Genomic DNA, 57671 nt, shown 5'->3' with positions numbered 1-57671 from the left:
ATTTGTTAGACTCGTTAGATCCAGAGATATTGAATAATATTTCGACAAATGTGACTCTTAATATTATCTTCTTTGTCATTTTTATTGTATTTGCGATATCCTTTTTTGGTTATTTCGAAATTACCTTGCCTGCTTCCTGGAGTACCAAACTAGATAGTAAAGCTACTAGTATCGGGGGAGTGATAGGTATATTCTTTATGGCATTAACATTGGCGCTGGTATCATTCTCGTGTACGGGACCAATTTTGGGATCATTACTAGGAGGTTCTCTAAGTAGTGATGGAGGAGCGATGCAACTAAGCTTTGGTATGGGAGGTTTTGGATTAGCCTTAGCACTGCCATTTGCATTATTTGCATTATTTCCTAATTGGCTAAACTCTTTACCAAAAAGCGGGGGATGGCTAAATGCCGTAAAAGTTGTCTTAGGTTTTATCGAACTTGCATTGGCATTTAAATTTTTATCAAACGCTGATCTTGTAGAACACTGGGGGATTTTAAAACGAGAAATATTTATTGGTATTTGGATTATTATTGGTCTGGGACTAACCTTGTATCTTTTTGGTAAAATACGCTTTCCTCATGATAGCCCAATACAAAAATTAAGTAAAGGAAGAAAAACTATAGGTATTATCACATTGGCTTTTGTCATTTATTTAATTCCGGGGCTTACCAATACAGCCTATGCGAACTTAAAATTACTAAGTGGTTTCCCTCCACCATTATTTTATAGTATCTATGAAAAAGAAGCTCACGGACCCTTAGGACTTAATGCATATACCGATTTTGAAGAAGGAGTGAAAGCTGCCAAAGCCCAAAATAAACCCATTATGCTTGATTTTACAGGGTGGGCTTGTGTGAATTGCCGTAAAATGGAAGAACAGGTGTGGAGTCATCCAGAAATTATTGATATCCTTAAGGACAAGTATGTCTTAATTTCTTTATATGTTGATGATCGTAAAAAGTTATCAGAAAATGATCAATTTAAGTTTTTAAAACCCGATGGAAGAATTAAAGAGATTAGAACAGTAGGAGATAAGTGGGCGACATTTCAGACCTTAAATTTTAAAAATAACTCACAACCTTATTATGCACTATTAGATGCAGATATGAATTTACTGAATAAAACCACAGCATATACTCCAGATACAAATGAATATCTTAAATGGTTACAGGCGGGCCTGAAGAACTTTACTAAGTAATTTTTTACATTAAAAATCACTAAAACCATAGGTGGATAATGAATATTTTTATAAGTATCTGTGGAGTAATCTTTCTTGTTTTTTTAGTTCTATTATTTAGGTATCGGTTTTTGACTTCGAATTCTGTGATAATAATTGACTCTTCTATAAAATATAAAATGATTGATATAGAACAGAAAGATTATGTAAGATATAGTTTTGAATCTATAAATAGAAATAAAAGAATATGGCTTGCAGAACCATATGATGCTATTAAATGGGTATATGTAAGTAAAGTAGATTTTGATAAATTATGGCCCGAAAGTCCACTTGAAATGTCTGATAAAAACTACTACATAAAAGCAAAATTCGAACTTAAAAAAATGCTTTTTGGCGATTACAGTTTAGCAAAAGTTATAGCATTCGAAAAAGTTATAGGAAAGCCATGTATAGAAAAATAACATACTTCTTATAGACTGATTATATTGGGTTGAGCTTGTTACAATATGTCTATATTGATTGTAAGTTGTTAAAATCTCCTTAAAACTATCTGGCTCGCAGCACCATTTTTTTATCTTCAGCAATAAACTAAACTTAAACCAATGCGATCAGTCAGATTAATTCTTTTAAGAAGCATAATGCTTCTTTGCACAAGTATTATGTTTTCTCAGGAAGCAGATTCCTATGATGTAAAAAAACACTATACAAAACAAGAAGTTGATATTGTGATGAGAGATGGAGTTAAACTTCATACCACAATTTATGCTCCAAAAGATACTTCAAAAAAATACCCAATTTTAATGCATCGAACTCCGTATAGTTCGAGACCATATGGTAAGGATAAATTTAGATCTAAAATAGGCCCGAATGAGTTTTTAATGAAAGAAGGTAATATTGTTGTCTATCAGGATGTGCGAGGGCGCTGGATGAGTGAAGGAGTATATGATAATATGAGAGCGTATATTCCTGGTAAAAAAGGAAAACAATTTGATGAAGCTAGTGATACCTATGACACGATAGATTGGTTAATAAAGAATGTATCGAATACCAATAAAAAAGTAGGAATATGGGGGATCTCATATCCTGGTTTCTATGCTACTTATTCTTTATTAGATGCACACCCGGCTTTAAAAGCAGTATCGCCACAAGCATGTATTGGTGATTTCTTTTTTGATGATTTTCATCATAATGGCGCATATTTATTGAGTTATTGGAGAGCTACAGCAGTTTTTGGGTATGAAAAAACTGAACCTACAACAAAGAGTTGGTACACTTTTCCAGAACTGAAAAGTAAAGATCAATATCAATTCTTTTTGGATGCTGGACCTTTAAGCTCTTTAGACCAATATTATAAAGAAGATAATGTGTTTTGGACACAATTAAAAGAACACCCGAATTATGATGAATTCTGGCAAAAAAGAGGAATAATTCAGCATTTAAAAAACCAAAAAATTAAGCCAGCAGTTATGACTGTGGGAGGTTTATTTGATGCCGAAGATTTATATGGCCCTTTCGAGACTTATGAAAATATCGAAAAGAAAAGTGATAATTATAACATTATGGTTTTTGGACCATGGAGTCATGGAGATTGGGCAAGAACCAAAAAACGTCAAGCTATTGGTAATGTCTATTTTGGGGATGACCTTTCTTTAAATTTTCAAAAAAATGTAGAAACTACTTTTTTTAATCACTTTCTAAAAGGAGATGCAGATGGAAAAACCGGATTACCAGAAATTCAAATTTTTGATACCGGAAAAAAGGAATGGAATTCTTATGAAAGTTGGCCTCCGGCAAATGTAGAGAAAAAGACATTCTACCTTTCTGCCAATGATGAATTGTCTGGTAAAAGCGGAACAGGGGCTTCAGAATTTATAAGTGACCCTAAAAAACCAGTTCCTTATTCTGAAGATGTTAAAATGGTATTTACGCCAAGAAAATATATGACAGATGATCAACGATTTGCAGCACGTCGTCCCGATGTTTTAGTTTTTGAAACTCCTGTTCTTACCGAGGATATAACATTATCAGGAGAAGTATTGGCAAAACTAAAGGTAGCTACAACAGGTACAGATGCGGACTGGGCGGTAAAATTGATAGATGTATATCCCAATGATGTCGAAGATACAGAGGAGACGCAGGCGTATTTAAAAATGGCTAATTACCATATGATGGTTCGTAGTGAAGTAATGAGAGGACGTTTTCGAAATGATTTTAGTAAACCAGAACCTTTTGTTGCTAATCAAAAAACAGATGTAAATATTAAGTTGCAGGATATTCATCATACGTTTAAGAAAGGACATAAAATACAGATTCAGGTACAGAGTACCTGGTTTCCTTTAATCGATTTAAACCCACAAACCTATGTTCCTAATATCTTTAAGGCAACAGAATCTGATTTTACCAAGCAAACACATAAAGTATATCATGATTCTACAATAGAAGTTATGATTTTAAAATAACTAATAAACCCTAATATATACTATCATGACCAAAGTAAAAATCAGTGTATTGCTATTTTGTTCTCTTCTGGCATTAACCAGCTGTAAGCAAGAAGCAAAAGAACCAGAACAGGATGTAGCGTCACAGGCAGACATTATCGAAGAGCAGTCAAAAAACCTAAACGATTGGTTCGAAGCACAGTTTCAGCAAGAAATTGACAAATCACCAATGATGCAAACGTATTTAGGAATTAAAACAGACGATTACGGTAAATGGGATGATATCTCATCTAAACAAGAAGCAGAAGATTTAGAAAGAGCAAAAGAACGCCTTGGCTATTTAAAAGATTCTGTAGATGTTTCTAAATTAAACGAAGCAACTGCTCTAAGTTATAAATTGATGAAAAAAGATCTCGAAGATGAGATTGCAGACTTTCAATATAGATTCTATGATTATCCTGTAAATCAAATGTTTGGAATGCAGTCCAGGATTCCTGCTTTTCTTATCAATATGCATAAAATCAAGGATAAGAGTGATGCAGAAGCTTACATTTCCAGATTAAATGGTATTAATGAAATGTTTACTCAAGCGATAGAAAATATAAAGATCAGAGAAAAGAACGGAATCCTTCCTCCTAAGTTTGTATTTGCCAGAGTTCTTGATGATAGTCGCAATATTATTGTAGGGCAGCCCTTTGATAAATCTAATCAGGAAAGTACTTTATTAGCTGACTTTAAAAGTAAAATTTCAACACTTAAGTTATCTGATGAAGAACAGAGCGAATTGGTATCTAAAGCAGAAAAAGGACTTATAGACAGTGTGAAACCAGCTTATGATAATTTGATCACATTACTAGAAGGACAACAACAAAGAGCAACTACAGATGATGGTTGCTGGAAATTTCCTAAAGGAGATGCGTTTTATAATAATGCATTACAACGCACGACCACTACTACGATGACTGCAGATCAGATTCATGAACTGGGATTAAAAGAAGTGGCTCGTATTCATGGTGAGATGCGGGATATTATGAAGCAAGTTAAATACGAAGGAACATTACAAGATTTTTTCAAGTATATGAAAGAAGATAAAAAGTTCTATTTAGCGAATACCGAAGAAGGAAAAGCAGCATACCTTAAACAAGCAGTTGGATTAATTGATACGATGAAATCCAGGTTGGATGAGCTTTTTATTACTAAACCCAAAGCAGATATCATTGTAAAAGCAGTAGAGCCTTTTAGAGAGAAAAATGCAGGAAAAGCCTTTTATCAAAGTGGAACTCCTGATGGGGCAAGACCAGGGACATATTATGCCAATTTATATGATATGACGGCAATGCCAACATACCAGATGGAAGCTTTGGCATATCATGAAGGTATACCGGGACATCATATGCAGAGATCTATCGCACAAGAGTTACAAGACATCCCGAAATTTAGAAAATTTGGAGGATATACTGCATATACAGAAGGCTGGGGATTGTATACCGAACTACTACCAAAAGAAATAGGAATGTACAGTGATCCGTATTCAGATTTTGGTAGACTGGCAATGGAGCTTTGGAGAGCTTGCCGATTGGTTGTAGATACTGGGATTCATAGCAAAAAATGGAGTAGAGAAGAAGGGATTAAGTATTATGTTGATAATACTCCTAATGCAGAAAGTGATGCTGTGAAAATGGTAGAACGTCATATTGTTATGCCAAGCCAGGCTACAGCATATAAGATAGGAATGAATAAGATTCTCGAGCTACGCGAAAATGCAAAAAAAGCCCTTGGAGATGCGTTTGATATCAGAGAGTTTCATGATGTAGTGCTAACTAATGGAGCTGTACCACTTACGATATTAGAAGAATTGATAGGAGAATGGGTAGCTAGTAAAAATGCAGATAAGACTAAAGAAGAAGTAGGTTCTTAGTACTTCAACCCATTACGAATTTTGATGTTAATGGTATAAAAAGCGTCAATTCGAGTGGTTTTTCGGAATAAAATGGAGAAAAACTGTATCGAGAATAGCTTTTTTGATCAGACCTCACAGGCATGCTGAACTAGTTTCAGTATTCCTGTGAGGTCTTTTTAGTTTACTGTTTCGGTATTTTCGGTTTAGATAACAGAACATACATATCAAGAAATCATTGAATTTTCAAATTGTGAATATCTATTATGCGCATTTATGGTAAGCATTTTTTTAAAAATATATATTTGCCATCCTAAAAAAAAGATATGAGCACTACTTGGTATGAATGTAAAGTAAAGTATAGAAAAATAAATGAATCTGGAGTACAGAAAGTTACAACAGAACCTTATCTGGTTGATGCTTTATCCTATACAGAAGCTGAAACCAGAATCAACGAAGAAATGTCAGCATATATTAGTGAAGAATTTAAAATCACCAATATTAAGATTGCAAATTTTGCAGAGATACACCCTTTTGAAAATTCTGATCGATGGTTTAAATCAAAAGTTTCCTTAATTTCTTATGATGAAGAAAGCGGTAAGGAAAGAAAGTCGAGTATGTACCTGCTGGTACAGGCTAATGATGTAAAGGAAGCCTATGATAATACCATTAGTATGATGAAGGATTCTGTTAGTGATTATACAGTACCTGCAATTTCAGAATCTCCTATCATGGATGTTTTTCCTTATTTCTCAGGCGAGGAAGAGCAATTTGAGAAAGCTCAACCAATGGCAGCAGCTAGTTCTTCTCAAGAGGAAGTATTAGATGAGATTAATTCTTCTCAAGAGGAAGTATCAGAAGAGGTTGATTCTTCTCAAGAAGAAATACTAGAAGAAGTTAATCCTGTTCAGGAAGAAGTATCAGAAGAGATTGATTCTTCTCAAGGAGAAATATCAGAAGAGGTAGATGTATAGTTTGCCTAGAGTATTGGCAAGAAAGTATTTAAAATGCAAAAAACATCTACTGTCATGCTGAGCCTGTCGAAGCAAATTATAAGTTTAAAAGCCCTTCGATAAGCTCAGGGTGACAGGTTTTATAGAATTCTAAACTTACGTCGAATTCAGGTTTCTTAAAGCGTTAGAGAATCTATTTAACGTGAATTCGATGTAAGGATTTAGTTTTAAAAAGCCGTCAGATTGAGTGATTTTTCATAGTGAAACGGAGAAAAATTGTATCGAAATTAGGCTTTTGCTTGAAAATTTACTTGTCTTCGATACAATTTTCTATCGAAAATCACTCTGACTGACGTAAATTTTCTTATGTAGAACTCACGTTATTTACTTATCCATCAATGTTCTAAATTGATAGAAGAAACGCTCAATAAGTCGAAGATCTTCAGTTACGATTTCTACAACACCTCTCATTTCCTGTTTAAAAGGAATTTCTTTGTCATAGGTAGTAATTAGTTTTTCGGGCAATTCGACATCAATAAGATATAACCCATCTTTATCTGGTAACAGAGAGATGTGCTTTACCTTACCTTTCAGGGTTCCAAACTCATCATCAGGGAAATTTTCTAACCTAATATTAGCAGTTTGTCCCACTTTTATTTTTCCCGAATTTTGAGAAGGAGCTTTGATTTTTGCCAGGTAAGAAGAGTATTCTGAAGGAACAATAATAAAAACAAGATCTCCTAGGGTCACAGTTTGATTTTCTGTCCAAAAATTAAGGAAAGAAACACGTCCTTCGATATCTGACTTAAGTACATATTGTAACTCCCAGTCTTTAATACTTTTCTTTAACTGTCCAAAAGATTGTAACACCTTTTTAAACAGGTTAATTTCTTCTTTTCTCTTATTGATTTCTGTACCTTTTGATGTTTTGGTAGCATTGCTAATACTCTCATTAATTTGAGATAGCTGTACGTCGTTATTTTCATAATTACGTTTAGTTCGCAGGTAATCAAGTTCTTTACTTTCAAATTCTTGTGCAGAGATTACTCCTTTTTCAAATAGATTTTTTTGACGCTGAAGTTCTTTTCGTTTAAACTCTAGTTCGGCTTTACCAAGCCTTTTTTGAGCTTTTAGACTTTCTAGACGTCTGTAGAGTTCTGATAAGGATGTTTGATTTGCAATAGCTTCATTAGAAAAAGGCTGTAATTCTTTATTCAGGATATATTCAGAATAACTGTTTTCGAATATTGCATAGCTGGTTTCAATATCTCCCAGAAACAAGACCGGTAACTCATCAATAGGAAATGTAAATGATTTAGTATTTACTTTGATGGTATCGACAATAGATTTAAGCAAAAACACATCTTTATAATTAGCACTGCTTTCTAATATTGCCAGAGGAGTATTTTTTGGTACAATTTGATTGTCTTTAACAAATAGAGATTCAATTTTACCATTAGTTTGAGCATATTCTTTTTGCGGTGGTATTCGAGTAGTGATAATCGCTTCTGCAGGTATCACATCGGGATACTTAACCAGCCAGGAAAGAAATAATAATAGTAGTACCAATACCAAAATCAAGAGATTTCCCCATCGTATCATCCAATGCGGAACTCTGGTTAGGATTTCCTGTACTTCTTCACTACGTAATTGTATGTCGTCTAAGGTGTCTGGCATAATGTTTAATTATGTATTGCTATTTTTTTAATTTAATAGTTATTTGTCATCCCAGTGTAGACTGGGATCCATTTTTTGTACTACACTAAATCATGTGAAATGACAAACCATTTCATTTCTATAACATTCAATTTTGTCATGTACAATACAGTTTTTATATAATTTAATACACATAACCGTTGTGCATTTGCGTTTTTTTAATTCGAAATTCGTCAATTCGAGTGCTTCGACCAAAGGAAGAAGTGTATCGAGAATAGAATTTTGAATCAAAAAAGCTATTCTCAATAGTCCTGCTGAGCTTGCCGAAGTACAATTTTTCTTCATGTCATCTCGAGCGTTGTCGAGAGGCTATTCCGAAAAACCACTCGAATTGACGCTTTTTTATGCTATTAATTTCTAAATGCACAACGGGTACATATATAATGCAAATTCATAACTTTTGGTCTGAACAACATTTTCTTTTTTTCATCTAATTCCTAATTCAAATATTATTTCCCTAATTCGAGTTGATTTTTAACCAGGTGATAATAGTTTCCTTTCTCTTTAATTAGAGATTCATGATTTCCTACTTCTACAATTTTACCCTTGTCTAAAACAACAATTTGATGTGCATTTTTTACAGTACTTAACCGATGCGCTATCACCATTACGGTTTTGTCTTTAAAGAAGGTATCCAGTTTTTCCATGATTACCTTTTCATTATTGGCATCAAGAGCAGAAGTGGCTTCATCAAAGAACAAATATTTAGGGTCTTTATAAACCGACCGAGCTATAAACAGCCTTTGTTTTTGCCCTGTACTCAATCCTACACCTTCCATCCCTATTTTGGTATTATAAGAAAGAGGAAGTGATTCGATAAACTCTTTGATATTAGCAACATCGACTGCATGCGCTAATTTTTTCTTATCTACATAATCTTCTCCTACTGCAATATTATTAGCAATGGTATCATTAAAAATATACCCTTCTTGCATAACCACACCAAATTGATCTCTCCATGCTTTTTGGGATACATTATGTAAATCATGAGAACCAATAAAAATCTGTCCTTCATCAGGTTCATAGAACTTAAGAAGGATCTTCATTAGTGTTGTTTTTCCACTACCACTAACCCCAACTACAGCTGTAATTTTATTAGCAGGAATAGAAAGGTTGAGATTTTCTAAAACCGGTTTATCGGCACCAACGTATCTAAAATTTAGATTCTTGATTTCAAAACCAGAATTTGCCGAGATATCTCTAATCTTTTCATCACCAGGGTGCTCTTCATCTTCTTTATTGTGAATTTCTCCCAGACGTTCTAAAGAAATTTGTGCATCCTGTAGTTCTCTTAAGAAATTAATTAATTGAGAGATAGGCGCATTTAATTGCCCTACTATGGCTGTAATCGCCAGCATCATACCTAATGTGATATCACCATCTATAACCAGTTTTGCAGAGAAAACTGTAATCAGGATATTTTTTAATTCATTAATAAAAGAAGACCCTACACTTTGGTACTGCTCCAGAGCCAGGCTCTCAATAGATATTCTAAATAGTTTTGCCTGTACAAACTCCCAGTTCCATCGTTTTCTTTTTTCAGCATTATGCAGTTTTATTTCCTGCATACCATTTACCAGTTCAATAACCTTACTTTGCTCTTCACTAATCTGCGAAAAACGTTTATAATCCAGTTTTTTACGTTTTTTGAAGAACACAAGTATCCATGCAAAATAGAACGTACTTCCTATGGCAAAAATACCAAAAATAGGAACGCTATAATAGATAAGGACGATACTAAACACAATAAGATTTACCATCGAGAATAGCACGTTTAAAGAAGACATGGTTAGTATCTGCTCGATTCGCTTGTGATCATTAATTCTTTGTAAAAGATCTCCCGTCATTTTTACATCAAAATAAGAGATAGGCAGGTTCATGAGCTTAATAAAAAAATCTGATATCAGCGATATATTAATACGTGTACTAAGATGAAGTAAAATCCAACTTCTTAACACATCGATTAATGTTCTACCAATAAACAGAGAAAGCATTGCAATCAATACAAGGTATATGAAATTAAGATCTTGATTTTTGATTCCGACATCGACTATACTTTGCGTTAAAAACGGAGTAATAAGCTGTAATAAACTTCCTGCCCCCAGACCTAATGCCAGCTGAAAAAGAAAGGCTTTATATTTAAATACATATTTGGATATAAACTTAAACCCAAATTTTTGATCCTCTTCATCCAGGTTGTCATTATAAAACTTAGGAGTAGGCTCCACTAATAGAGCTACACCTTCTTCTGTATTCTCATCGGCATTATTACCAATCCATGCTTTAATAAATTCCTCTTTTGTATAGGTAATCAATCCATGAGCAGGATCAGAGACATAAATAGTCATTTCACCTTTTCGCGAAGTTTTGACTTTATAGACAACTACATAATGTACTTTGTTCCAGTGCACGATACAAGGTAGAGGTACCTCGTCTAATTTGCTTAAAGAAAGTTTTACCCCCAGGGATCTAAAACCTATTTCCTCTACCGCATCACTAAGCCCCAGAAGAGAACTTCCTTCTCTGGTGGTTTCACTTAATGATCTAAGTTTTTGAGTATTGAGAACTTTTCCATAATGTTTTGCGATAATCTTAATACAAGTAGGCCCACAATCTTTCGACTCTGCTTGTTTGTAAAATGGAAATTTAGGCATTAAGCTTTTTTAAATTAAATTGATTTTTGTGTGATAATATCTATTTACAAAGTAAAGTAATTCTTTTCTATAATACTAATACCGTGTTTTGGGGCGTGACCCTATGGGATCAGGCTATTCGCTATATCTTTTTTTTATTCTTTATGCATGTTCCTAAAACAAAAAGAAAGGAACAAATACAAAAAAAGGATGCCGCTACTATCCTTCACGCTGATCTATCACATTTCTTTATAAGCAAGTGTCTTGTATTGCCTTTTTGTTACCCAGATTACTCATAAATTTCAGGTGCTTATAGGGTTTCAGTATTTTTCTTGTAATAATATGATAGGTGTCCCAATGTCCCAAAGATCACATTTTTTGTTAAAAAGAGTTTATACCTTTATGATAATGATATGGAGTGCACCCATCTATAATTTAATTATTAATCTTTAATTTAAAAAAATGAAATTAACTAACAAACTCAACGTATTGGTGATAGCATGTATTGCCATGGTGTTTACAGGGTGTCAAAAAGATGAAATTAAAACTGTAGAAGAAGAACTATTAGAGATTGAGCAGCAGGAACCAACTAAGCTTCAATGCCATCATCATTTAAATGGAGATACCAAAGCAGCTACTTGGTCAAGATATGCCTCTCATGGTGATGCAAAAAATGTAAAGTATTTCATTGCTTCAAGTGTTTCTAGTGCTTGGTCCACTGCCACCGTTAAAGCTGCCAAGGCATGGAGTAATTCTACCAATGGTATTAAAATGACACGAACCTTTAGTAAATCATCTGCTAATTTAGTCATAAAAGAAGGACCAGATCCAGGCTGGGATAGTTCTCCTGCCGTTGCAGAATTTCCTGAAAGCAATGGAAAAATAGGAGATGAAATACGACTTAATTCTACCTATGTTAACCCAGGAAATGCTGCATTAACCACTACGACTAGATATTATATAATGACTCATGAAATGGGCCATGTTTTTGGCTTTCAGCATAATAATGTTATGAGCTTTATGAAGTATAATTTTACCGATGCAGATGATACTTGGGGAGGAATGAATGCTACAGATAAGAGAGAAATTAGGACACAATTTCCTAATTAACTGCTTGAAGCATTAATAGTAAATAAAATCAATCTTATTTAAAGAGGTCGACTGTAAAGTTGGCCTCTTTTGTTGTAAATTAGTAATACTTTGATGTTTTAGTTGAAAATGATTTTTTTTTTAATAGATTAATCTGTAACACCTTAGTTTTTTAGTTAAAAAGAAGGTTTTTTTTTAATAGATAAGCACTAAAAATGTATTCTGAAATTTGTATAAAACTTATCTTAATTTGATATGAAAGAGAATAATAGTCTTCTGGTTTTGCTGAGTGTTTTATTGAATTTGATAGGCTTGATTCATGGGATTATATTCGGGATTATTTTATTAATTAGAAATTATATAAAATTAAATAAATCAATATTTCTTCTAAGCATTTTTATTCTGATTTATAGTTTGGAACTACTAGTGCCTATCCGTAATATAGGGTTAAAAGATAAAGATTTGGATTTGAGTAGTTTGGTTGCTTTGCTTTCAGTTTTAGCTTTGCTATTATTTCCTTTGTTCTATTTGTATGTAAAACAGATATCTATTTTGGCTAAGAGTAAAATTGATTATAAAATAGTAATACCAGTATTGTTCATTTTCGTTTTTAACGTTATATATATATACATCGGGTATGATATTTATATTTTAAAAGTGATTTGTGATATCTTAAATGTATTGGGGACGTTATATGGATTAATCATTGGTTTTGCTACAATACGATTACTAAAAAAGCATGTTGCCGAGCTTTATAATCAATATACAGCTATAGAATATAAGAAATTGCAATGGGCAAAAACGTATATTGTTCTGGGATTGTGCTATGTTACACTTGGTATTGCATTAAAGCTATTATTTCCTTTGATTATACAGAATCATTACTATCAATTTGTTATGACAATTATAAATATAGGTTTATTATATTGGGTGTCAATTCATGGGGTTTTTCAACAAAATATAATATGGTTGCTAGCCGATAAATCTAAAGTTTTAACTACAAAACAAACAAAGCCTACAACTGTAGAACCAAAAATAGAAGAAGATTTACGATCAATCAATATCCTTCTTAAAGAACTTGAATCATTCATGATTCAAGAAAAAGGATATACAAAAACTGATCTCACTATAATTGATGCTGCAGAAAGGTTAGGGATTCACCCTAAGCAACTATCTAAAATTATAAATTCAAAATACAATCAGAATTTTAATACATATATTAATACGCATAGGGTTAAGAAAGTAATTGAGGTTTTAGAATCAGATTCTTTAAAAAATTTATCTATTGAAGGAATTGCAATAGAAGTTGGATTTCAAAGCAAAAGTGCTTTTTATGGTTTTTTTAAAAAATATACGGGCACTACTCCTTTAAAATATAAAAAGTCTCTAAAAAGTATTAAGAAATAAGATAATGATGTTTTTTTAGGTGAAATATACCTAATTAGATAGTATAGAAGTTTTTTAAATTAAATGAATAATAGATCGGGGTTTCTGAATAATTTTTTTATCTCTTTCTAATTCATTTATAGCCCTGTAAATTGATTTACGCGAAGTGTTCAGGTCTATAGCGATTTCATTTTTGTTAATATGGATATTTTTGTTGTTACATTGAATTGATTTTAGGGTGATATACTCCAGTAATCTCATTTTCAGAGGCTGTTCTATTAGCATTTTGATAGTGTTCAAAAGAAACAAGTATTTTTCTTGTTGATATGCTATCATAAAATCCCTGAATTTAGGCTTTTTTTCTACCCATTTCACTAATATTTGACTAGGAATACAGGTTAAAGTGCAATCTTTTACTATTTCTCCCTGAAATTGCATTTGAATATCCTCATTTGGAGAATAGAAAAAATGTGTTTGATTATCTTCTAGAAGATAGAGGAATATTTTTTTGTTATTATTTTTGATAAAAACTTTAATACTTCCCTGAATTAAAAATACAACTTGATCATGTATGTTATCAGTTGGAGTAATTTCTTTACCAGAACGAAATTTTTTTGTAGAACCTTCTTCTTGCAGTAAGTTAATGAGTTCTTCTTTAAAATATGTTTTATCTATTACATTCATTTTTCTAAAATTTAACTTAGAATCAGAGGTATACTTATCCATCCCGATTCTCGTTTTATTTTATCGTTTTTTTCTAGATTTTTTAAACCTCGGGATATGGCTTCTCTAGAAAAATTAAGATCTCTAGCCAGCTGTATATGAGTGACCTTAGTTTTTTTGACTTTAAGGTGTTCTAATTTTATTTTTAGATAATCATAAATCTGATCTTCCTTAGAGTGTGAAGTCTTTTTTTTGATAGTATTTATCAGATTTTGATGAAGGTAGCAGTCGGATTTAAAAATGGCTGATTTAAGTTTTGGAGATTTTCTTAAGAGTTCCCGGATTATTGAATTAGGAACCCAATAAAGAGTGGTTTCTTGCAATGCCATCATAGAAACCTGAGAAGGAACATTGCTGAAAATATTCATAAGAGAAAGGATGTTATTTCTTTTTGATTCTAGATGATATAAGAATAATGAACTGTTCTCTTCTTCAATATAGACTTTAATCAAACCAGAGTCTATAAATGAAATTTGGTCCTTGTAAATATTTTGAAATATAATTTGTTCTCCGTTTGAATAAGTTTTTATGATAGAATGCTTAGTTATTTGGTTAGAAATGTCCTTTTCTAATTGTAATTGTTTAATGAATTGCATAGGTTTTAAAAATTTAGCGTGTGAAAATCACATAGGGGGAAACTTTAGCTAATTTTAAGAGTTAAGGCAAATAAAAATGATTTTTTGAATACTCAATAGATAGATAGATCTATCTATCGAGTATCTCACTGCATATTGATATGAAGTAATAGGAGTTTTCAAGTTTCTCTAAATGTAATATATAACATAGAGTTTGTTATAGAGTATTCAAGATGGATACTCATAAAACATTTTGGGAAATAGATTTAATAAAAAATCAATATAAAAAAAGTAAGGGAATGCAGAAGTTAGTTGTATTTTTCATGTTGAGTTAAGTTAAGTTGGTTTGTTATGTTAAAACAAATATATTTCGGAAATTCATTTTTTTTATAAATTTTTAGCTTAAAAAAGTTCTGATTTCCGAAATCAGAACAAAATAACTGGTATCTGGACAGTTTTTTAGGAAGTATTTTTTGTTGGTTGAAAATTTGCTCTTAATAAAGAAATAAAAATAGCGGTTTTAATAGCATTTATTTTTAAATCGTAGCGATATTTATCCAATTATACAGATTCTCTAGAGTAAAAAACGATCAACTCATACGTAATTGTTTTCAACCCTTTGTTACATCACAGAGATTGCAAACCCAGGCTATCAGATAAAACTCCTCTCATCTACTCGATACAATACTGTTGACAAACCTTTATGCCAAATAGTGTAACATTTTCAATAGTAGTTTGTTCTTACTCTGTATAAAACAAATAAACAGATGAAACATTTTACTTTATTATCTTTTTTAATTATTATACTATCCTGTTCTTCAGAAAATGAAACCAAAAGAATTAAAAAAGCATCAGAATATTTTCCAAAAGAAAAAGCAAAAGTTCTAATTGTAGGAACCTTTCATTTTAATTACCCAGGATTAGATGTGGCAAAAGTAACCCCCGAAAATCAAATAGATGTATTAAGAGAGCCTAAGAAATCAGAGGTTAGTGAACTTGTAAATTATATTAAGAAATTTAAACCCAATAAAATAGCAATAGAAGCTACACCAAAATGGAAAGCTACAAGAAAACTAAAAAAATACAAAAAAGGAGAATATAGAGATCAAAGAGATGAACGTTTTCAAATAGGGATACGTATTGCAAACGAACTAAAATTAGACACGCTATATGCTATTGATGCAAATTCTATGAGCGATGATATAGAGAAGCTAGATTCTATTTACACTAATAAATTGTATAAAGATTTTGATTTTCAAAATGATGATCCGTACAGAAAAATGACTCTTAACTGGTATAAAGGAGAAGACGAGATCATCCCAAAAACTAATTTAGTAGACTATTTCAAGCATTTAAACTCTAGAGAGTCTCATTTATACGGATACGGGGCATATCTTGTTGGAGATTTTAAGCTGGATAACGAAAGAGGCGCCGATATTTTATCCTTCTGGTGGTATAATAGAAATGTAAGAATCTTTAGAAAATTACAAAAAATCACAGAAAATAATGAGGATAGAATTCTTGTACTCATTGGGAACGGTCATGCGGCAGTTTTAAGGCATCTACTAGAGTCCTCACCAGAATATGATTTTATAGAATTTGACAGCTTATAAGTTACTATTAGTAATCCTGATTTTGAGGAAATGATAAAGGGTATAAGAACCATTATTATACAAGCTATTTTTCACGGAATATAGGGTGAGCTGAATAATAGAGATTCATTGATTTGGCAACCTGGATAAGAAGTATTACTACTCAGGTTGCTATATCCGGTTGTTGGCATATGCTTGAATACAACTAATGTCAAATATGTACCTTATGAAAAAATATATGTATTTACTCGGTGCGATTATACTTACGATAGTACTTTTATTTGTTATTAATAAATATAGACCTGAAGCTCCTTTATCTGAAAAACTTAAGGAATACAAATACTTGTCTGAAGGACCAATTGAGTCTGATAATTATGAAATAATTAAAATCATAGACAATTGGAAAGGAAGGGCAGAGGTAGATGGAATCGTTTTTTTAGAGGCAATTTTTTACGATACAACTACAAAAAACATATTGTTTTGTACAAACCCCAAAGAATATGAAAAAATTGATGATGAATGGGAAAATAAAATCCCTTATCAAATATTTTGGAAAATGAATGATCATGGAAGAGTCATTGATTCTATTAAAATAGACTATTCGCTTGGGTTAAATAACTCTGGAGTGTTTTTTCATGATGATTATTTTATTGATTGGGTAAATAATAATAATAAAACAAAGCAAAAATATATTGATGTTATTGAGGGAGACAGTCTTTCTATCCAGCAATTAGAAAGCCATATTAACAGAGCGAATATGTTATATGCAAATAAGGATTATGAAAATGAAATCACTAATCTTTTTTTAAAAGAAAAGGAGGGTTGGACAAGGATAAAATCAAAAAAATTGTATGAAAAAACAGAGCCAATTTATGGACAGGTACTTATGTATACCCTAAAACCTTATATCGAAAATTACAAAAAAAGATTTATTGAGTTAGATATAGCAAAGGGCGAACTTGAACCTATACAGATTGAACATTTTGTCAAAAAATCAAAACAATCCAAATCCTTAGCTGATATTAATAACCATGGACGCTCAGGTTGGGGTGGTATAGGTTATTTTAAATTAAACCATAATTCAGAATCAATCAACTTTAAAGGGCATGCATTTAACCGAAAGCTTGATAGAACATATATTTATTATCCAATTGAAAAAGATCAAGATTTTCTCATTATGTACCTTCATAAAAGAGCATCAGATAATAGACACTTTAAAAATACAGGGATATATGTTCTAAGAAAAAAATAACTCATAGGGATACATGTCAGATATAAAAAACCTTGATAATCTGGATTTATAATCCAGGGTATTGCGTTTAAAGAATAAGCTCAACCCTTATACATATCGCCGATATAAACTTTTTGCTTTGGTTTTTTGGAAAGACCTCTTGACTAAGTTTATGCTGAGCAAAGTCGAAGTACTCGAGATGACGTGGAGAAAAATTGTACTTCGGCAAGCTCAGCAGGGCTATTGAGAATAGCTTTTTTTGATCCCAAATCCTTACCATCCTGAGTGTACCGAAGGGCTCGATACACTTCTTCCTTTGGTCGAAGCACTCGAATTGACGAATTTCAAATTAATAATCTCAAATGCACAACGGGTTATTTAATTACTTTTTTAATTTTTTTTCTAAATCTGGTAATTGTTGTTTATATAAATTGATATCCCAGGTGATATCCCATCTAGAAACATAATCCTGTAGTGGCCCAAGTCCAACCTCTGCTCTTCTTTTGTCTATATGATCAGGATCTTGTAGCGGGTAAATATAATACGTACCTGTTTCTGCATCTCGTCCGATTTGACTCCCATAAATTTGTTTGTTCCCCTTACGTATAGCAATTCTGTCTTCTAGCAATGCTAAACTACTTGGCCGTAAATTTCCTTTCTTTACAGCTTCTTTTATCATTGGTAGGTATTTTTCTTGTACTTCTAAGTCAGAATGTTGTATCACCATAAACAAGGTTGTATTTCCTCGATTACCAATCATATCTTTACTCAGCCAGCCTCTTTCATCCAGTATTTTTTCAACTTTTATAAGGTTGATCGAATCTTTAGTAGCTATTTTTTTCCAATGCTGTTTTAGTTCATCAGAATCTCTGCCGTATTTTTTTATTACTTCATTTATTTGCCTTCTTGGTCCTTGATCATCTTGATATATGGTATCTAGTAGGGCAACTACTGGTTTATCAAAATTGATTTCGGCTTTTTCTTTGTTTGCTTTAACCAATGCCAGAACTTGGTCCCATCGCTTATCCGAATGTAAGATAGAGAGATCACTATCTGTTGTAATGTGATTGTAATTGGTATATTCTCCTCTCTCGGCAATTCGTAATAGGTGTACAAATGCAGAATCTACTTCTTTGGTCAAAGCCCAGGAACAAGCAGCATTATACATATCTGTTGTATTCCCCTGGTATCCACTTATCCCCAAAGCTTCAGAGTATTTCTTAGCAGATTGTAGATAATCCTTGGATTCATAGAGTTTCCAAGCTTCATTTTTTAATGCGTGTATTGGGCTTTCTCTTCAACAGTAAGCTCTTTGGCACTAACTTCAGGTTTGATTTCCTTTTTTTGCTGCTTACAAGAAAATACCAGAGCTAGAACTAGTAGGAATATTATTTTTTTCATTTTTGTTTAGGCTTTAATTTTAGCGATGGTTATATGATTTCGCCTTTCATGAGTTGGAATTGTATTAGGTTGTTAAAATTGATATTCTTTATGCAATAGTAAAACATGCCAGTTTCATTTTTCGGGACTGAGAAAAATTTCATGAAAATTTCTTCGTTTCCACAAGTTTTCAATACTTTATAAAAGTAAACACGTCTTTTCTTTAATTCATTTCTAAAACTACCCGGTAAAAGGATGTAGCTTTTTATGTTTGTGCTGTCTTGGGTAAAACCCGAATGTAAACCCTACCGCTTCTGCATAGACAAAACTTTGTATGGCAATATCATATTCTATAGGGGCACCCAGGGATTTCATGGTATTGATAATGCGGTACAATTTCGTTTTAGAGATTCCTAATCGATACGCAAGATCATCTGGTGATCCTGTGGCCTGTAGTCGAATAAGTTGATCAACTCGTTCTATAAGCTCAATCTGTTTGATAATGATGTTCATAATGTGTTTTCCCTTTATTTTATTTTTTGCAATTGTTTAATGCCTTAAGGTCAAAATTTGGTGGTTACTGTAGGATTCTCGACCTCCCGGGTTAAAATTTGAACCCTTCTACTTAAAATTTGTATGTTGTTCATCAGTGGTTTGGTCTTTTTGACCTTCTGTTGGATCTTTTTGATGAAAATTTAGGCTCTCGAGGGCCAATTTTGAGACCCTGTAGTCTAAATTTGAGCCTCTGTTCTCTAAAATTAGAGGTACGACACCCAATTTTGGGACCCCAATCTCTAAATTTGAGACACCGGTGTCTAATGGAATGTCTTTTTGACCCATCAGAAGGTCTTTTTCACCTATTCTTCTGTATTATCTGACTTTGGGGTACTTCTGGTACGGTTAAAAAACTGTCTTAGTTCTGCTACTTTTTCGGTAAACCCCGGTTTTCCTGCTCCTTTGCTATATTGTGAATAGGCATAATCATTAAGTGAATCTTGGTAGTTATCATAATCATGCAGAATTTTGGTGCTTTCTAATCGATAGGCCAGGCTTTCTAAACGACCTAATAGGTTTTCTGCAAATACACGAGCTTTATAATCTTTTTCAAACTCTTCCCAGTCTACATCGGGAGAACTAAGCGTATTACTGTTTTGGCGATAGTCCCAAACCTTATTTACAAATAATTTATTGGTCTCATTAATGGCCTTGTAGCTCCCCCGTTCTTTTTCGGTCAGGGCTGCTAGTTTATCGGTAAACATAGCTTCTAGTTGTTCTACTAATTTTCCTGCCTGATCTCTTTCTTCTTGTGTTAATAAATCTTGAATGATGTTTCTCATTTTTTTGTGGTTTGTTGTCCGGTGTTTGATGTCCGAGGTGTTGATTTCCAGCTTCCGACTTCTGACTTCTGACTCCCGACCGTTTTTATTTAACATTTTTAGGTTTTACTGTTTTATTATCTTCTATTACAAAAAGGAAGTAGGAGCAATTAAAAAATGGGGTGTTTACACAAACTCAACTATGCTTAGCTATATAAATTACTCCTACCTTTTTCCTTTTTTTGTTACTATAGACTATAATTTTTTTTGGTATTTCTAATCTTAAATTCCTGACTCCTGACTTCTGACTCCCGTCACCTGACTCCTTTTACATTTCAACACTTCATCATTCGATATTCGATATTCAGTATTTTTTACTTTCCATTTTCCATTTAGTTCCAAAGTTTTAAAGAAGCAAAGAATCTAAGTTTTGATTGTAACTAACCTCGGACATCCGACTTCTGACTTTTTTTCTTTATCATTTTCACATTCTACTTCTCGTATACTCATCCACTTTGTTGACTCCTAACTTCTGACTCCTTTCACATTTCAACACTTCGATATTCAGTATTCGTTATTCAATATTCTTCATTCATAATTCTTCATTCGTAATTCTTCTTGTATTCTCTGTTCTATTTTGCTCATCATATAGTACATCATAAGCACATCCCGGTCTATTATTTTTAATACAGGGTTAATACCTGTGAGTACTTTAAGTATGGTCTCTTGGGGAGCTTTTGTTCTTACTGCTATTTTACGATGTACCAAAGCTTTTTGTGTAGTACATAGTTGGTTATAATGCATAAACATAAGTAGGTGGTTTATGATAAAATTTGGGGGCTACACCAACTATTTTTGGGAGTAAGTAATAGTATATTGCGTGCTTTATAGATGAGTTGTATAGCCTCTTCACTAGATACCCCTTTGGTATATAGTTTATTAATCCATCGATAGAGTAGCATCTCATATGGGCTATGATTTGCCAGGTTATATATAAAAGTATCCATAGTAAGGTGTAACGTTTTTAAGATATCGGACATAAACCGGTGTTTACTGTTATATGCTGAAGAATCCATGTAGGTTGTTTTTGTTGAGTCAAATATAACGGGGAGAATTACGTTTGTGCAAGAGGAGTATGTCTAGATTCTAGAATTGAGAGGTCAAAATTCTAGAATTAAGACTATAGAATTAAGAAAACAAAACCTTCGTTAGTTCCTTAATTATTATGCTTTAACAAAAATTATAGAGCCTAATATTAAATGTATCTTTGTTACACTTTAAAACCTGAAAGAAAGAAGCTTTTAGTATAAAAATATAAACTAGATTGCTTTTTTAAGGTAATACCACATTACTAAAAAACCAAACTAAAATGGGTAGATATAGAATTTTCTTTTTTCTCTGCTTACTACTATTGTGTCAATATCTATCGTATGCTCAAAATTTAAGTTCCAAAGATTTAGATTCATTGATTGAATTAGATTTTGATGAACTCAAAGATAATTTTTTTGAAATAGTAAAGAAAGATTCAACAAATGCTAAGCTGTTTGCGAAAGCTTATTTACAAAAAGGAAAAAACCTTGATAGTGTTTTAGAGATTTCTGATGGTTTTCTTTATTTAGGTATGTTATCTATAAATGATTATGAAAAACGTATTATTTACCTTGATAGTGCTATAGATATAGTAAAAAACACTTGGCATGTACAGCAAACAGCTTACTTACACACACACAAGGGTTTTATAACTCAACAAAAAGGTTTTTATGATAAGGCTTTAGAATATTATTTAGAAGGGTTATCTCATGCAAAAAAGAAAGATATCTTATTTTATATACCTGTTTTACAAGGTAATATTGCTTCTTTGAAAAGAAGATTAGGAAAATATGAAGAAGCCAAGTATTTGTATAAAAAGTGTTTGGAATACGAAAAAAATACTATAAATAAAAGCCGTGGTGATTCCTTACGTTATTTACTTATTCTTTCGAATTTAGTTACTACATATAGACTAAATAAAGAAATAGACTCTTCTTTTTATTTTTATAAACAGGAGCATCAAATATCTGTAGACATGGATATTGAAGGCGTTTATATAATTCATGAAGGAATCTTTCAGTTCTATGACAAAAATTATGAAACTGCAATTAAAACTATAAAAAAAGGTATCAATGAGTTTTTAAAATCTAAAAGCCGTACAAGTTATGGAGATCATAATTTAATTAATGGGTATTACTTTTTAGCTAAATCATATAAGGCATTATCTAATGATGAATTTGCTATCTTAAATCTGAAGAAAATAGATTCTATAGTTCAAAAATCAAACAATCTAATCTCTGAATCTAGACCAGCTTATTTAGAATTAATTAATTATTATAAATCCATAAATGACAAAAACAATCAATTGTTTTATATTAATAGACTACTTTATAATGATAGCATATTTCACAGTAGATATAGGTCTGCTAGTGATAAATTAAATAAAGAGTTTGATACCCCTATTTTGATATCACAAAAAGAAAATATCATTCATGAACTTAAAGCCAAAAATAATCAGTCCTATTATGTGATTTTTATCTCTTCAATAGTTATAATTATTATTACTTCTATTCTTTTCAGTAGTTATAGGAAAAATAAGCGATACAAAAAACATTTTGACGAACTCATGGTTTCTACAAATAATGAGGTCAAAAGAAACAATACTAAAATAAATGAAGAAAATACTTCAATCGGTATTTCAAAAGATGTTGTAGAAATAATTCTAAAAGCACTCAATGAATTTGAAAAAAACAATGAGTTTGTAGAACTAAACATTACTTCTGGGACATTAGCCAAAAAAATAAATACCAATTCTAAATACTTAACCAAAGTTATAAAGTTTTATAGAAACAAAAATTTCACTCATTATATAAACGATCTTAGAATTGACCATATTATAGATCAATTAAAAGAAGATCATAAACTTCGAAATTACACAATTAAAGCACTTGCCACAGAAGCAGGATTTAACTCTTCTGAGGTTTTTTCGAAATCTTTTTTTAAAAAAACAGGAATATACCCATCCTATTTTATTCAACAATTGAAAATCAAAAAAAACTAATAACAAAAAGAATTTTGGTCTTAATTCTAGAATTAAGACCATCTTAGGTTGTTGAATAGGTTACTAAAAGAGATTATGCAATATATTTGTTTTCAAATCAAAATATTATCTCAATGAAAAATCAAAAAAGTATCAAAAAATTAAATCTAAAAAAAATAACCATTGTAGAGCTTGATAAAAATAATTTAACCAAAATATTTGGTGGGAGTGATGATCCTAAGTATACAGAACCAGGAGATAAAATGTGTCCAAAGACTGATGGTTGTTAAGGAAAAGTGTTTTTAAAATCCAAAATTAATTTTTAACTTGTTTTGGTAAATGAAAAAATTGTCTTTCATAGTAATTCATAGATTAAATTTAGAAGTTTCTGAATTTAATCTATGAATATTATATAGAAATATACTTTACACTCTTTATATTAACTAAGGTATTTGTTTGTTGTAATAAAATACTGCTAATTCAAAAAAAATCATTCAGAATTTTATCAATATTTGTTCTGAAACAAAAATAATTTAATCGGTCTTAAGCTCTTTATCTAACCTCCTCGATGCCTTAATTATTATCCTTACATAGATTTACAAATAAGTTTTATAAACCTTTATTTAGTGATATGATTTTAGATAGAATAATAAACCCTATTATTGCAAAAGTCAATAACAAATTCTCATTATTAACTGTTATAGTATTTATTATATCTATACAGGTGAATTTCGGTCAAGAACCTTTGAAGATATTTCAAAAAGGAAAAGAAGAAACTTTAAAAGGCAATGAAACACATCACTACCAAGTAAATCTAAACCAAGGAGAACTGTTACAATTAGATATACTACAGAAGAATGTAGATATTAAAATCTTAGCAATTTCCAAAAAAAATGATACAATCCAAAAATTCGATTCCCCTAGCGGAAAAAACGGTTTGGAAATTGTAGAACTTCCCATTAGTCAAAGTGGGGCATATTTTTTTAAAATTGGTCCTCGAATACCTAGAACTTATAAAGATTCTATACTAACCAATTTTATAAAAACTATCAATGGAAGTTATCAAGTACAAAAATTTGAAATCCTATCAAAAAATGAACATAATAAACTAATCACCTTTAGAAATGCTCGGAAAGATAGTGTGATTTCATGGATCAAAAGTGCATCAATCCCTTTAAAAAGTGTAAAAGCCGAGACAGGACTCAAAGACCTTTCTTATTTAAAACCCATTTTTAAAGACGTACAAGTTGTAGGACTTGGTGAAACCAGTCATGGGACTAAAGAAATCTTCCAGATGAAACATCGTATGTTAGAGTTTTTGGTTAAAGAAATGGGGTTTACCATTTTTGCAATTGAGGCTAGTCATGTTGGGTGTAGATCTATTAATGATTATGTACTCCATGGAAAAGGTAATAGCAGAGATGCTTTATCTGCTCAGGGATTTTGGGTTTGGAATACAGAGGAGGTGATCGATATGATCGAATGGATGAGAGATTATAACATGAAGATTCCAGAAGATAAAAAAATCCAATTTATAGGGATTGATACGCAAACTAATGGTCTGGACTCGGCTTATGAAAATGTAAGTGCTTTTATAAAAAAAATAGATAACGCTCGATTATCTAATGTAAAAGTAGATTCTTTATTTCATAACTTAAAAACTATTAAAGACAAAAAAGATATGACCTCACAGCGACAAGAGTTATATACTTTATTGTCATATTTGGTTGTGAACAAGATTAAAGCGTTAGAAATTGCATCTAGGGGTGAATATGAAAATACCATTTCAGATTTAAGAAAAATTATACAAGGAGTAGAAGCTGGGGATCGTAAATTACAGCGGGGCATTAGCTATAACATTCGAGATGAATATATGGCGCAAACCGTCTTAGAGGTTTTACAAAAAAAAGGACGAGAGATCAAAATGGTACTTTGGGCGCATAACGATCATATTAGTAAAAATGTGGATTCACGTGTTAATGGTTACAAAAAACCTCTTGGAAGCGTTTTAAAAACATATTTTGGTAAAAAATATTATGCTATAGGCTTTTCTACATTTGAAGGAAGTTTTCAAGCAAGAAATTATAGTGTGAAAAATGATAAGTTAGGCAAAGTAGCTTCTTTTAAATTATATCCAGCCAAAGAAGGAAGTCTGGATTGGTATTTTGAAAAATCTAAAAAAGACATATTCTTTATTAATTTTGATGATAAGCCTCATTCTAATGCAGTAGACGATTTTTTAAATAAAAAACAAAAAACCAATAATGCAGGGGCAAATTGGACTTTTGAATATTCCTTTTCTCCTACGCAAAGTATTGAACCAGAGAAATTTTTTGACGGTATGATCTTTATCAAAGAAACTTCTAGCGCGGTTCTTACTCCTGGAGGTGAAAAAGAAATTGAGAAGCGATTAAAAAATAATTAATTACCCAAAGAATAATCTATCAACATTAATATCTAATACATATTTCAATTCATAATTATGTTTTCAAAAACTCTTAAAACCTTTGCTTTCGCTCTAATTTTTATATCGAGTACTACAATAGTGTCACAAACCACAAAAGAAATAACCCGAGAGTGGGTGGCTTTTTTTCAGGAAGTAGCGGTAAAAACTGATAAAAAAGTTAAATTTAAGCTACGGGCAAACCTTAAAACTGTTGGCCGTAAAAGTAATAGTGCAGCAACGCTTTACGCTCGGATAGATAATAAAACGGAAGAATCGGGCTTTAGGGAAAGCGTGCAAGATAGTGTCTTAGACAACCCTAAATGGACTTCTTATGAAATAGTGGGACATTTTGATGAAGCTGCAGAAAAATTGACTTTTGGGGCTTGGGTAGTTAGTGATGGTGATTTTCACTTTGATAATTTTGAGCTCTTCTTTCAAAAAGAGGGAGGAGATTATGAGCCTGTTACTATTGCTAATCCTGGTTTTGAGGAAAAGGTTCATAATGATAATATCCCAGGATGGCAGCAAGATGTCGATAAAGAAAAAAATATTCTAAAAGTAAAAGGATATACATTTCATTCTAGCGACGAGACAAACAACGGTAAATCGACTTTAGTGGTTCGAGGAAATGGAGTACAAAATAATCCAGCAAATAATATTAATACAGAAGAAGGCTTTACACCGCAAATAGGGACATTAGTCTCTATGCTTAATAATTTAAGTAATCGGGTAGAACGAGTTGTTAAAGATTTGGATATAAGACAGACAGATCATCTTCTAGACGAAAAAGCAAATAGGATAGGAGCATTGATTATGCATCTTGCCGCTGCAGAAAAAATATATCAAAACCTTACTTTTGAACACCGTAGGTTTAATAAAGAAGAGGAAGAAAAATGGCAAGTAGGTCTTAGCCTTGGAGAAGAGGCTAGAGAAAAATTTAAAGGAAAACCTATTACATATTATCTCGATATTTATAAAGAAGTACGAAAAAAAACTATTGAAGAGTTAAAAAAACGTAATGATGAGTGGTTGGAAGAATCATGGCCCGGCTCTATCATGAATAATCATTTTGCCTGGTTTCATGTCATGGAGCATCAATCGAGTCATTTAGGACAAATTTTGATGTTAAAAAAACGAATCCCTGAAGAGGAAAACGATATTAAACTACCGGAGGAAAAAGTAGATAATTGATTTTATATTAGTCACTTTGATTCTTATTAATCTGAAATTCAATTTTTAGTTTCGAAATAATAACATATCTATATGAAAAGCTTATTCCTTTTATTTTTAGTCTTCTCTCTAGCTGCTTTTGGTCAAGAGACTGCATTGGTATTTGAGAATGCTCAAGAAACCAAACTCAAAGGAAATGAAAAGTACTTATATAAAGTAAACTTTAATAATGGCGAATTACTGCAATTGCATCTACTACAAAAAAATGTAGACCTGCAAATCATTGCCTTCTCACCCAATAACGATACTTTGAAACAATTCGATTCTCCTAATGGAAAAAATGGATTAGAAATTGTCGAACTACCTATAGAAAAAAGTGGTGTGTATCATTTTGAAGTTAGCCCACTTATTCCTGAAAGATTTACAGATTCTACCAGACAAAAATATATTGATAATATCAATGGTAGTTATGTTGTTTCAAAATATAAAATACTTTCCCAGAAAGAACATATTCAATTACAAAACAGAAGAAAAGCACGAAAAGATAGTGTGATTTCTTGGATTAAAAACCAATCAATATTAGTAAATGATGTAAAAGCAGAAACTGAGCTTGCTGATTTTATGGGTTTAAAGCCTATTTTAAAAGATGTTCAAATTGTTGGTTTGGGAGAAACCGGTCATGGGACTAAAGAAATCTTCCAGATGAAACATCGTATGTTGGAGTTTTTGGTTAAAGAAATGGGATTTACAATTTTTGCTATAGAAGCAAGTCACGTGGGATGTAAACCAATCAATGATTATGTATTACATGGTAAAGGTACCAGTAGGGAGGCATTAACAGTCCAAGGATTTTGGATTTGGAACACAGAGGAAGTAATAGAGATGATCGAATGGATGCGTAACTATAACAAAACAGTAGCAGATAATCAAAAGGTACAGTTTGTAGGGATTGATGCCCAAACGGTAGGGTTAGAAAGTGCATATAAAAATGTAAGTGAGTATGTGAAAAATATAGAAAAAAGTAAACAACCAAAGATAGCTGTAGATTCTATATTTAATCAATTGATTACTAAACGCAGAGAACTCTTTAAAGATGGATCTGCAACACGTAGTAAACTGTATAGTTTACTGTCATACCTAGTTTTACACGAATCAAGGCTTGTTCATAACACATCTAAACAAAAATATAAAGGGATCATTTCTGATTTAAGAAAGATTATACAGGGTGTTGAATCTGGAGATAATAAATTAGAGAAGAATACTAGTTATAATATTCGTGATGAATATATGGCACAAACTGTTTTAGAAATATTACAAAAAGAAAAACCTGGAACCAAAATGGTTCTTTGGGCACATAATGCTCACATTTCAAAAAATACAGAAACAAAAGTAAATGGTAAAGCTAGACCTCTAGGTAGTATTTTAAAAGAATATTTTGCAGAAAAATACTATGCGATTGGTTTTTCAACCAATCAAGGAAGTTTTAGGGCAATGAATTATAATGCTAAAGAAAAAAAATATGATAAAAATGCAGTTTTTACTTTTCCTCCCGCCAAAGAAGGAAGCTTAGATTGGTATTTTGCTCAAGCCAATAAAGATATTTTCTTTATTGATTTTGTTAAATCATTGCACCCCAAAACAGTCACTACCTTTTTGAATAAGGAAAGGAAAGGAAAGCGTATTCTTACGGGGCTAGTTGGAGCTTGGATTATGATATACTACCGGCTTTTGATATAACGCCAGGTAAGAATTTTGATGGCATGATCTTTATCAAAGAAACGTCTCATTCCATATTAACCCCAGCTGGTGAAAAGGAAATAGAAAAGAGAGTTAAAAATAATGCTCATTAATTTATTACCTTTCTAATAACCACCGATTAAGCCCTATAAACACTACAATACATAGAAAAAAAACATTTTTGGCATCATGATTGGTATATGTATTCATAACGACAACAAAAATTGAATAAAAACACATTGTTATGAAAAAGAAATTACTATTAAAAAGTGCATATATCCCTAAGAGGAAAACTGATAATCCTGTAGATTGGATACAATATATCAATGCAAAGACACGAGAAATAAGATACGGGACACATCACCCATTATTGGGTAAGGCCTAGTTTTGGTTATAAATGCATATTGATTTGTCATTCAACCTAACTCGGAATAAATTAAAGTAAAGACTGGGATCCATTTTGAAGCAACGACTTTATTATGAATCCCAGTCCTGTTCTTCAAGGGAATGACAAAGAAATAGGGAAACAGAGCAAGCACCTGTCCTGTCGAGACGGTCAATTAAATTTTAATTAGAGGGTATATTGACGTTCCAAAGCGGAGCTTTGAAAACCTTTTTCACCAGTATAAGATTTGTTTTGCGTTAGAAAATCTTGAAACCTTGGAAAGATTTTAGCAAAACTAATCTGGTTTTCAGAATAACTGAAAAATACCTTGAAAAAGAGCCTTTTCTTTTGTTTCGTTTTCTTTGGGCGAGCAAAGAAAATGAAAAGAAGGTCTAATCAAAGCTGATTAGCCTAAAAATGGAACAATATGTATACATCACAACGAATACACAGGACGAGAATTAATTTACTCCTTAGTTTTTACTATGGATTACGTTCTTCAACAGGATGACAAAGTACTGGGAAGGCAATTTGTAGGATTGGGATAATAATAAAACACATAAAAAAAAGAGTGCTAAAAAGCACTCTTTTATGGTTTATGGCTAATGTATAATAAGAATTCAATAGAATTTTATTCCTTGGTCACAGACCATATTGCATAACCTCCTGCAGGTGCCTGTAGTGTGGCATTACCCTCTGCATCTGTAGTTGGAGTAGCTCTAGAATTATCGGTATAGTCAACCAGGGTTTTGTTTGCCCAGTTGGTTTTTACAACACGTTGCTTTGTTTGCTGGCCAATATTCATATATAGAATTAGTCCCGGGTTATCACCACTACCATTTCTTTTCATGATATACTCATCTTTACTAGCTTCGAGTATTTCGACATCACCAACCGCTAATGTCGTATAGATCTGGATAAGGGTTTTAAGTTGCCCTTTAAAAGCTTCATAATCAAGATAAAAAATAGTTGGATACCCATCATGAGTAAGAATATAAGAGTAGGCGAGTAGCTTGTTATTATAACTTATTCTATTCTCGGGATTATCATCTTTTTCGGTATCATGATTAGCAACAAAAGTAACGGCATTGGCTGGGTCTAATTTTCTAAGCATATTATCCGCTTCGCCTAATGCAGTAAGATCATTTGCTCTGTCCAGAGTTTCATCTAATCTGTAGAAACATGCAAAATCAAATGCAGTTGATCCAGATGCATTTACCCAGTCTTTTAGTACTTGTTGATTACCATCAAAATTTTCTCCTACAGAGAATCCTCCAATTTTAGCATTCCAGGCTTTAACCCATTTTGGATCAAAACTCTTTACGTAGTCAAAACGCCATCCGTCAAAACCAAGGGTCTTTTTATAAAATTCTGCAACAGAATCATCTCTACCCCATAACCAATCCTGCACGTATTGTTGATCGTGACAAAGGTCTGTTTCTGCAAAAAACAAAGCCTGGTCATCGTGATCATGAATATCATTAGGATGAAAATGCTCATTAGAACGGTTAAATTTACCAGAGGCATTTCCGTTTGATTCATTAAACAAAGAATATACCTCGGTACCCCCACGAAAAGGGTTCGCTTGTTTTCCTCCTCCAGAGTTATGTCCTATTACGATATCGGCAATCACCTCTATATCATTAGCATGTGCTTTTTGGATAAGATCTACTAATTCTTGTCTGGATCCAAAACGGGTCTCTACAGTACCATGTTGGTCAAACTCACCAACATCAAAATAGTCAGAAGGATCATATCCCATAGAAAAACCTCCTGAGGCCCCTTTTCCCGGAGCAGGAAGCCATATTCTATTGATTCCAGAAGCTTTATAGTCTTCAATCCTTGTGCTTACTTCATTATACCATTCTCCTGCAGGTTCTGTATCCCAATAAAAAGCCTGCATGAATACACCTGCATTTTCTTTCTTACGTTCTGCCAAATCCATTTTTAGAGATTGACTTGTGATTATGGGTGCAGCATCGTTTGCAGAATCATCATCATCAGAACAACCGGTCAATCCAAGAACCAACCCTCCTAAAAGGAGGATGGTTTTGGTTGATATATTTTTAATGTTTTTCATTTCAATTTTTTAAGTGAATACCGATTTATTATTGAATGATAAAAACATAACTTCCGTCTACGTCATTGAACCATACGTTGTATGTTCCCGCAGCAACAGGGATGTTAGGACCACCAGCGGTACCGTATCCTGTTATTGCAGTATCTGCACCCCAGTTTACATCCCAGGCGTTATTAGCTCTAAATTTTGCCTCACCATTGGTTAATACAACTCCATTGATATACCATAAATGTGGATCAAAAGCCGATTGAGTAAGATCAGTATCATTATCCCATCCTCCCGGAGTAGAATCACCAATAATACCAATACCTTGAGCTGTGTAATCAGTTGCACCACTAGCATCAAATGCATTAACAGTATAGGTTAAATCCTGAATGTTTACATCGAGTGTATAATATCCTTCTGCAGCAACAGAGAATGTATCCGGATCAGAACCAAGGGTCGCACTACTGGCCAAACTACCGCCGCTTAATCCCCATTGTGGTTGCCATTCACCTAATACTTCTAAGAATTTGAAAGCGATATCACCACCACCTAAAAATCTACCAGTGAATTTAAATACATTCTGGTTACTAGGATCTCTTACTAATGGAGGGTTGTTATTATTATTATCCCATCCTGGTGCAGTTGCACTACCTACTAAGAAAAGATCTTTTTGAGGAATGACAGTAGCATATGGAGTAACAGTTAAAGAGGTTGCATTAGATGTTATAGCGCTTCCGCCATTTGTTCCGATAGAAGAAATCACACGTAGATCTATTGCACCTTCTTTATCAGGCTCTATACCTAATCCGATGGCAAGGTTGTTAAGCTCTCCAATGGTCCAGTTATAAAAACGATCACTGGTAGTTGCAATAACAGCAGGGTCTAAGGTTGTTTCAAAATTAGTACCTCCTAAACCGGCTTCTATAGTATAGGTGATCGGGGTATTGATATTATATCCTGCATCTTCCCAAACTAAGGTAAAAGCGCGTTGATCTGCCAAATCTTTAACAAGACTAACTGTAGAATTGGCGGTTACTATTAGTGGCCCTTCTGTTTGTGATTCCTGAATAACAAACGTTGGTTCTTCATCTTCTACACACGCATTGAAGCAAAGTGCAGCGATACATGCAAATAGTAGTATTGATATTTTTTTCATGACTGAGTAAATTAAATTTGTAATCGTTGTTTTAGAATCCAGTATTCTGTCCTAAATTAGGATTGGCAGCTCTACTGGATGCCGGAACCGGAAATAGTTTAAAATTATCTGAGATTGAAGATCCATTAGGTGTACCTCCTTTATATCTCCAATTATAGGCTCCACCAGTATATTTACCATATCTGATTAAATCTTGCCTTCTGTGAGCTTCCCAATATAATTCTCGTGCTCTTTCGTCAAGGATAAAGTCCAGGGTAAGTTCTGAATCTGTAATATTTCCAGACACATCACCAAACGCTCTTTCTCTAAGGGCATTTACATACCCCAGAGCAGTAGCTCGATCACCACCGCCACTTCTAAGATGAGCTTCTGCATACATTAAATAAGCATCTGCTAACCTGAATAAAGGAAAATCGGTATCGACAAATCTTGCACTTTGTCCAGCTTCACCTGTTGACTTTATGTTAGAATATTTAGTAACCAAATATCCTCTTGAAAAATCTGTAAAATCAGAACCTATCTCGATAGGTCTGTCCACAGGAGGATCTGTATTCGCCGGATCAGAACTAATATCCTGTGTCACCAAAGTATTTCTATCATCATTTTGAAAAACCGGATCGGTAACAAATAACTCAGAGAATTGTTTTCTAGCTCTATATAGTGTAGTAAACCCTTGAACTCCTAAAGAAGCAGGAGTAGGTTTAAAACCATCTGCATTTTGTTGTCCCTGGATAATGATTGATGCACCACCAAAGTTTCTTACGTTAGCACCATCACCAACAATAGGAAATATGATTTCGTTTTGAGCACCATTAGCATCATTATCTGCAATAAAGTTATACAGATAATTAGGTGTTAGCGAATACCCGCTATTAATAATTTCTTGAGATGTTTGTAAACAATCTGCATAACGACCATTACCTGCTCCTAAATACACTTCTGCATTTAAATAGATCTTAGCCAAAATCATTTTTGCCACTCCTTTATTAGCGCGGGCATAGTTCTGACCAGGATTTACATCTAATAGATCTGCATTCACTTCGAGAAGTTCTTTTTCTATATAATCAAATAATGCCTGACCTTTAATCTCCTGAACTCTTATAAACCCTACCTGATCATTTTCTGTTGCAAAAGGAGCACGACCATATAGATCCATAAGATGATAATAAGCTAACGCTCGTAATACGCGAGCTTCTGCTCTAAAGGTTTTAACCTCATTTCTAAGGTCGGCAGATACACCTCTCTCATCTAATTTAGCATCTGTAGTCTGGCGTAAAAATTCATTTGCCAGAGAGATTTCAAAAGTTGCTCTTGCCCAAAAGCCAAGAACAATAACATTATTGGCATCCCATGTATTTCTCTGGATCTCACGTATACCAGGGTCATTCTCATAGGTCCATATCACTTGATCGGTAGATACGTCTTGCATACTGAATAGACCTCGAACATATTGACTTGTTCCGGCATCGATACCTGCAAGGTTGGATTGATTAGGGTCACCACTAGCATCAACATCAAGACCAACCAATGATAAGTTTGCATATACACCACCAAGGGCTTTAAGGTAATCTTCTCGAGTATTAAATACATCACTCGCTAGTAAATCATCATCATCTTCTAATTCGATATCCAAATCCCCTTCGCAAGAGGTGAAGATACCTATGGATAGAAATGCGTATAAAAAAATCTTATATAATTTCATTTCTTAATTTTTTAGTATTTATAATTTAATCCTAGTAAGAGTGATCTTCCTCTAGGGAAAATAGTATTGTCTACACCATTATTTTGGATTTCGGGATCTAGTCCAGAATAATCAGTAATGACAAATGCATTCTGCACTCCAGCCCATAATCGAAGACTGGATACTCCTTTCATAAGATCTCTAATCGTATATCCTAATGTAATGTTATCCATTCTTAGAAACGAGGCATCCTCTATATAATAATCAGAAAGAATAACATCTGAGGTATTCTGAAAATTAGTATCTACTATTGATGATGGTGTATTATTAAATACAGTTCTAAATATGTTACCTCGTTGTGCATTTGAAGAAGCAACATTATTATAGATTTCATTACCAATATTAGCTCTCATGCTAAAGCTAAAATCAAAATCCTTATAACTTACACTAGATTGAAGTCCCATGATTAAATCTGGAGTACCTTTACCAGAAATATATCGATCATTGTTATTAATGATCCCGTCACCATTAAGATCGGCATATGCTCCTTCTATTGGTTTGCCATTGGTATCATAAACTTGTGCATAGGTAAAGAATGAGAACGGAGCTTCTCCTTGTCTATGTATCTGGATTGTATTACCAGTACCACCACCAATACCAGTGGTTAAGATATCCTGACCAAATGCCAGACTTTCTATTTCTCTATCGATAAATGTTGCATTATAGCTTACATTCCATTTTAGGTTGCTATTTCTAATAACATCGGCACTAACAGAAAACTCTATACCTTCTGTTATAAACTTACCTATGTTCTGAAATCCCTGGTTAGAAAAGTTGGCAGCATCAGGAATTGGCGCCTGAGAAAGTAAATCATCAGATTCTTTTCTAAACACATCGATTGCACCACTAATTCTATCGTTCCAGAAACCGTAGTCTAAACCGATATTATATTCGGTTATCTTTTCCCATTCGATATCTTCATTTCTAAATTGTGGTTGTACAATATTGATGAGTTGACCATCAAGGATATATTGTGTAAGAGGACTACTTCTTCTGTATCGCTCCAGGTATGCATAGGCTTGATCGATATCCTGCTGACCAGTTATACCATATCCCAAACGTAATCGTAAATTACTTACGGTAGAAGAACTTCTAAGGAAATTCTCTTCGCTTATTTGCCATCCAAAAGATGCCGAAGGAAAATATCCCCATCTGTTATCTTCTCCGAATCGAGAAGTACCATCTCTACGTATAGATGCGGTTAAAAAGTATCTGTCATTAAATTTTAAGTTGGTTCTTAAGAAATAGGCCAGTAATACCTCGTCTGGATCAATGGTTCTTTCTGGGAAATTACCCGGATCACGTTGATCTCCTGTTTCATACTTATCTAATTCGAATTTTTGATATGAGTATCCTCCAGTAGCTTCGATATCTAATCGACCAAGAGTTTTGTTATACTTAAGGTAAGCATCTAGAAGTCGGTTTTTCACTAATAAATCTGTATCTGATTTAAAACCTAAAAATTCTCCTTGAGTAGCATTAAAACCGGTTGCACTTTCTGTAGAACGTTCCTGGAATCTGTCTGTTTCGCTATCATCTATTCCCAGGTTTAATACAGCGCGTAAATCGGGAAAGAAATGTAATTGATAGTCTAGTTTTATATTCCCAAAATACCGTCTTACATTAGCGATCTCTTTTGTTTGTAATAGTTGAGCCAGAGGGTTTCTTTGAACGTTGTTTGAGGCAAATCCAGTACTAGAATCTCGGTATTCAAAAAAACCTCCGTAAGGAGAACTTGAGTCAAGGACTGGCTGAGTTGGATCAAAAGTAATAGCCGCCCCTTCTACACCTGGCGCAAACCGGTTTTTTTCAAAGTTTAAGTTAGCGTTTACGTCTATTTTTAGGTGATTATTAAATAATCTTGGATTTAAAGAAAGAGATGTAGTAGTTCTCTCAAATTTAGATGTTTTTCTAAGTCCTTCCTGATCTGATCTTCCTATGGCAACTCTTGTAGGTAAGACTTGCATAAGAGAACCGCTTACAGATAAGTTATGATCTGTTGAAAAAGCCGTTCTGTAAATTTCATCTTGCCAATCTGTATTGGCTGTACCTAAATCTGCAACACGAGTTGGGAAATTTTCTGCAATAAATGCTCTATACTCATCTGCAGAGAAAACATCTACTGTTTCATGTGCACGAGTTGCACTGGTTTTAGAATCTAAACTGATCTGTAAGTGTTTTTTCCCTTTTTTGGTTGTGATAATGATCACACCATTTGCACCACGGTTACCATAGATGGCAGCTGCCGATGCATCTTTAAGGATAGAAAAAGACTCAATGTCGTTGGGGTTAATTGATGAAAGAATAGATCTTGAACCATTGGCTAAATCTCCTGGATCATTTAGAGGTAAGCCATCTACAACAATTAATGGATCATTAGATGCGTTTAATGATGCTCCACCTCTGATTCTGATTTCAGAATTAGCGGCAGGACCACCGTTAGTGTTAATGGATACACCGGCAACTCGACCGTTAAATAGGTTTTCGGGAGTAACATTGTTACCCGTATTGAAATCTTCTGATGTAACCAAAGCAACAGATCCTGTCAGATCCTTTTTTCTGGTTGTACCATACCCGATTAATACTACCTGCTCGAGTTCTGCAGCGTCTTCTTCTAGTGTGATAGCTATAATGGCCTGACCACTATATACCATTTCTTGAGGTATAAATCCAACATAAGAGAATACAATAATATCCTCATTATTAACATTGTTTATAGTATAGTTACCATCAAAATCAGAGGTTGTTCCGTTTGTGGATCCTTTAACAATGATATTTACACCAGGAATGGGCTGACCACTTCCAGCATCAGTAACTGTCCCATTAACAGTTGACTGTGCAAAAAAGCTCATTGGTATCAACCATAATAAAAACAATGCGCTTTTGGTAAATGTTTTCATAAAATTAAATTAGTTTTTGATTGTTTTACGTCTTATATTTTCACTTTCTGCAACCAAAGTATGTAAATTTTGTGTTAAATTTTTGTCAAGTTGTAGTCCGAACCTTACGCAAACGTTTGCGTGTGGAAAACTTTTAGAATTCTATCAAAATTTTAAGTATAATTCTGGCCATATGGCATATTTTGATGCTTACATTTGATTTTTAACTAAAAAGTCATTTTAAACTTTTTGTATGGAAGCGAAAAAATAGACTTTTGTGCTATAATAAATCTATTTTTGAGCAGCATAGCCATAGCTATGGTGTGAAAAAAAGATGAAATTAGGATGCAAAATGCATTTTTGTAGCCCAGAATTAAAAGTTCAAATGACTTTTAAAAGATACGAATAATGAAAAGGCTGTACATATTGATTTAGGATAATTCAACATGTTTTTGTAGTACATTTCATGTGGATTTACATCAAACAGATCTGATGATAAAACAATAAAAGGAAAAGGATGAAGAGAAAAGTTACATTAAAACAGATAGCAAAGGAACTGGATGTTTCTATTTCTACCGTATCTAAGGCACTAAAAGATAGTGCAGAGATAAGTTTAGATACCAGGCAAAAGGTAAAAGCCTTTGCCAAGCTATACAATTATAAGCCTAATAATATAGCCTTAAGCCTTAAGAATAGGAAGACAAAGACCATAGGTGTTATTATTCCAGAAATTGTGCATCACTTTTTTACAACAGTAATTGGCGGAGTAGAGAAGGTAGCAAATGAAAAAGGATACAATGTAATCATTTGTTCTTCAAACAATTCTTTTGATAAAGAAGTCATTAATTTAGAAATGCTGGCCAGTGGGAGTGCCGATGGATTTATCCTTTCTGTAGCCAAAGAAACACAGCTCAAAAAAGATTATCATCATATCGAAGAGACTATGAGCCAAGGGATGCCCGTTGTACTTTTTGATAGAATTATTGATGAGGTCGTATGTGATAAAGTGATTATAGATGATGCTAAAGGAGCCCAAACCGCTACAAATCACCTGCTTTCTATTGGATGTAAGAAAATAGCCATCCTTACTACAGTAGATTATATAAGCGTTGGTAAATTAAGAACTAACGGATACTTAAGAGCATTAAGAGCTTATGATATACCCGAAGAAGAAGAACTTATCCTTAAAATAGAAGATATAGATAATTGTGAAGCAGAAATTTCGGATTTCTTAAGGGATAAGGATATAGATGCTGTTTTTGCAGTAAATGAATTATTTGCAGTTACTGCAGCCAAAGTCCTTGATGCACAAGGCAAAAAAGTACCGGATGATATCGCTATTATCGGTTTTACAGATGGTATTCTTTCTAAACATTTTATCCCAAGCCTAACCACGATAAGTCAGCATGGAGAAGATATGGGGATACGGGCAGCAAAACTTCTTATCGATAAATTAGAAGGGGATGATGCTGTAACAGAGGAGTATAGAACAGTTATTATTGATACAAGTCTGATTCAAAGAAAATCAACAAAAAAATAAAGAGAGGCTCTTTTAATTAAAAAATTATAATATCTTTGACCTCGATCAAGACTTATATTTTCACTTTCTACTAAAATAAGTTTTGATAAGTAGTTTCGCTTATCATAGTAATAATTAAAATATTTACTTGATGAACAAGCGTAAATTAAGTTTCTGGGAAATTTGGAACATGAGTTTCGGTTTTCTGGGAATTCAATTCGGTTTTGCATTGCAAGGCGGATTTATGTCTAGAATTTTCCAAACCTTAGGCGCAGAAAAAGACGCAATACCTTTATTATGGATTGCAGCTCCTTTGACAGGTCTTTTGGTTCAACCTATTATAGGATACTTAAGTGATCGTACCTGGAGCCCAAGATGGGGTCGACGTAGACCTTACTTCTTAATTGGAGCCGTACTAAGTTCTATTGCGCTGTTTTTAGTGCCTCATTCCCCGGTTTTATGGGTAGCAGCAGGATTTTTATGGATTCTGGATGCTTCTATAAATATTTCTATGGAACCCTTTAGGGCTTTGGTAGCAGATAAATTACCAGAATCTCAACGATCATATGGATTTGTTACTCAAACACTTATCATAGGTATTGGAACCTGGGTAGCTAGTAATTTGCCCTGGATGATTTCTCAAATGGGGGTAAGCGATGCTGCTCCAAACGGTGTGATCCCTCTGTCGGTAAAAATAGCTTTTGCTATTGGAGCTTTTGTTTTTCTTGCCAGTATTCTATATACCGTTTTTACAACTTCTGAATATCCTCCCGAGGATATGGAAGAATTTAAACTAGAAAAGAAGAAAAAGAACCAGTTTATACCTGATATTTTGAATAATATCGGAAGTATGCCACTTACGATGAAAAAACTTGGGCTTGTCCAGTTTTTTAGCTGGTTTGCCTTTTTTACCATGTGGAGCCTTGCAAATCCCGCGTTAACAGAACATGTGTTTAATACTCCTGCACCAGTCGAATCAACATTTAATATGGATATCCCAGAATCGGCTGCAGCATTCGAAAAAGCAAATACAGCATTTCAAAAATCATCTAATGAAGTTGGTCGATATATGGGGACATATGGATTGTCCTCTATGGCTTTTGCCTTGATATTAACTTTTTATACTTCGAGAAAAAGAATTAATAGAAAATGGGTTCACCTGGGGTCTCTAATTTTGGGAGGTCTCGGTTTTATATCGATGTATTTTATCCCTTCACCAGAATGGTTATTTCTTTCTTTTACTCTGGTAGGCTTTGCCTGGGGAAGTATTCTGTCGATGCCATATGCTATGTTATCAAGTGCAGTAGATCCAAAGAAAATGGGAGTCATCATGGGAATATTTAACATGTTTATTGTTATTCCTCAAATTGTCGCAGCTTTAGGCGGAGTTAATTTTGCCTACAAACTTATAGGAAGCGAAACGATTAATGCAATGTTGATAGCAGGAATAAGTTTGATCATTGCAGGGATGTGTAATTTATTGATTGTCAATAAAGATGCTATAACGTATAACCCAAAAGGCGAGATAGAGTAATGAAAAAAGCATTTATATTTGATCTCGATGGTGTAATCGTAGATACTGCAAAATACCATTTTAAAGCCTGGCAAAAACTTGCCGATAGCCTTGGTATTTCTTTTTCTGAGGAACAGAATGAACAACTTAAAGGAGTAAGTAGGGTACAATCACTAGAAAAGATTCTGGAATGGGGAAACAAAACCATATCAGAAGAAAAATTTAGTCAATTGATGTCTGAAAAGAATACAGAGTATCTCACTTATATCTCTGAGATGGATGCTAGTGAAATTCTACCCGATGTGCCGAGAATTTTAGAATATTTGATTTTGGAGAAACAGGCAATAGCTTTGGGTTCTGCAAGTAAAAATGCCAGAGCGATTTTAGAAAAAGTACAGCTCTATGATAAGTTTAATACGATTGTAGATGGGACGAATGTTTCTAAAGCTAAACCAGATCCTGAAGTATTTTTATTAGGTGCTAAAGGATTGGGAATCCCTCCAGAAAACTGTATTGTATTCGAAGATTCTGTTGCCGGAATTAAGGCTGCAAATATCGCCAATATGATTAGTATTGGTATTGGTAATCAAGAAGTACTACACGAAGCAGATTACATTTTTAAAGATTTCACAGAAATAAAAGAAGAATTTATAAATCAATTGGTCACGGCCAAAAAAGTTTAGTAAAAATATAGAAAGCCACAGCAATTTATCCTAAAAATTACAGGATAAAATTCATGGCATGTTTTAGACAGACGTATATCTGTACAGGTCTGATTACTAAAAATGAATAAAAAAGAATAGATGAATCAGGATTATATAAAACCAGATAACTGGTCAATTATTGAAGAAGGGTTTGATGTAGAACGAGTTAAATCATCAGAAAGCCTTTTTAGTATTGGTAATGGAGCTATGGGGCAGCGCGCCAATTTTGAAGAAACATATACTGGTCCTACTTTTCAGGGAAGCTATATCGCTGGAGTGTATTATCCAGATAAAACCAGAGTAGGTTGGTGGAAAAATGGATATCCAGAGTATTTTGCCAAAGTATTAAATGCTCCAAACTGGATTGGTATCGATATAGAAGTTGATGGAGAGAAACTAGATTTATATACATGCAAATCAATAACTAACTTTAGAAGAGAATTAAATATGAAAGAGGGTTGGTATCAACGCTCATTTCATGCCGTTTTACCCAATAATATAGAAGTATCTGTTACATCTACACGTTTTCTAAGCCTGGACCTGGATGAAGTAGGTGCAATTAAATATGAAGTAACTCCTGTAAATCAGGAAGCTACCATAACATTAGTACCGTACCTGGATTCGGGAATTATGAATGAAGATACGAACTGGGATGATAAGTTTTGGGATACCTATAACCTGGCACACGAAGAAAACTCTGCATATATCTTATCTAAAACCATGAAGACTGATTATCATGTGTGTACAGGAATGTCAAATCAGATTTTTGTTAATAGTATACAAAAAGATATATCCCCAAAAGTAGAAGCTAACGGTACATATATACATTTAAAATATACTGTTCAGGTTCGTAAAGGAGAGACAGCAGGTATCACAAAGTTTGGAGGATATACAGTATCTCTTAATCATAAAGAAGAAGATCTGCAAGGGGTTAGTAAAGCCATACTTAAGCAAGCCTCAGAATCTGGATTTAATACGCTTTTGGATTTACAAAAAAAGGCATGGTCCAGAGTATGGGAAATGGCCGATATTGTAATCGAAGGAGATGTAAAAGCACAACAAGGAATCCGATTTAATATTTTTCAACTCAATCAAACATACCTTGGTAAAGATGCAAGATTGAATATCGGACCTAAGGGATTTACAGGTGAGAAATATGGTGGAAGTACGTATTGGGATACCGAAGCATATTGTATTCCGTTTTATATGGCTACCAAAGATCAACGTGTAGCACGTAATTTATTGACCTATCGTTATAACCATCTCGAAAAAGCTATAGAGAATGCAAAAAAACTCGGTTTTACCAATGGTGCTGCATTATACCCTATGGTAACTATGAACGGGGAAGAATGCCATAATGAGTGGGAAATTACCTTTGAAGAAATACATCGTAATGGTGCAATGACATTTGCAATTTACAATTATGTTAGGTACACAGGTGATTATACTTATGTTACAGAGAAAGGATTAGAAGTAATGATCGCCATAGCTCGTTTCTGGCATCAAAGAGCAACATTCTCTACAGATAAAAATAAATATGTGATCCTTGGAGTTACAGGGCCTAATGAATACGAAAATAATGTCAATAACAATTGGTATACTAACTATTTGGCAAAATGGTGTATCGAGTATTGTATTGAAAACGTTGATAAAATAAAAGCCCAATATACGAATGACTATCACAGGATTATAGAAAAGACCAATTTAGATCAAGAAGAGATCAATGCAATGTTGGAAGTAGCTGATAAGATGTATTTTCCATATTCAGAAAAGCATCAGGTATACTTACAACAGGATGGATTCTTAGATAAAGAATTGATCACCGTGAACAATTTGGATATGTCGCAACGTCCTATTAATCAAAAATGGAGTTGGGATCGAATATTGCGTTCTCCTTATATAAAACAGGCAGATACGCTTCAGGGATTTTATATGTTCGAGGATCAATTTACCAAAGAAGAATTGACACGACATTTTGATTTCTATGAACCGTTTACAGTACATGAATCTTCACTTTCACCATGTGTTCATAGTATTCAAGCGGCTAGCTTAGATAGAATGGATCAGGCGTATACTTTTTATTTGAGAACCTCAAGGTTAGATCTTGATGATTATAATAAAGAAGTTGAAGAAGGACTGCATATCACAAGTATGGCAGGTACATGGATGAGCATTGTCGAAGGATTCGGAGGACTTAGAATTAAAAACGATACCCTGTCTTTTTCTCCTAAAATTCCTAAGGAATGGAAAGGGTATACCTTCAATGTAAATTTCAGAAATCAAATTATTAAAGTGAAGGTATCTCAAGAAGGAACATCATTTACTCTTGAAGGTACTAAGGAATTATTAATTTATGTAGATAATAAGGAGTTTAGAATTTCTCCCAACAGTTTAATAACTGTATGATATACTATTGCTTAGAAATAGATTTTATAATAAGAGTTTTGCCCCCCAACCTTTTCTAGAGAGCAGAGTCGAGCTTTATTAAGATGGATGAACCCTACTTAGTCGACTCTGCTTAAAGAAATAGTAATACTTTTTTTTGCTAGACTAATTGTTTTCAAAAAAATGGTGATACCTACATTTCTATAAATACAAAATATATAAAAATGAAACGTAAACTAATTATACTGTTGTCCTGGTGTTTTATTACGCTAGCCCAGGCACAGGTAGAAAAAATAGAGCCTCCATTTTGGTGGAGTGCTATGCATCATGACGAGCTTCAAGTACTTTGCTACGGAAAAGATATTGCTAAATATAGCGTAGAGAGTAAAGATATAACGATTAAGGACATTACAAAAACTGAAAACCCAAACTACCTGTTTATAACCTTAGATACTAAAGAAGTTAAAGCAGGTACAGTTTCAATTGATTTTAAAGAGAATGGTAGCGTAGTCTTTTCTCAACCTTATCAATTTAAATCCAGAAGAGAAAATTCTGCAGAAAGAAAAGGATTTGATAGTAGTGATGTGATGTATTTAATCATGCCGGATCGGTTTGCAAATGGTAACCCCGAGAATGATTCTCATAAGGATACAGTAGAAAAAGCAGATCGTTCTAATCCCGGAGGACGCCATGGAGGCGATATTCAAGGAGTAATTGATCATTTGGATTACCTTAAAGATTTGGGAGTTACAGCATTATGGAGTACTCCATTGCTAGAGGATAATGAACCTACGTATTCATATCATACCTATGCGCAAAGCGATTTGTATACAATAGATCCACGATATGGAACTAATGAAGACTATAAACGGTTAGCTTCAGAAATGCATAAACAGGATATGAAACTGGTTATGGATTATGTAACAAATCATTGGGGATCTAAGCATTGGATGATAAAAGATTTACCAACTAAAAATTGGATACACCAATGGCCAGAAGGTTTCAGACGTAGTAATTATCGTATGACTACTCAGTTTGATGATAATGCTTCACAAATAGATAGTAAAGGATGTATGAACGGGTGGTTTGATACTACAATGCCAGATATGAACCAAAGTAACCCTTTACTTCTTAAGTATATTACCCAAAATGCAATTTGGTGGATAGAATATGCTGATCTGGACGGTTTTAGAGTAGATACCTATTCTTATAACGATAAAAATGGGATAGCAAAATGGACCAAAGCGATTATGGACGAATATCCTAATTTTAATATTGTAGGAGAGGTATGGATGCACAATCAGGCGCAGATAGCATACTGGCAAAAAAATAGTAAAATTGGAGCTATCGATAACTACAATTCTCACTTACCATCGGTAATGGATTTTACGCTTCATGATGCCATTACAGTATTATTTAACGAAGATGAAAATTCTTGGGATAAGGGAATGATCAGGGCATATGATAACTTCACAAATGATTTTCTATACCCCGATATCAACAATATTCTGTTATTCGCAGGAAACCATGATACAAATCGTATTAATGAGATATATCAAGGAGATATTGATGCCTATAAAATGGCGATGACTTTGATATTTACCACGCGCGGCATCCCTCAAATTTATTATGGAGATGAAATAGGTATGTTGGGCAATCGCGATAAAAAAGGAGATGGTGATATTCGCCGGGATTTTCCTGGTGGATGGCCTGGAGATACAAAAAATGCCTTTTTGTCTTCAGAAATTAAAAACGGTAGAACCAATGACCAGGAAGCATTTTACTCTTTTACAAGCAAAGTATTAAAATGGAGACAGCAGGCAGAGGTAATTCATACCGGGAAACTATTACAATTCATTCCTTTTGATAATGTATATGTGTACTTCAGATATAATGAAGAGAAAAGCGTAATGGTAGTTATTAATAATAGCTTAAAAGACCAGCAGTTGGATATTACGCGATTCAAAGAAGGTATAAAAAACTATAGTATCGGAACCGATATTATTACTGATTCTAATATAGACATCACCGAAAATTTTAGTATACCTGCTAAGACATCAATGATATTGGATTTAAAATAAAATATAACCACAGATAACCACCTATAAATTTAATTAAATGAAAAAGATAATCTTAAGTCTTGCAGCAATTGGAATTCTATTTTCCTGCGGAAAGACAACAAAAGAAGAAACCACTGCGAAGACCGAAGCTCAGGAAGTAATAAAAGAAGTATTTCCATCGATTAATGATGCCATGATGGAAAATGCAGTTATTTACGAAGCTAATATCCGTCAATATTCTGAAGAAGGTACTTTTAAGGCATTTACCAAAGATATTCCTGTTCTTAAAAAACTAGGAGTTAAAGTAGTATGGATAATGCCAATATATCCTATCTCTACAACCAAAAGTAAAGGATCATTAGGAAGTTATTATGCCGTATCTGACTATACAAAGGTCAATCCAGAATTTGGTACTATCGAAGATTTTAGAGCATTAGTAAAAACTGCCCATGATAATGGGATTTATGTGATTTTGGACTGGGTGGCTAATCACACTGGTTGGGATCATGTTTGGTTAAAAGAGCATCCCGAATATTACACCAAAGATAAAAACGGTGCCATTACACATACAGAAGGTACAGATTGGACCGATGTGGCGGATCTTAATTATGACAACCAGGAGATGCGTGAGCAGATGAAAAATGATATGCTGTATTGGTTAAAAGAGGAAGGTGTAGATGGTTTTAGATGTGATGTGGCAGGAATGGTTCCTGTAGATTTTTGGGATAAAACTGTAGCAGAATTTAAAAAGATTAAACCTGTATTTATGTTAGCCGAAGGTTGGGAGCCAGAATTATTAGAAAATGCTTTTGACATGGGATATGGATGGGATACTCATCATAAAATGAATGATATCGCCCAGGGAAAAGCTAATGTTACTGAATGGGATAAAAGAATGGCTCAGATAGATACCATGTATGCAAAAGATGATATTCTAATGAACTTTACATCAAATCATGATGAAAACTCCTGGAATGGTACGGTCGATGAAAGAATGGGAGATGCAAAAGAGATGCTTGCAGCACTTACATACCTTGCACCTGGTATGCCTTTGATTTATTCTGGACAGGAATATGATATGGATAAACGCCTTTTGTTTTTTGAAAAGGATACTATTATAAAAAAACAAGGCAGGTTTTTCCCATTATATGAGAAATTAGGAGCACTAAAAAATACAAATCCAGCATTGCATGGTGGTAAAAATGCAGCTTCATACACTCGTATTAAAACTTCGGATGATACTAATGTATTAGCATTTCAAAGAGAAAAAGAAGGTAATAAGGTGATCTTTATAGCAAATATGACAAAGCAACCCATAAAGTTTACTTTGGCACATGAAGGAAAGTTTACAGATTACCTTTCTGGAGAAGTAATAGAAGCATCATCTGATGCAACATACGAATTTGCTCCATGGCAATATCAGATTTTGATTGGAGAATAATATAGGTACTGGATTTAGAATTAAAATACAAGTTATTTTTGGGGAAATTATTAGTTAATAAAGTGTTAAATGTGTGTTATTTCGTTGGTTTTTAATATGTTCTTTTATTGTATGAAATAATTGATAATCAATTGATTAAATTGTTTTTAAGGATGGGAAATAAGGAGATTTGTTCTTTTTTTTACTGGTATTCCATAAGCTAATTTTCGAGGTTTGTAGTATCTTAGAAAAACGTTGTTTTATACCAAACGAGTAAAAAAAACAACTCACTTTTTTAATTCTTAAAACCTTTTTATTATGAAATCTCTTAAAACTATTTTTTCAACAATTTTAGCTGTTTTTTGCCTTGTAGTAGTACAGGGGCAAATAAAAATGGGACAAGGTGTTACCTCTCCAAATGATTGGGTTAATTATAACACAACAGGAATCTATGTGGATGTAAATACCACAGCATGTGCTTTTAAAACAACTCCACATTATTTAGTAACTCTGGAGTCTATAGGTAACAAAGGATTTCATTGGTATATCTCTGGAACCTCGTCTATTTATAATGCTACGCCTACGGGATTTAGAATATATCTAAGATGGGCAGATGCGCCTTCTGATTTACCAACAGTTGGATCACTTAATTTTCCAAACCCGTTAAGAGCAAGTACGGCAAAGAATAGGGAATGGGTAATTAGATGGACCGGTATAGAAATGAAAGATTGTGGTAAGTCTATAGCAGGAAGTTCTACAGGAGAAATATTTCATGGGGCTAATGGCGGCGAAGGAAATAAAGTATCTTTAGAATCTGGTACACCCAATATAAATAGCCTGAAGATATATCCTAATCCCAGTAAAAACAGAGTGGTTATCCAATATTCTGGTTTTATCAAGAAGAGTGAAATTTATGATTTAAATTCTAGATTATTAGGTGTTTCTACAACCAATTCGATTAACATTAAAAAATTACCAAAAGGAAACTATATAATAAAGGTATATACAGAGGACGATAAAATAATCACTAAACAATTTGTAAAATAGTCCTGAATAGAGAATACTTAAAATTAGAAGTATTAATTTACAAAAACGACTTGCTATTGCGAGTCGTTTTTATTTTTCCGCAATTTTAAGCTCATTAATTTATTCTTAACGTAATGTGCGAATATGTGTTAAAATAATGCATTTTTTGTCAGTAAAAGCTGAATTTATTAACCGAAAACGTTTTAGTTTTTTGGCAAATTAGGTTATTACTATCAATAACGATAGATTTGACTCAATGACAAAAAAAGTTAAAAATATAGCTGTACTTACTTCTGGAGGAGATGCTCCAGGAATGAATGCGGCAATCCGTGCAGTAGTTAGAGCGTGTAGTTATTATTCTATAAAATGTTTTGGTATTTATAAAGGATATGAAGGTCTTATTAATAATGAAGTTGAAGAACTAAATGCAAGATCTGTTCGTAATGTTATAAATAAAGGAGGAACTTTTCTTAAATCTGCCCGATCAAAAGAGTTTAGAACTGTAGAAGGTAGACAGAAAGCATATGAAAATCTGATTAAGAATGGTATTGATGCGCTTGTTGTAATTGGTGGTGATGGAAGTTTTACGGGAGCTTTAAAATTATCAGAAGAATTTAATTTTCCGGTAGTAGGTATTCCGGGTACTATCGATAATGATATTAACGGTACAGATTATACTATAGGATACGACACAGCCTTAAATACAGTGGTAGAGGCGATTGATAAGATTAGAGATACAGCAAGTTCTCATAATCGATTGTTTTTAATAGAAGTAATGGGGCGTGATGCAGGAGATATTGCTTTAAATGCCGGTATTGGAGCAGGAGCAGAGGAAATTTTGATTCCCGAAGAGGATATGGGAGTAGAGCGACTTATAGAATCGCTAAGGAAAAGTAAGAAAACCGGAAAAACCTCGAGCATAATTGTAGTAGCAGAAGGTGACAAATCTGGTAAGAATATTTTTGAATTAGGAGAATACGTCGAAGAAAATCTTAACGATTATGAAGTAAGAGTATCTGTACTAGGGCACATCCAGCGAGGTGGACCACCAAGCTGCTATGATCGCGTACTAGCCAGTAAACTTGGAGTAGGAGCGGTAGAAGCACTATTAGATGGTAAAAGCGAAGTAATGATTGGGATTGTTCATAAGGTTGTCACTATTGTACCTCTTAAGACTGCATTAGATAAAAGACCTCATAAACATGATGGATTAATAAAAGTAGCAGATATTACTTCTGTATAATTTTAAATAGTATAACCACAGTCAGTATAAATTAATAAAAACAACTAAATTTTTAAATATGAGTACGTTAAAAATTGGAATTAACGGTTTCGGTAGAATTGGAAGAATTGCTTTTAGAATTGCTTCTAAACGCGATAATGTAGAGATAGTAGCAATTAATGATTTATTAGATGTAGAGCATTTAGCTTACTTATTAGAATATGATTCGGTACACGGGAAATTTGATGGAACTATCGAAGTAAAAAACGGTAATCTTGTTGTTAATGGAAAGGAAATTCGAGTAACCGCCGAACGTAATCCAGAAGATCTAAAATGGGGTGCTGTAGAAGTAGACGTAGTTATGGATTGTACAGGAATCTTTACAACACTAGGAACAGCAGATGCCCATCTTAAAGCAGGAGCTAAGAAAGTAGTGATTTCTGCTCCTTCAAAAGATGCTCCAATGTTTGTAATGGGAGTGAATCATAATGATGTAAAAGCTTCTGATACCATTGTTTCTAATGCTTCATGTACTACAAATTGTTTAGCTCCATTAGCAAAAGTTATAGACGATAATTTTGGAATAGAAGAAGGGTTGATGACCACAGTACACGCTTCTACAGCTACACAAGCTACAGTAGATTCTCCGTCTAGAAAAAACTATAGATTAGGGCGTAGTGCATTAAATAATATCATTCCTTCTACTACAGGAGCTGCAGTAGCTGTTACCAAAGTGATTCCTGCATTAAAAGGAAAATTAACAGGTATGGCATTTAGAGTTCCTACAGTAGATGTTTCTGTAGTAGACCTTACTGTAAAAACTAAAAAATCAGTTTCTTATGAAGAACTTAAGGCTGTTGTAAAGAAAGCTTCTGAGAATGAATTAAAAGGTATTCTTGGATATACCGAAGAAGCAGTAGTATCTCAGGATTTTGTAGGAGAATCACAAACTTCTGTATTTGATGCTAATGCAGGAATTGCACTTAATGAGAATTTCTTTAAGCTAATATCCTGGTATGATAATGAATATGGGTATTCTACGAAGTTAGTTGACTTATCTGCGCATGTAGGTAATTTATAAATTAGTATATAGCTTATAAAGTATAGTATTAGCTGTCGATTGGGCGTAATCGAAAAGTAGTAATTAGAGATCAATATTCCTCGATTACGCGCAATATGATAGCATGTCAAATTCAAAAGAATAAATCAGAGTATTTATTCTATTTGCTAACCACATAACAAATTTTCAAATGATTTTATTAGCTGATGGCGGTTCTACTAAATGCGATTGGATTCTTCTGGATGATGTAGGAGAAATCGTTTTTAAAACCCGTACAGAAGGGTTAAACCCTGCTGTATTCGAGAAATCTCTCTTAGAAGAAAGAGTTAGAAAAAATGATAAACTTTCTTCTCATCGAGATAAAATTGATACTGTTCATTTCTATGGGGCTGGATGCGGTACAACGAAGCCAACAGTAATGTTAAAAAAGATCTTTGAAGATTTTTTTGTTGGCGCAGAAGTCATTGTTAAAGAAGATATGGTTGCAGCAGTGTATGCCGCTACAACAGAACCTGGGATTATATGTATTTTAGGAACTGGATCTAATAGTTGTTATTTTGATGGCGAAGATATTCATATGTCTGTAGATTCTCTGGGATATATTCTTATGGATGAGGCTAGTGGAAATCACTTTGGAAAAAAACTGATACGCGATTATTACTATAAAAGAATGCCGCCCGAAATAGCATCAGAATTTGAAAAGCGTTTTGACCTTTCTTCAGATTCAATTAAGGAAAATCTATACAAAAGAGAAAACCCTAATACATACCTGGCTTCTTTTGCAGAATTTATTTTTACCAGTGAACGTAATGGTTATTTTTATAAAATTATTACCGAAGGTATTCAGGAGTTTATAGAGACCAGAGTATTGTGTTTTCCAGAATCACAACATGTACCTATACATTTTATTGGCTCGATAGCTCACTTTAGTGAAGATATTATAAGAGCAGCAGTCTGGCCATATCACCTAAAAGTTGGTAATATCGTAAGAAGACCTATTGATGGAATTATTGATTACTATCGCAATGAAGTAATTAAAAAAAAAAGTAAAGTTTGAATCTCTGTTATAAAATAGTATAATTCAAAATGATTCTACTTCCTTCATTAGGAATAGAGTTAATAAATATTCTTCCATTTATGTAGTTCATTCGTTCTTTCATAAAGAATAAGCCCATTCCGCCTTTTGCATTATTATTAGGTTTAGAAGGTATAGTATTGATATCGAATCCTATCCCATTATCCTCAATAGTAATACTTAATAAAGAATTAGAATGATTAATTGTTATTAGAATATAATTAGAATTTGCGTATTTAATAGCATTGTTTACTGCTTCCTGAGTAACACGATACAAGTTAGTTTCAACTAAAGAATCGAATCTCTGTTCAAAATTTGATTTATTCTCAAAAAGAATATTTTTACCGGTCAGTTTGGAAAGTTCCTTGGCCATTTTATCTAAAGCAATGCCAATCCCATAATCTTTTAATTCGGGAGGAGTAAGATTAAATGTTGCAATTCGGGTTCCCTGAATTAAATTTTTTGATAATTGTTTTAACCCTTCAATTTTCTGAGATGCTTTTTCTGTGTTCTCGAGGTTAATAGATTCAATATTAAACTTAAGTGCAGTAAGCATTTGTCCAATGCTATCATGAATCTCTTTGGCAATTCTTTTCCTTTCTTCTTCCTGGGCTTCTACAATTTGACTTGCATTTGATTTTTGTAATTCTTCTTTTTCTTTATATCTGTAAGCATTTAAGCGTTCAATTTCAATTTGTGCTTCTTTTCGTTTAGAAATATCAGAACATAATACAAGTCGTTCAGAGTTTCCGGATTCTTTAAAAATAGTTAGTATTGATATATCCAACCAGATTTTTTGCCCTATATTGGTTTTTAACTCAAATTCTTCATTAAATACACTCCCTGAACTCTGAGTTATAAGGCTGAGTAATCTGTTTTTTTGAACTTCATTAAGATTAATAAGATCGATGAGGTTTTTTCTTTCATAATCGTGTTCAATATTAAGTAGCTTAGCAAAGCGTTCACTTAAGCTTATGATAGCACCTTTCTTAGAGACTCTTGCATATAAAATAGCTTTATTCATAGCATAGTTTAATGCTACTAATTCCTGAATTTTTTGATCTCTAGATGCTAGAGACTGTTCTGTTTGTTTCTGGTTTACTTGCGAATTTAACACAGATTGTTGTAATCGAACAATGGATGTATTTAGTTTTACAAATAGAATTCCAAGGATGATTATAAGAACTACTAACGAGATCCATAAATAGATCTGGTTTATTATAGAAAAAAAACCCAATACAGCAGTAGCAAGAGCTAATGTTATACCGATATAAAAAAGGAGTTTTATTTTTTTAATATATTGAGATATATTCATTTGATCTCAAAGTTTATTCATTTAATGCTCGTTTAATTAGGTCTAAAGCTTTTTCAGAATACAAAAGCTGTAGAGCAGCTTTATGTCCTTTTTCAGACATTTTACGCCATGTCTTTTGTAAAATATCAATTACTTTTTCTTGAGTATGTTTTATTAAAAAATCTTCATAATAAAAATTAAGAAAGACAAGGCAAATCACATCTTCCAGGGTTTGCGTTTCTTCATCTTTTTTTAATTTTTTCTTTTGAAGCAAAAAAGAAACTCTATCTATAGTCTCTGTATTATAACCTATGTGTTGAAGGATTTCTGATGCTTTTTTGGCATGAAACTTTTTTAAATCTTCTCTCCATTTTAGATAGCCTGTTCGATCCATTACATAATTAGAACGAGGAATCTCCCATCGACAAATATGTTGAGAACGGGCAGCTAGTTTTAACGCATCGGAAGCTTCTGGATCAAATGCTTCTAGTGTTTGTGTCATTCGCTGTCCATAAATTAATTCTTTGGGTATAAGACTTCCATTTACATCTTCTGTATTGGGGTCTTGAGTATTGGCTTTATCAAATAATGTATAAGCTTCGGTTAATTTTTTGACAGACATAGTATTTTGTAAATTGATATTCTAACAAAGTTAGAGTTTTTTGGATCAGAATGTATGGTTGCGAATCAAATAATCCTTTCTATTCTACAAAACCAACAAACACGTTGTCGTTTTCTATTTTTACTGGATATATAGCAATAGGAGTGAGATCTCCGTTTAGATTTTTACCAGTATCTAATGAAAATGTTTTTTTGTGCATTGGACATGCTATTTTAGGAATCCCGTTCTCGTCACCAGTCATCCCTCGGCTTAGAACCATTTCCATTTTATGTGGGCATACATTTTGGCAGGCATACCAAGCATTTTTTCTTTCAAAATTAAAGATTGCAATTTGCTTGTTTTTATATTTAATGCATGCGCCACTATTTTTTAAAAAGTCGCTCACTTTTCCTGCTTCAAACCAAATTGTAACATTTTCTATTATAGCGGTTTTATATATTTCTAATATCTCTTCCATACTGTTTTTCTATTTGATTTTATTTCCAAGGCTCTGGCATTTTTTGATCCCTTAGAGGAACGAATGCAAGGTTGTTATCGGTTTCATTGCTGTTTACAAAGTGATTAAATCGTTTCATGATTTCCTTGTCTTGTATTGCTTGAGTCCACTCACATTTAAATGATCCAACAAGAGTTTTCATTTCACTTTCAAGCTCCTCAACAAGGTTAAGTTTATTGTGAATTATTACTTGTTTTAGATATTCGATACCCCCATTAAGCTTATCTAACCATTTTGCAGTTCTCTCTAGCGGGGCGGCAGTTCTAATATAAAACATAAGGAATCGATCGAGATATCTAATTACGGTTTCATTATCAATTTGTTCTGCCAGGAGTTCGGCATGCTTTGGATTGGCGCCTCCATTTCCACAGATATATAGATTCCAGCCTCCTTCTACTGCAATAACTCCAAAATCTTTACATCTTGCTTCTGCACATTCTCTTATACACCCAGATACTCCTCCTTTTATTTTATGAGGAGATCTAAGACCTTTATAACGTTCTTCGAGTTCTATTGCAAAACTTACGCTTTCATCCATACCGTAGCGACACCAGGTAGATCCTACACAACTTTTTACGGTTCGTAAAGATTTCCCATATGCATGACCACTTTCAAACCCATAATTAATTAGATCCTCCCATATTTTTGGAAGCTGGTCTAATCGAGCTCCAAAAAAATCTACTCGTTGCCCTCCGGTTATCTTAGTATAGAGATCATACTTTTTGCCTATTTTACCAAGAGCAATAAGTTTTTCTGGAGTGATTTCTCCTCCAGGAATTCTCGGTACCACAGAATAAGTCCCATTACGTTGAATATTAGCCAAAAATCGATCATTAGAATCTTGTATTGTAGTTTCTTCATTGGCAGTATCTGCATAGACACTAGCCATGATCGAGGCGATTACAGGTTTGCAAACTTCACACCCATCTCCTTTACCGTAATTATCCAGTATCTGATTATATTTTCTATATCCTTTTAATTTTATGATGTCAAAAAGTTCTTGTCTATTATACTCGAAATGCTCACATATAGTATCATTTACTTTTCTTCCCAGTGATTTAAGAGTAGCATCTACTAAATCTTTTACCATTGGTTTACATCCTCCACAACCTGTTCCTGCTTTGGTACAGGAAATTACATCTCCAAGATCATTACAAGAACCGTCCTGAATAGTACTACATATGGCATCTTTACTCACGCTTTCGCATGAACAAATCTGGGCATCATCTGGGAGATCCATTACATCTCCTAGTAAAGAACTATTATCATCATTTCGATTTCCTAAAATTAAATCTTCAGGGTTTTCGGGTAGAGTCATTATGGTATTATAAATCTGAAATAGTGCATTGTAATCTGATGAATCTCCAACCAAAATCCCGCCTAAAAGTTTAGAGCTCTCTTTAGATATATTGATTCGTTTATAAATTCCTTTATGCTTATTTTCATATACAATGGTGTCAACATTTTCACCTTCGTGAAGGGCATTACCAAAACTAGCTACTTCTGTTCCTATAAGTTTCAGTTGAGTAGACATATCGATATCTGCCTTCATAATATTTTCGGTATTACCTATGATCTGTGATACTGCCACATCGGCCATATCATAACCAGGAGCAACGAGTCCGTAGATCATGTTATTATAAAGAGCGACTTCACCTATAGCGTAAATATGATCATCTGAAGTTTTCATGGTGTTATCTACAATAATGCCACCACGAATTCCCGTTGCTAATTTACATTCTTTGGCAATTTCATCACGTGGACGAATACCAGCCGAGACGACTAACATATCTACTTTTAGCTCACTACCATCTATATATTTTAAACCTTCGATAGCATGATTCCCTTCAATATTTTCAGTTTGTTTACCAAGATGAACATTTACCCCTAGTTTTTCGATTTTAGCTTTCAGCATATCACTACCTCCCTGATCAAGTTGTCTGGGCATTAATCTTGGTGCGAATTCTACTACATGAGCTTGCAATCCCAATTCTTTTACAGCATTAGCAGCTTCGAGACCTAATAAACCTCCACCTAATATTGCAGCTTGATTTTTCCCTTCGGATTTTAGTTTTTTGGTATAAGACTTTATAGCTTCGAGATCTTCGATAGTTCTATACACGAACACTCCTTCTTTTTCTACACCCGGAATAGGAGGGACAAATGCAGATGATCCTGTAGCTAAGACCAGATAGTCGTAAGAATATTTTTTACCTCTATGATTAACTACAATTTTTTCTTCTTTATTGATTTCAGTGATCATTTCAGAAATATGAAGATCAATATTATTTTCTTCGTACCATGTAGTTGAAGACATACTTAAATCTTCTGCCGATTTTCCGGTATAGTATTCACTTAAATGTACACGATCATATGCTCTTCTTGGCTCTTCTCCAAAAACTGTAAGCTTATAATTATGGAGCTTTTCAGAAGCTACAAACTTTTCACAAAATTTATAACCTACCATTCCGTTACCTATTACTATTACCTTCTTCATAAATTACGTATTTGAAATTCAAAATTAAGTATTAATACGTATTATTGTAATAAGAATTACGTAATTATGAGTATGATAAATTAGGAATCTCTAAAAAATAAGTATAGAGTTTTATAAAATCTATTTAACATGATTTTATTTAGAAAGAATTGATTTTCTTTCTTTAAGAGCCTGAGATTGACCATAAGATCTGCTTTGAAAAACTGTTTTCGGTAAGAGTATTTCAATTTCAATAGTTTTAAATACTTCTGATTATAAACACGGCTAAATCTATATTTTGAATACAAAGCCAAGTACAACTACTTAGTCGTTTTTGAAATATTCATATCTTTGAACATAGAGATAGTTTTTCTCTTAAAGAAAGTATAATGTATTATAATAAATTGTATGGTTAGGATAGTATTGGTAGATGATCATTTTTTGGTAAGAGATGGTATACGCGCTCTTTTAGAAGATGAGGAACAATACGAAGTAGTTGGAGAAGCTTCGGATGGAATTAAAGCTATTGAACTTGTGCAATCACTACAACCAGATATTGTAATTTGCGATATTAGAATGCCTGAAATATCCGGGATTGAGACCGTACAAAAACTAACATCACTTGGCGTATCTTCTAAAACGATTATGCTATCCATGCATGACTCTGATGAATATATTTTGCAATCTATAAATGCTGGAGCAGATGGATACCTTCTAAAAGGTGCTGGTAAAGATGAGTTTCTTAAAGCACTTTCAGTGGTGAGTAAAGGAGAAAAATATTTTAGTGGAGATGTATCTTCTATCTTGATTAAAAAAATAAAAGGAGGAGAGAATACATCTTCGGATCATGTATCTTTATCAAAAGACACCATATCAATAAAATCTAAAATAACTACACAAAATCCTTTTGATTTAACAAAGAGAGAAAATCAGATACTTCGTTTGGCCATTTCAGGAAAAACAAATAAAGATATAGCAGAAATACTCGAGATTAGTAAGCGAACTACAGAAGTACATCGATTTAATTTGATGAAAAAAATGAAAGTGAAAAATATATTAGAGTTGAGTAACAAAGCTAAAAAATATGGTATGATTGATTAAGGATGTACTTGATCCTTCTCGGGATTGTAAAATTTACAATTATCCTTAAAATTTTTATTGAATATTTAATTTTGAAAAGATATATTTTCTAATACGTAATTCTTATACGAATTACGTATTTTTTGATTTGATAAATAAGTATTTATACTTAGTTTTGATTTAAATTTGCATATTTATTGGTTGAATGAAACCAGAATATAACGAATCAAAAAACAAGGAATTATGAATACTTATGGTAAATCTACGACTCTAAATTTATTAAATTATAAAAGTTTATCAATCCGAACTTTTTGGATCACGTCGATCGCTTTCTTTTTATGTTTTTTTGCCTGGTTTGGTATTGTGCCATTTATGCCTGATGTAGTTAAAGATTTGGGATTAACTCCCGATGAGAAATGGAATTCTATTATTGCGGCAGTATCAGGAACTATTTTTGCGAGATTATTGATCGGTAAATTGTGTGATAGGTATGGGCCACGTATTTGTTATACATGGTTACTAATTTTTGGAGCGATACCAGTGATTTTACTTGGGTTTGTTCAAACTCCAATCCAATTTATTATATGTAGGCTATTTATTGGCTTTATTGGAGCCTCATTTGTAATCACTCAATTTCATACTTCTATTATGTTTGCTCCTAATATAGTTGGGACAGCAAACGCGACATCTGCTGGATGGGGAAACTTGGGAGGAGGAGTTAATAGACTAGGAATGCCACTTATTGCTGCTGCTGTTATTGGTTTAGGGGTAGCAGAAACTGAAGCTTGGAGATATTGTATGATCATTGCCGGAATTATTTGTTTTTTAATGGGAATAATATATTTCTTTTTTACTAAGGATACTCCCGACGGAAACTTTTCAGAATTGAAAGCTAAAGGAGAATTTATAAAGTTTAAAAAAGATGAAGTTAGTTTCTTGACGGCTATCCAGGACTATAGAGTT

The 57671-nt window shown here is 33.2% G+C and carries 45 protein-coding genes (2 of these 45 running past the window's edge); 27 read left to right on the top strand and 18 right to left on the bottom strand.

Annotated elements, in window-relative coordinates:
- The 5 genes from DG435_RS12610 to DG435_RS12590 all read left to right on the top strand — a co-directional run.
- Positions 1–1199, top strand: the 3' portion of a protein-coding gene (locus DG435_RS12610) for a thioredoxin family protein (protein ID WP_106791219.1). It extends 781 nt beyond the left edge of the window; only the last 1199 of its 1980 coding nucleotides appear in the window; the start codon falls outside the window, past its left edge; the stop codon is at positions 1197–1199.
- A gap of 158 nt (positions 1200–1357) precedes the next feature.
- Positions 1358–1639 carry a hypothetical protein gene (locus tag DG435_RS12605; RefSeq protein ID WP_159025452.1) on the top strand — a complete coding sequence of 94 codons (282 nt, stop codon included), beginning with the start codon at positions 1358–1360 and terminating at the stop codon, positions 1637–1639.
- Positions 1640–1780: 141 nt separating this feature from the next.
- The gene (locus DG435_RS12600) at positions 1781–3637 is read left to right on the top strand and encodes a CocE/NonD family hydrolase (RefSeq protein ID WP_106791217.1); all 1857 of its coding nucleotides are present in this window, start codon (positions 1781–1783) and stop codon (positions 3635–3637) included.
- Between the two features lie 25 nt (positions 3638–3662).
- On the top strand, positions 3663–5534 hold the full coding sequence (locus DG435_RS12595) for a DUF885 family protein (RefSeq protein ID WP_106791216.1): 1872 nt from the start codon (positions 3663–3665) through the stop codon (positions 5532–5534).
- Positions 5535–5839: 305 nt separating this feature from the next.
- The gene (locus DG435_RS12590) at positions 5840–6487 is read left to right on the top strand and encodes a DUF4494 domain-containing protein (RefSeq protein ID WP_106791215.1); all 648 of its coding nucleotides are present in this window, start codon (positions 5840–5842) and stop codon (positions 6485–6487) included.
- A 363-nt stretch (positions 6488–6850) separates the two neighbouring features.
- Here DG435_RS12590 and DG435_RS12585 read toward each other — a convergent pair whose 3' ends face one another.
- Together DG435_RS12585 and DG435_RS12580 are read right to left on the bottom strand one after the other, a co-directional pair.
- On the bottom strand, positions 6851–8143 hold the full coding sequence (locus tag DG435_RS12585) for an HlyD family secretion protein (RefSeq protein ID WP_106791214.1): 1293 nt from the start codon (positions 8141–8143) through the stop codon (positions 6851–6853).
- 488 nt (positions 8144–8631) lie between these two features.
- Positions 8632–10836 (bottom strand): peptidase domain-containing ABC transporter, encoded by a 2205-nt coding sequence (locus DG435_RS12580; RefSeq protein WP_106791213.1) that lies wholly within the window; start codon positions 10834–10836, stop codon positions 8632–8634.
- 441 nt (positions 10837–11277) lie between these two features.
- Between DG435_RS12580 and DG435_RS12575 the strand changes: the two genes are divergently transcribed.
- Complete coding sequence (locus DG435_RS12575; RefSeq protein ID WP_108840616.1) at positions 11278–11925, top strand: hypothetical protein; 648 nt, start codon at positions 11278–11280, stop codon at positions 11923–11925.
- Positions 11926–12159: 234 nt separating this feature from the next.
- Positions 12160–13311 (top strand): AraC family transcriptional regulator, encoded by a 1152-nt coding sequence (locus DG435_RS12570; protein WP_106791211.1) that lies wholly within the window; start codon positions 12160–12162, stop codon positions 13309–13311.
- 54 nt (positions 13312–13365) lie between these two features.
- Here the strand turns inward: DG435_RS12570 and DG435_RS12565 are convergent, their stop codons facing one another.
- Together DG435_RS12565 and DG435_RS12560 are read right to left on the bottom strand one after the other, a co-directional pair.
- Positions 13366–14016 carry a Crp/Fnr family transcriptional regulator gene (locus tag DG435_RS12565; protein ID WP_106791210.1) on the bottom strand — a complete coding sequence of 217 codons (651 nt, stop codon included), beginning with the start codon at positions 14014–14016 and terminating at the stop codon, positions 13366–13368.
- Complete coding sequence (locus DG435_RS12560; protein ID WP_106791209.1) at positions 13986–14609, bottom strand: Crp/Fnr family transcriptional regulator; 624 nt, start codon at positions 14607–14609, stop codon at positions 13986–13988. Before DG435_RS12560 ends, DG435_RS12565 begins: the two co-directional genes overlap by 31 nt.
- Before the next feature lie 746 nt (positions 14610–15355).
- Here DG435_RS12560 and DG435_RS12555 point away from each other — a divergent pair.
- Complete coding sequence (locus tag DG435_RS12555; protein ID WP_106791208.1) at positions 15356–16201, top strand: DUF5694 domain-containing protein; 846 nt, start codon at positions 15356–15358, stop codon at positions 16199–16201.
- Between the two features lie 205 nt (positions 16202–16406).
- Positions 16407–17432, top strand: coding sequence for a hypothetical protein (locus DG435_RS12550; protein ID WP_159025451.1), 1026 nt, complete (start codon positions 16407–16409; stop codon positions 17430–17432).
- A 361-nt stretch (positions 17433–17793) separates the two neighbouring features.
- Here the strand turns inward: DG435_RS12550 and DG435_RS12545 are convergent, their stop codons facing one another.
- The 6 genes from DG435_RS12545 to DG435_RS12520 all read right to left on the bottom strand — a co-directional run bounded on the left by DG435_RS12545 (position 17794) and on the right by DG435_RS12520 (position 21147).
- Positions 17794–18615, bottom strand: a complete 822-nt coding sequence (locus tag DG435_RS12545; RefSeq protein WP_159025450.1) for a DUF6624 domain-containing protein — start codon at positions 18613–18615, stop codon at positions 17794–17796.
- A gap of 68 nt (positions 18616–18683) precedes the next feature.
- Entirely contained in the window at positions 18684–18812 is a 129-nt protein-coding gene (locus DG435_RS26020) for a hypothetical protein (protein ID WP_255409707.1), read from the bottom strand.
- A gap of 219 nt (positions 18813–19031) precedes the next feature.
- On the bottom strand, positions 19032–19304 hold the full coding sequence (locus DG435_RS12540; protein WP_106791205.1) for a DNA-binding protein: 273 nt from the start codon (positions 19302–19304) through the stop codon (positions 19032–19034).
- A 344-nt stretch (positions 19305–19648) separates the two neighbouring features.
- A complete protein-coding gene (locus tag DG435_RS12530) occupies positions 19649–20128 on the bottom strand; it encodes a hypothetical protein (protein ID WP_106791266.1) in 480 nt (159 codons plus the stop codon).
- Positions 20129–20695: 567 nt separating this feature from the next.
- Positions 20696–20917: a hypothetical protein gene (locus DG435_RS12525; RefSeq protein ID WP_159025449.1), complete on the bottom strand. Its 222-nt coding sequence runs from the start codon at positions 20915–20917 to the stop codon at positions 20696–20698.
- An 11-nt stretch (positions 20918–20928) separates the two neighbouring features.
- Positions 20929–21147 carry a hypothetical protein gene (locus DG435_RS12520; RefSeq protein ID WP_234420908.1) on the bottom strand — a complete coding sequence of 73 codons (219 nt, stop codon included), beginning with the start codon at positions 21145–21147 and terminating at the stop codon, positions 20929–20931.
- Between the two features lie 329 nt (positions 21148–21476).
- On the opposite strand from DG435_RS12520, the gene DG435_RS12515 reads away from it, so the two are divergent.
- The 6 genes from DG435_RS12515 to DG435_RS25550 all read left to right on the top strand — a co-directional run bounded on the left by DG435_RS12515 (position 21477) and on the right by DG435_RS25550 (position 28915).
- The gene (locus DG435_RS12515; RefSeq protein ID WP_106791201.1) at positions 21477–23198 is read left to right on the top strand and encodes an AraC family transcriptional regulator; all 1722 of its coding nucleotides are present in this window, start codon (positions 21477–21479) and stop codon (positions 23196–23198) included.
- A 113-nt stretch (positions 23199–23311) separates the two neighbouring features.
- Entirely contained in the window at positions 23312–23467 is a 156-nt protein-coding gene (locus tag DG435_RS12510) for a TIGR04149 family rSAM-modified RiPP (protein ID WP_106791200.1), read from the top strand.
- A 341-nt stretch (positions 23468–23808) separates the two neighbouring features.
- Positions 23809–25602, top strand: coding sequence for an erythromycin esterase family protein (locus DG435_RS12505; RefSeq protein WP_106791199.1), 1794 nt, complete (start codon positions 23809–23811; stop codon positions 25600–25602).
- 57 nt (positions 25603–25659) lie between these two features.
- Entirely contained in the window at positions 25660–26814 is a 1155-nt protein-coding gene (locus DG435_RS25845) for a DinB family protein (protein ID WP_199916870.1), read from the top strand.
- A 72-nt stretch (positions 26815–26886) separates the two neighbouring features.
- Entirely contained in the window at positions 26887–28530 is a 1644-nt protein-coding gene (locus DG435_RS12495) for an erythromycin esterase family protein (RefSeq protein WP_106791198.1), read from the top strand.
- A gap of 244 nt (positions 28531–28774) precedes the next feature.
- Complete coding sequence (locus DG435_RS25550) at positions 28775–28915, top strand: hypothetical protein (RefSeq protein ID WP_159025448.1); 141 nt, start codon at positions 28775–28777, stop codon at positions 28913–28915.
- A 631-nt stretch (positions 28916–29546) separates the two neighbouring features.
- On the opposite strand, the gene DG435_RS12490 is transcribed toward DG435_RS25550, so the two are convergent.
- The 4 genes from DG435_RS12490 to DG435_RS12475 are packed head-to-tail and all read right to left on the bottom strand — an operon-like array spanning position 29547 to position 36777.
- A complete protein-coding gene (locus DG435_RS12490; RefSeq protein WP_106791197.1) occupies positions 29547–30995 on the bottom strand; it encodes an alpha-amylase in 1449 nt (482 codons plus the stop codon).
- Positions 30996–31023: 28 nt separating this feature from the next.
- Entirely contained in the window at positions 31024–32136 is a 1113-nt protein-coding gene (locus DG435_RS12485; RefSeq protein WP_106791196.1) for a SusE domain-containing protein, read from the bottom strand.
- Between the two features lie 31 nt (positions 32137–32167).
- Complete coding sequence (locus DG435_RS12480; RefSeq protein WP_106791195.1) at positions 32168–33838, bottom strand: RagB/SusD family nutrient uptake outer membrane protein; 1671 nt, start codon at positions 33836–33838, stop codon at positions 32168–32170.
- An 11-nt stretch (positions 33839–33849) separates the two neighbouring features.
- Positions 33850–36777 carry a TonB-dependent receptor gene (locus DG435_RS12475; protein WP_106791194.1) on the bottom strand — a complete coding sequence of 976 codons (2928 nt, stop codon included), beginning with the start codon at positions 36775–36777 and terminating at the stop codon, positions 33850–33852.
- A gap of 496 nt (positions 36778–37273) precedes the next feature.
- Here DG435_RS12475 and DG435_RS12470 point away from each other — a divergent pair, with 496 nt between their 5' ends.
- The 10 genes from DG435_RS12470 (at position 37274) to DG435_RS12425 (ending at position 50722) form a co-directional block, all read left to right on the top strand.
- Entirely contained in the window at positions 37274–38296 is a 1023-nt protein-coding gene (locus DG435_RS12470; protein ID WP_106791193.1) for a LacI family DNA-binding transcriptional regulator, read from the top strand.
- A gap of 130 nt (positions 38297–38426) precedes the next feature.
- Positions 38427–39809 carry an MFS transporter gene (locus DG435_RS12465; protein WP_106791192.1) on the top strand — a complete coding sequence of 461 codons (1383 nt, stop codon included), beginning with the start codon at positions 38427–38429 and terminating at the stop codon, positions 39807–39809.
- Entirely contained in the window at positions 39809–40471 is a 663-nt protein-coding gene (pgmB, locus tag DG435_RS12460; RefSeq protein WP_106791191.1) for a beta-phosphoglucomutase, read from the top strand. Before DG435_RS12465 ends, pgmB begins: the two co-directional genes overlap by 1 nt.
- Positions 40472–40591: 120 nt before the next feature.
- On the top strand, positions 40592–42898 hold the full coding sequence (locus DG435_RS12455; RefSeq protein WP_106791190.1) for a glycoside hydrolase family 65 protein: 2307 nt from the start codon (positions 40592–40594) through the stop codon (positions 42896–42898).
- 203 nt (positions 42899–43101) lie between these two features.
- Entirely contained in the window at positions 43102–44958 is a 1857-nt protein-coding gene (locus tag DG435_RS12450; protein WP_106791189.1) for a glycoside hydrolase family 13 protein, read from the top strand.
- 37 nt (positions 44959–44995) lie between these two features.
- On the top strand, positions 44996–46378 hold the full coding sequence (locus DG435_RS12445; protein WP_106791188.1) for an alpha-amylase family glycosyl hydrolase: 1383 nt from the start codon (positions 44996–44998) through the stop codon (positions 46376–46378).
- 297 nt (positions 46379–46675) lie between these two features.
- Positions 46676–47404 (top strand): T9SS type A sorting domain-containing protein, encoded by a 729-nt coding sequence (locus DG435_RS12440; protein WP_106791187.1) that lies wholly within the window; start codon positions 46676–46678, stop codon positions 47402–47404.
- Between the two features lie 235 nt (positions 47405–47639).
- Positions 47640–48626 carry a 6-phosphofructokinase gene (gene pfkA / locus DG435_RS12435; RefSeq protein WP_106791186.1) on the top strand — a complete coding sequence of 329 codons (987 nt, stop codon included), beginning with the start codon at positions 47640–47642 and terminating at the stop codon, positions 48624–48626.
- Positions 48627–48684: 58 nt separating this feature from the next.
- On the top strand, positions 48685–49686 hold the full coding sequence (gene gap, locus DG435_RS12430; RefSeq protein ID WP_106791185.1) for a type I glyceraldehyde-3-phosphate dehydrogenase: 1002 nt from the start codon (positions 48685–48687) through the stop codon (positions 49684–49686).
- A 169-nt stretch (positions 49687–49855) separates the two neighbouring features.
- Positions 49856–50722, top strand: coding sequence for an N-acetylglucosamine kinase (locus tag DG435_RS12425; RefSeq protein ID WP_106791184.1), 867 nt, complete (start codon positions 49856–49858; stop codon positions 50720–50722).
- 7 nt (positions 50723–50729) lie between these two features.
- On the opposite strand, the gene DG435_RS12420 is transcribed toward DG435_RS12425, so the two are convergent.
- From DG435_RS12420 to nirB, 4 genes are all read right to left on the bottom strand, one after another.
- Complete coding sequence (locus DG435_RS12420) at positions 50730–52055, bottom strand: ATP-binding protein (RefSeq protein WP_106791183.1); 1326 nt, start codon at positions 52053–52055, stop codon at positions 50730–50732.
- Positions 52056–52068: 13 nt separating this feature from the next.
- Positions 52069–52656 carry a DUF4202 domain-containing protein gene (locus tag DG435_RS12415; protein ID WP_106791182.1) on the bottom strand — a complete coding sequence of 196 codons (588 nt, stop codon included), beginning with the start codon at positions 52654–52656 and terminating at the stop codon, positions 52069–52071.
- 79 nt (positions 52657–52735) lie between these two features.
- Positions 52736–53113, bottom strand: coding sequence for a nitrite reductase small subunit NirD (nirD, locus tag DG435_RS12410; RefSeq protein ID WP_106791181.1), 378 nt, complete (start codon positions 53111–53113; stop codon positions 52736–52738).
- Positions 53114–53132: 19 nt separating this feature from the next.
- Entirely contained in the window at positions 53133–55649 is a 2517-nt protein-coding gene (gene nirB / locus DG435_RS12405) for a nitrite reductase large subunit NirB (protein ID WP_106791180.1), read from the bottom strand.
- A 387-nt stretch (positions 55650–56036) separates the two neighbouring features.
- Here nirB and DG435_RS12400 point away from each other — a divergent pair, with 387 nt between their 5' ends.
- Positions 56037–56729, top strand: a complete 693-nt coding sequence (locus DG435_RS12400; RefSeq protein ID WP_199852631.1) for a response regulator transcription factor — start codon at positions 56037–56039, stop codon at positions 56727–56729.
- A 222-nt stretch (positions 56730–56951) separates the two neighbouring features.
- Positions 56952–57671 carry the 5' portion of an MFS transporter gene (locus DG435_RS12395; RefSeq protein WP_106791178.1) on the top strand. It continues 681 nt past the right edge of the window, so 720 of the gene's 1401 nt are visible here — the first part of the coding sequence; its start codon is at positions 56952–56954; the stop codon falls past the right edge of the window.

It is taken from the genome of Aquimarina sp. Aq78 (genome assembly GCF_900299525.1).
Taxonomy (GTDB): Bacteria; Bacteroidota; Bacteroidia; order Flavobacteriales; family Flavobacteriaceae; genus Aquimarina.
Note: the sequence above shows the minus strand (reverse complement) of the source record. Positions and strands in the feature narration are given on the sequence as shown.

Coding starts and splice junctions, on each gene's coding strand:
- DG435_RS12605 (WP_159025452.1), top strand. CDS start 1,358: ATGATTGATATAGAACAGAAAGATTATGTAAGATATAGTTTTGAATCT.
- DG435_RS12600 (WP_106791217.1), top strand. CDS start 1,781: ATGCGATCAGTCAGATTAATTCTTTTAAGAAGCATAATGCTTCTTTGC.
- DG435_RS12595 (WP_106791216.1), top strand. CDS start 3,663: ATGACCAAAGTAAAAATCAGTGTATTGCTATTTTGTTCTCTTCTGGCA.
- DG435_RS12590 (WP_106791215.1), top strand. CDS start 5,840: ATGAGCACTACTTGGTATGAATGTAAAGTAAAGTATAGAAAAATAAAT.
- DG435_RS12585 (WP_106791214.1), bottom strand. CDS start 8,143: ATGCCAGACACCTTAGACGACATACAATTACGTAGTGAAGAAGTACAG.
- DG435_RS12580 (WP_106791213.1), bottom strand. CDS start 10,836: ATGCCTAAATTTCCATTTTACAAACAAGCAGAGTCGAAAGATTGTGGG.
- DG435_RS12575 (WP_108840616.1), top strand. CDS start 11,278: ATGAAATTAACTAACAAACTCAACGTATTGGTGATAGCATGTATTGCC.
- DG435_RS12570 (WP_106791211.1), top strand. CDS start 12,160: ATGAAAGAGAATAATAGTCTTCTGGTTTTGCTGAGTGTTTTATTGAAT.
- DG435_RS12565 (WP_106791210.1), bottom strand. CDS start 14,016: ATGGATAAGTATACCTCTGATTCTAAGTTAAATTTTAGAAAAATGAAT.
- DG435_RS12560 (WP_106791209.1), bottom strand. CDS start 14,609: ATGCAATTCATTAAACAATTACAATTAGAAAAGGACATTTCTAACCAA.
- DG435_RS12555 (WP_106791208.1), top strand. CDS start 15,356: ATGAAACATTTTACTTTATTATCTTTTTTAATTATTATACTATCCTGT.
- DG435_RS12550 (WP_159025451.1), top strand. CDS start 16,407: ATGAAAAAATATATGTATTTACTCGGTGCGATTATACTTACGATAGTA.
- DG435_RS26020 (WP_255409707.1), bottom strand. CDS start 18,812: ATGAAAAAAATAATATTCCTACTAGTTCTAGCTCTGGTATTTTCTTGT.
- DG435_RS12540 (WP_106791205.1), bottom strand. CDS start 19,304: ATGAACATCATTATCAAACAGATTGAGCTTATAGAACGAGTTGATCAA.
- DG435_RS12530 (WP_106791266.1), bottom strand. CDS start 20,128: ATGAGAAACATCATTCAAGATTTATTAACACAAGAAGAAAGAGATCAG.
- DG435_RS12525 (WP_159025449.1), bottom strand. CDS start 20,917: ATGTTTATGCATTATAACCAACTATGTACTACACAAAAAGCTTTGGTA.
- DG435_RS12520 (WP_234420908.1), bottom strand. CDS start 21,147: ATGTCCGATATCTTAAAAACGTTACACCTTACTATGGATACTTTTATA.
- DG435_RS12515 (WP_106791201.1), top strand. CDS start 21,477: ATGGGTAGATATAGAATTTTCTTTTTTCTCTGCTTACTACTATTGTGT.
- DG435_RS12510 (WP_106791200.1), top strand. CDS start 23,312: ATGAAAAATCAAAAAAGTATCAAAAAATTAAATCTAAAAAAAATAACC.
- DG435_RS12505 (WP_106791199.1), top strand. CDS start 23,809: ATGATTTTAGATAGAATAATAAACCCTATTATTGCAAAAGTCAATAAC.
- DG435_RS25845 (WP_199916870.1), top strand. CDS start 25,660: ATGTTTTCAAAAACTCTTAAAACCTTTGCTTTCGCTCTAATTTTTATA.
- DG435_RS12495 (WP_106791198.1), top strand. CDS start 26,887: ATGAAAAGCTTATTCCTTTTATTTTTAGTCTTCTCTCTAGCTGCTTTT.
- DG435_RS25550 (WP_159025448.1), top strand. CDS start 28,775: ATGAAAAAGAAATTACTATTAAAAAGTGCATATATCCCTAAGAGGAAA.
- DG435_RS12490 (WP_106791197.1), bottom strand. CDS start 30,995: ATGAAAAACATTAAAAATATATCAACCAAAACCATCCTCCTTTTAGGA.
- DG435_RS12485 (WP_106791196.1), bottom strand. CDS start 32,136: ATGAAAAAAATATCAATACTACTATTTGCATGTATCGCTGCACTTTGC.
- DG435_RS12480 (WP_106791195.1), bottom strand. CDS start 33,838: ATGAAATTATATAAGATTTTTTTATACGCATTTCTATCCATAGGTATC.
- DG435_RS12475 (WP_106791194.1), bottom strand. CDS start 36,777: ATGAAAACATTTACCAAAAGCGCATTGTTTTTATTATGGTTGATACCA.
- DG435_RS12470 (WP_106791193.1), top strand. CDS start 37,274: ATGAAGAGAAAAGTTACATTAAAACAGATAGCAAAGGAACTGGATGTT.
- DG435_RS12465 (WP_106791192.1), top strand. CDS start 38,427: ATGAACAAGCGTAAATTAAGTTTCTGGGAAATTTGGAACATGAGTTTC.
- pgmB (WP_106791191.1), top strand. CDS start 39,809: ATGAAAAAAGCATTTATATTTGATCTCGATGGTGTAATCGTAGATACT.
- DG435_RS12455 (WP_106791190.1), top strand. CDS start 40,592: ATGAATCAGGATTATATAAAACCAGATAACTGGTCAATTATTGAAGAA.
- DG435_RS12450 (WP_106791189.1), top strand. CDS start 43,102: ATGAAACGTAAACTAATTATACTGTTGTCCTGGTGTTTTATTACGCTA.
- DG435_RS12445 (WP_106791188.1), top strand. CDS start 44,996: ATGAAAAAGATAATCTTAAGTCTTGCAGCAATTGGAATTCTATTTTCC.
- DG435_RS12440 (WP_106791187.1), top strand. CDS start 46,676: ATGAAATCTCTTAAAACTATTTTTTCAACAATTTTAGCTGTTTTTTGC.
- pfkA (WP_106791186.1), top strand. CDS start 47,640: ATGACAAAAAAAGTTAAAAATATAGCTGTACTTACTTCTGGAGGAGAT.
- gap (WP_106791185.1), top strand. CDS start 48,685: ATGAGTACGTTAAAAATTGGAATTAACGGTTTCGGTAGAATTGGAAGA.
- DG435_RS12425 (WP_106791184.1), top strand. CDS start 49,856: ATGATTTTATTAGCTGATGGCGGTTCTACTAAATGCGATTGGATTCTT.
- DG435_RS12420 (WP_106791183.1), bottom strand. CDS start 52,055: ATGAATATATCTCAATATATTAAAAAAATAAAACTCCTTTTTTATATC.
- DG435_RS12415 (WP_106791182.1), bottom strand. CDS start 52,656: ATGTCTGTCAAAAAATTAACCGAAGCTTATACATTATTTGATAAAGCC.
- nirD (WP_106791181.1), bottom strand. CDS start 53,113: ATGGAAGAGATATTAGAAATATATAAAACCGCTATAATAGAAAATGTT.
- nirB (WP_106791180.1), bottom strand. CDS start 55,649: ATGAAGAAGGTAATAGTAATAGGTAACGGAATGGTAGGTTATAAATTT.
- DG435_RS12400 (WP_199852631.1), top strand. CDS start 56,037: ATGGTTAGGATAGTATTGGTAGATGATCATTTTTTGGTAAGAGATGGT.